Source organism: Citrobacter amalonaticus Y19 (assembly GCF_000981805.1).
GTDB lineage: Bacteria > Pseudomonadota > Gammaproteobacteria > Enterobacterales > Enterobacteriaceae > Citrobacter_A > Citrobacter_A amalonaticus_C.
On the sequence record NZ_CP011132.1, the window covers coordinates 2,474,023 to 2,531,545 of the forward strand.

55 protein-coding genes and 3 pseudogenes (2 of these 58 running past the window's edge) are annotated in these 57,523 nt (G+C 51.1%); 27 read left to right on the forward strand and 31 right to left on the reverse strand.

Annotated elements, in window-relative coordinates; translation table 11 throughout:
• The 6 genes from dusC to F384_RS11440 form a co-directional block, all read right to left on the reverse strand.
• Positions 1-441, reverse strand: the 5' portion of a protein-coding gene (gene dusC / locus F384_RS11415) for a tRNA dihydrouridine(16) synthase DusC (RefSeq protein ID WP_046481600.1). 498 nt of this gene lie to the left of the window's left edge; only the first 441 of its 939 coding nucleotides appear in the window; it begins with the start codon at positions 439-441; its stop codon lies off the left edge, out of view.
• 156 nt (positions 442-597) lie between these two features.
• Complete coding sequence (locus F384_RS11420) at positions 598-1,791, reverse strand: 3-hydroxybenzoate 6-monooxygenase (RefSeq protein ID WP_046481601.1); 1,194 nt, start codon at positions 1,789-1,791, stop codon at positions 598-600.
• 14 nt (positions 1,792-1,805) lie between these two features.
• On the reverse strand, positions 1,806-2,450 hold the full coding sequence (maiA, locus tag F384_RS11425) for a maleylacetoacetate isomerase (RefSeq protein WP_046481603.1): 645 nt from the start codon (positions 2,448-2,450) through the stop codon (positions 1,806-1,808).
• A gap of 8 nt (positions 2,451-2,458) precedes the next feature.
• Positions 2,459-3,160, reverse strand: coding sequence for a fumarylacetoacetate hydrolase family protein (locus F384_RS11430; RefSeq protein WP_046481604.1), 702 nt, complete (start codon positions 3,158-3,160; stop codon positions 2,459-2,461).
• 14 nt (positions 3,161-3,174) lie between these two features.
• Positions 3,175-4,212: a gentisate 1,2-dioxygenase gene (gene gtdA / locus F384_RS11435; RefSeq protein ID WP_046481606.1), complete on the reverse strand. Its 1,038-nt coding sequence runs from the start codon at positions 4,210-4,212 to the stop codon at positions 3,175-3,177.
• 11 nt (positions 4,213-4,223) lie between these two features.
• Positions 4,224-5,582, reverse strand: coding sequence for an MFS transporter (locus F384_RS11440; protein ID WP_046481608.1), 1,359 nt, complete (start codon positions 5,580-5,582; stop codon positions 4,224-4,226).
• A 126-nt stretch (positions 5,583-5,708) separates the two neighbouring features.
• Here F384_RS11440 and F384_RS11445 point away from each other — a divergent pair, with 126 nt between their 5' ends.
• The 4 genes from F384_RS11445 (at position 5,709) to cdd (ending at position 8,853) form a co-directional block, all read left to right on the forward strand.
• Positions 5,709-6,617, forward strand: a complete 909-nt coding sequence (locus tag F384_RS11445; RefSeq protein ID WP_042317990.1) for a LysR family transcriptional regulator — start codon at positions 5,709-5,711, stop codon at positions 6,615-6,617.
• 131 nt (positions 6,618-6,748) lie between these two features.
• Positions 6,749-7,147: a CidA/LrgA family protein gene (locus F384_RS11450; RefSeq protein ID WP_046481609.1), complete on the forward strand. Its 399-nt coding sequence runs from the start codon at positions 6,749-6,751 to the stop codon at positions 7,145-7,147.
• A complete protein-coding gene (locus F384_RS11455; RefSeq protein WP_046481611.1) occupies positions 7,144-7,839 on the forward strand; it encodes a CidB/LrgB family autolysis modulator in 696 nt (231 codons plus the stop codon). Before F384_RS11450 ends, F384_RS11455 begins: the two co-directional genes overlap by 4 nt.
• A 129-nt stretch (positions 7,840-7,968) precedes the next feature.
• Complete coding sequence (cdd, locus tag F384_RS11460; protein ID WP_046481612.1) at positions 7,969-8,853, forward strand: cytidine deaminase; 885 nt, start codon at positions 7,969-7,971, stop codon at positions 8,851-8,853.
• Between the two features lie 46 nt (positions 8,854-8,899).
• Here cdd and F384_RS29870 read toward each other — a convergent pair whose 3' ends face one another.
• Positions 8,900-9,070, reverse strand: coding sequence for a hypothetical protein (locus tag F384_RS29870; protein ID WP_155403993.1), 171 nt, complete (start codon positions 9,068-9,070; stop codon positions 8,900-8,902).
• Between F384_RS29870 and sanA the strand changes: the two genes are divergently transcribed.
• Together sanA and F384_RS11470 are read left to right on the forward strand one after the other, a co-directional pair.
• Positions 9,069-9,788, forward strand: coding sequence for an outer membrane permeability protein SanA (gene sanA, locus F384_RS11465; RefSeq protein WP_046481616.1), 720 nt, complete (start codon positions 9,069-9,071; stop codon positions 9,786-9,788). The genes F384_RS29870 and sanA overlap by 2 nt on opposite strands.
• Before the next feature lie 3 nt (positions 9,789-9,791).
• The gene (locus tag F384_RS11470; protein ID WP_046481618.1) at positions 9,792-10,031 is read left to right on the forward strand and encodes a DUF2542 family protein; all 240 of its coding nucleotides are present in this window, start codon (positions 9,792-9,794) and stop codon (positions 10,029-10,031) included.
• Positions 10,032-10,080: 49 nt separating this feature from the next.
• Here F384_RS11470 and mglC read toward each other — a convergent pair whose 3' ends face one another.
• The 6 genes from mglC to folE all read right to left on the reverse strand — a co-directional run bounded on the left by mglC (position 10,081) and on the right by folE (position 16,996).
• Positions 10,081-11,091 carry a galactose/methyl galactoside ABC transporter permease MglC gene (gene mglC / locus F384_RS11475; RefSeq protein ID WP_046481620.1) on the reverse strand — a complete coding sequence of 337 codons (1,011 nt, stop codon included), beginning with the start codon at positions 11,089-11,091 and terminating at the stop codon, positions 10,081-10,083.
• A 15-nt stretch (positions 11,092-11,106) separates the two neighbouring features.
• Entirely contained in the window at positions 11,107-12,627 is a 1,521-nt protein-coding gene (gene mglA / locus F384_RS11480; RefSeq protein ID WP_046481622.1) for a galactose/methyl galactoside ABC transporter ATP-binding protein MglA, read from the reverse strand.
• Positions 12,628-12,694: 67 nt separating this feature from the next.
• The gene (mglB, locus tag F384_RS11485; protein WP_046481624.1) at positions 12,695-13,693 is read right to left on the reverse strand and encodes a galactose/glucose ABC transporter substrate-binding protein MglB; all 999 of its coding nucleotides are present in this window, start codon (positions 13,691-13,693) and stop codon (positions 12,695-12,697) included.
• A 294-nt stretch (positions 13,694-13,987) separates the two neighbouring features.
• Positions 13,988-15,013: an HTH-type transcriptional regulator GalS gene (gene galS / locus F384_RS11490; protein WP_046481626.1), complete on the reverse strand. Its 1,026-nt coding sequence runs from the start codon at positions 15,011-15,013 to the stop codon at positions 13,988-13,990.
• A gap of 142 nt (positions 15,014-15,155) precedes the next feature.
• On the reverse strand, positions 15,156-16,313 hold the full coding sequence (gene yeiB, locus F384_RS11495) for a DUF418 domain-containing protein YeiB (protein WP_046481628.1): 1,158 nt from the start codon (positions 16,311-16,313) through the stop codon (positions 15,156-15,158).
• A gap of 14 nt (positions 16,314-16,327) precedes the next feature.
• Positions 16,328-16,996: a GTP cyclohydrolase I FolE gene (gene folE / locus F384_RS11500; protein WP_012131616.1), complete on the reverse strand. Its 669-nt coding sequence runs from the start codon at positions 16,994-16,996 to the stop codon at positions 16,328-16,330.
• 307 nt (positions 16,997-17,303) lie between these two features.
• Here folE and fghA point away from each other — a divergent pair, with 307 nt between their 5' ends.
• Together fghA and F384_RS11510 are read left to right on the forward strand one after the other, a co-directional pair.
• Positions 17,304-18,140 (forward strand): S-formylglutathione hydrolase, encoded by an 837-nt coding sequence (fghA, locus tag F384_RS11505; protein WP_046481630.1) that lies wholly within the window; start codon positions 17,304-17,306, stop codon positions 18,138-18,140.
• Between the two features lie 283 nt (positions 18,141-18,423).
• Positions 18,424-20,409 carry a ligand-gated channel protein gene (locus F384_RS11510; protein ID WP_046481631.1) on the forward strand — a complete coding sequence of 662 codons (1,986 nt, stop codon included), beginning with the start codon at positions 18,424-18,426 and terminating at the stop codon, positions 20,407-20,409.
• A 64-nt stretch (positions 20,410-20,473) separates the two neighbouring features.
• On the opposite strand, the gene lysP is transcribed toward F384_RS11510, so the two are convergent.
• Positions 20,474-21,946 carry a lysine-specific permease gene (gene lysP, locus F384_RS11515; protein ID WP_046481633.1) on the reverse strand — a complete coding sequence of 491 codons (1,473 nt, stop codon included), beginning with the start codon at positions 21,944-21,946 and terminating at the stop codon, positions 20,474-20,476.
• A gap of 185 nt (positions 21,947-22,131) precedes the next feature.
• The gene (yieE, locus tag F384_RS11520; protein WP_046481634.1) at positions 22,132-22,995 is read right to left on the reverse strand and encodes a DNA-binding transcriptional regulator YeiE; all 864 of its coding nucleotides are present in this window, start codon (positions 22,993-22,995) and stop codon (positions 22,132-22,134) included.
• A gap of 99 nt (positions 22,996-23,094) precedes the next feature.
• Between yieE and F384_RS11525 the strand changes: the two genes are divergently transcribed.
• The 3 genes from F384_RS11525 (at position 23,095) to F384_RS11535 (ending at position 26,302) form a co-directional block, all read left to right on the forward strand.
• Positions 23,095-24,144, forward strand: coding sequence for a YeiH family protein (locus F384_RS11525; protein WP_046481636.1), 1,050 nt, complete (start codon positions 23,095-23,097; stop codon positions 24,142-24,144).
• A gap of 206 nt (positions 24,145-24,350) precedes the next feature.
• On the forward strand, positions 24,351-25,208 hold the full coding sequence (gene nfo, locus F384_RS11530; protein ID WP_046481637.1) for a deoxyribonuclease IV: 858 nt from the start codon (positions 24,351-24,353) through the stop codon (positions 25,206-25,208).
• Between the two features lie 2 nt (positions 25,209-25,210).
• Positions 25,211-26,302 carry a sugar kinase gene (locus tag F384_RS11535; RefSeq protein ID WP_046481638.1) on the forward strand — a complete coding sequence of 364 codons (1,092 nt, stop codon included), beginning with the start codon at positions 25,211-25,213 and terminating at the stop codon, positions 26,300-26,302.
• Positions 26,303-26,374: 72 nt separating this feature from the next.
• On the opposite strand, the gene F384_RS11540 is transcribed toward F384_RS11535, so the two are convergent.
• The 6 genes from F384_RS11540 to fruB form a co-directional block, all read right to left on the reverse strand.
• Entirely contained in the window at positions 26,375-27,625 is a 1,251-nt protein-coding gene (locus tag F384_RS11540; RefSeq protein WP_046481640.1) for a NupC/NupG family nucleoside CNT transporter, read from the reverse strand.
• An 85-nt stretch (positions 27,626-27,710) separates the two neighbouring features.
• Complete coding sequence (locus F384_RS11545; RefSeq protein WP_046481641.1) at positions 27,711-28,646, reverse strand: pseudouridine-5'-phosphate glycosidase; 936 nt, start codon at positions 28,644-28,646, stop codon at positions 27,711-27,713.
• Positions 28,634-29,575: a pseudouridine kinase gene (locus tag F384_RS11550; protein ID WP_046481643.1), complete on the reverse strand. Its 942-nt coding sequence runs from the start codon at positions 29,573-29,575 to the stop codon at positions 28,634-28,636. Before F384_RS11550 ends, F384_RS11545 begins: the two co-directional genes overlap by 13 nt.
• Before the next feature lie 283 nt (positions 29,576-29,858).
• Positions 29,859-31,550, reverse strand: a complete 1,692-nt coding sequence (gene fruA, locus F384_RS11555) for a PTS fructose transporter subunit IIBC (RefSeq protein ID WP_046481644.1) — start codon at positions 31,548-31,550, stop codon at positions 29,859-29,861.
• Between the two features lie 16 nt (positions 31,551-31,566).
• The gene (gene fruK, locus F384_RS11560) at positions 31,567-32,505 is read right to left on the reverse strand and encodes a 1-phosphofructokinase (RefSeq protein ID WP_042317960.1); all 939 of its coding nucleotides are present in this window, start codon (positions 32,503-32,505) and stop codon (positions 31,567-31,569) included.
• Positions 32,505-33,635, reverse strand: coding sequence for a fused PTS fructose transporter subunit IIA/HPr protein (gene fruB / locus F384_RS11565; RefSeq protein WP_046481646.1), 1,131 nt, complete (start codon positions 33,633-33,635; stop codon positions 32,505-32,507). Before fruB ends, fruK begins: the two co-directional genes overlap by 1 nt.
• A gap of 369 nt (positions 33,636-34,004) precedes the next feature.
• Between fruB and setB the strand changes: the two genes are divergently transcribed.
• A complete protein-coding gene (gene setB / locus F384_RS11570; RefSeq protein ID WP_046481647.1) occupies positions 34,005-35,186 on the forward strand; it encodes a sugar efflux transporter SetB in 1,182 nt (393 codons plus the stop codon).
• Here the strand turns inward: setB and F384_RS11575 are convergent.
• Positions 35,183-35,362, reverse strand: a pseudogene (locus F384_RS11575) (YkgJ family cysteine cluster protein); the annotation flags it as partial. The gene setB and the pseudogene F384_RS11575 overlap by 4 nt on opposite strands.
• Before the next feature lie 95 nt (positions 35,363-35,457).
• On the opposite strand from F384_RS11575, the gene F384_RS11580 reads away from it, so the two are divergent.
• The 5 genes from F384_RS11580 to F384_RS30395 all read left to right on the forward strand — a co-directional run bounded on the left by F384_RS11580 (position 35,458) and on the right by F384_RS30395 (position 39,334).
• On the forward strand, positions 35,458-37,374 hold the full coding sequence (locus F384_RS11580; protein WP_046481650.1) for a recombinase family protein: 1,917 nt from the start codon (positions 35,458-35,460) through the stop codon (positions 37,372-37,374).
• A 258-nt stretch (positions 37,375-37,632) separates the two neighbouring features.
• A complete protein-coding gene (locus F384_RS11585) occupies positions 37,633-38,397 on the forward strand; it encodes a lysozyme inhibitor LprI family protein (protein ID WP_176217760.1) in 765 nt (254 codons plus the stop codon).
• Complete coding sequence (locus tag F384_RS11590) at positions 38,387-38,755, forward strand: hypothetical protein (RefSeq protein WP_046481651.1); 369 nt, start codon at positions 38,387-38,389, stop codon at positions 38,753-38,755. Before F384_RS11585 ends, F384_RS11590 begins: the two co-directional genes overlap by 11 nt.
• Positions 38,739-39,080 carry a hypothetical protein gene (locus tag F384_RS30390; protein WP_226991647.1) on the forward strand — a complete coding sequence of 114 codons (342 nt, stop codon included), beginning with the start codon at positions 38,739-38,741 and terminating at the stop codon, positions 39,078-39,080. Before F384_RS11590 ends, F384_RS30390 begins: the two co-directional genes overlap by 17 nt.
• Positions 39,081-39,085: 5 nt before the next feature.
• A complete protein-coding gene (locus tag F384_RS30395; RefSeq protein ID WP_226991648.1) occupies positions 39,086-39,334 on the forward strand; it encodes a hypothetical protein in 249 nt (82 codons plus the stop codon).
• Positions 39,335-39,476: 142 nt separating this feature from the next.
• Here the strand turns inward: F384_RS30395 and F384_RS11595 are convergent, their stop codons facing one another.
• The 4 genes from F384_RS11595 to F384_RS11610 all read right to left on the reverse strand — a co-directional run bounded on the left by F384_RS11595 (position 39,477) and on the right by F384_RS11610 (position 42,760).
• On the reverse strand, positions 39,477-40,166 hold the full coding sequence (locus F384_RS11595) for a VIT family protein (RefSeq protein WP_016240364.1): 690 nt from the start codon (positions 40,164-40,166) through the stop codon (positions 39,477-39,479).
• 135 nt (positions 40,167-40,301) lie between these two features.
• A complete protein-coding gene (locus F384_RS11600; protein ID WP_046481655.1) occupies positions 40,302-40,883 on the reverse strand; it encodes a cytochrome b/b6 domain-containing protein in 582 nt (193 codons plus the stop codon).
• Positions 40,884-41,320: 437 nt separating this feature from the next.
• Positions 41,321-41,695: a cytochrome b562 gene (locus F384_RS11605; protein WP_011977761.1), complete on the reverse strand. Its 375-nt coding sequence runs from the start codon at positions 41,693-41,695 to the stop codon at positions 41,321-41,323.
• 111 nt (positions 41,696-41,806) lie between these two features.
• Positions 41,807-42,760 carry a cation diffusion facilitator family transporter gene (locus F384_RS11610; protein WP_001198018.1) on the reverse strand — a complete coding sequence of 318 codons (954 nt, stop codon included), beginning with the start codon at positions 42,758-42,760 and terminating at the stop codon, positions 41,807-41,809.
• A gap of 287 nt (positions 42,761-43,047) precedes the next feature.
• Between F384_RS11610 and F384_RS11620 the strand changes: the two genes are divergently transcribed.
• Positions 43,048-44,168 (forward strand): IS3-like element ISSen4 family transposase gene (locus F384_RS11620; RefSeq protein ID WP_096147877.1). Its coding sequence is split into 2 segments (ribosomal slippage): positions 43,048-43,306 and positions 43,306-44,168, totalling 1,122 coding nucleotides; the frame shifts between segments, so codons are not numbered across the junction.
• A gap of 366 nt (positions 44,169-44,534) precedes the next feature.
• Entirely contained in the window at positions 44,535-45,149 is a 615-nt protein-coding gene (locus F384_RS11625) for a recombinase family protein (RefSeq protein ID WP_046481659.1), read from the forward strand.
• A gap of 197 nt (positions 45,150-45,346) precedes the next feature.
• Here F384_RS11625 and F384_RS11630 read toward each other — a convergent pair whose 3' ends face one another.
• Positions 45,347-46,087 (reverse strand): GIY-YIG nuclease family protein, encoded by a 741-nt coding sequence (locus tag F384_RS11630; protein WP_046481660.1) that lies wholly within the window; start codon positions 46,085-46,087, stop codon positions 45,347-45,349.
• Positions 46,088-46,747: 660 nt separating this feature from the next.
• Positions 46,748-47,221: pseudogene (locus F384_RS28830) on the reverse strand (inovirus-type Gp2 protein); the annotation flags it as partial.
• 674 nt (positions 47,222-47,895) lie between these two features.
• Between F384_RS28830 and F384_RS11635 the strand changes: the two are divergent.
• On the forward strand, positions 47,896-48,495 hold the full coding sequence (locus tag F384_RS11635; protein ID WP_046481664.1) for a hypothetical protein: 600 nt from the start codon (positions 47,896-47,898) through the stop codon (positions 48,493-48,495).
• A 2-nt stretch (positions 48,496-48,497) separates the two neighbouring features.
• Here F384_RS11635 and F384_RS28835 read toward each other — a convergent pair whose 3' ends face one another.
• Positions 48,498-48,776 (reverse strand): YkgJ family cysteine cluster protein, encoded by a 279-nt coding sequence (locus tag F384_RS28835; RefSeq protein WP_052746920.1) that lies wholly within the window; start codon positions 48,774-48,776, stop codon positions 48,498-48,500.
• A 97-nt stretch (positions 48,777-48,873) separates the two neighbouring features.
• Between F384_RS28835 and F384_RS11645 the strand changes: the two genes are divergently transcribed.
• A protein-coding gene (locus F384_RS11645) for an IS3-like element ISSen4 family transposase (protein WP_096147877.1) occupies positions 48,874-49,994 on the forward strand; the annotation gives its coding sequence in 2 pieces (ribosomal slippage) (positions 48,874-49,132 and positions 49,132-49,994; 1,122 coding nt in all).
• A gap of 239 nt (positions 49,995-50,233) precedes the next feature.
• Positions 50,234-51,325: a DUF4236 domain-containing protein gene (locus F384_RS11650; RefSeq protein ID WP_046481666.1), complete on the forward strand. Its 1,092-nt coding sequence runs from the start codon at positions 50,234-50,236 to the stop codon at positions 51,323-51,325.
• Positions 51,326-51,360: 35 nt separating this feature from the next.
• Here the strand turns inward: F384_RS11650 and F384_RS29875 are convergent.
• Positions 51,361-51,444, reverse strand: a pseudogene (locus F384_RS29875) (YkgJ family cysteine cluster protein); the annotation flags it as partial.
• A 150-nt stretch (positions 51,445-51,594) separates the two neighbouring features.
• On the opposite strand from F384_RS29875, the gene yeiP reads away from it, so the two are divergent.
• Positions 51,595-52,167 carry an elongation factor P-like protein YeiP gene (yeiP, locus tag F384_RS11655; protein ID WP_045445067.1) on the forward strand — a complete coding sequence of 191 codons (573 nt, stop codon included), beginning with the start codon at positions 51,595-51,597 and terminating at the stop codon, positions 52,165-52,167.
• Positions 52,168-52,224: 57 nt separating this feature from the next.
• Here the strand turns inward: yeiP and uxuA are convergent, their stop codons facing one another.
• A complete protein-coding gene (uxuA, locus tag F384_RS11660; protein WP_046481669.1) occupies positions 52,225-53,415 on the reverse strand; it encodes a mannonate dehydratase in 1,191 nt (396 codons plus the stop codon).
• 205 nt (positions 53,416-53,620) lie between these two features.
• Here uxuA and F384_RS11665 point away from each other — a divergent pair, with 205 nt between their 5' ends.
• The 4 genes from F384_RS11665 to mepS all read left to right on the forward strand — a co-directional run.
• Positions 53,621-55,087, forward strand: coding sequence for a mannitol dehydrogenase family protein (locus F384_RS11665; RefSeq protein WP_046481671.1), 1,467 nt, complete (start codon positions 53,621-53,623; stop codon positions 55,085-55,087).
• A 116-nt stretch (positions 55,088-55,203) separates the two neighbouring features.
• A complete protein-coding gene (locus tag F384_RS11670) occupies positions 55,204-56,190 on the forward strand; it encodes a CobW family GTP-binding protein (RefSeq protein ID WP_046498083.1) in 987 nt (328 codons plus the stop codon).
• Positions 56,191-56,228: 38 nt separating this feature from the next.
• Complete coding sequence (locus tag F384_RS11675) at positions 56,229-56,942, forward strand: phosphatase PAP2 family protein (protein ID WP_046481672.1); 714 nt, start codon at positions 56,229-56,231, stop codon at positions 56,940-56,942.
• A gap of 413 nt (positions 56,943-57,355) precedes the next feature.
• Positions 57,356-57,523, forward strand: the 5' end (the start) of a protein-coding gene (mepS, locus tag F384_RS11680) for a bifunctional murein DD-endopeptidase/murein LD-carboxypeptidase (RefSeq protein ID WP_046481674.1). It continues 402 nt past the right edge of the window; 168 of the gene's 570 nt are visible here — the first part of the coding sequence; the start codon lies at positions 57,356-57,358; its stop codon lies off the right edge, out of view.

Below are 57,523 nucleotides of genomic sequence, written 5' to 3' on the forward strand. Positions count from 1 at the left end.
GCCGCTGTCCCAGCCCAGACGCACTTTCACCGTCACCGGCAGATGCGCCGGCACTGCTTCACGCATTGCTTTCGCGCCCTGATAGATGAGTTCAGGATCCTTCAGTAACGTCGCGCCACCGCCGCTGCCGTTCACCATTTTAGACGGACAGCCGCAGTTGAGATCGACGCCGTAAGAGCCGAGTTCCACAGCGCGAGCCGCATTTTCCGCCAGCCACTGTGGGTACTGCCCCAACAGTTGCACGCGCACTAAGGTGCCGGAAGGCGTCCGACTACCGTTGAGCAGTTCGGGACAGAGACGATGAAAGACTTTTACTGGCAGGAGTTGATCCACCACGCGCACAAACTCGGTGATGCAGAGATCATAATCATTCACTTCCGTCAGAAGTTCGCGCACCAGTGAATCGAGCACGCCTTCCATCGGCGCCAGTAAAACACGCATATCGTCATCCGCAAAAAAAGAGGCGCTATCATAGCGCCTATCCGGGATGAGCAAAACCTTTTGCAAGGGTGGCGGCGCATAGCGCCTTATCCCGCCTGCACCCCATCATGGCGGTAGGCCGGGCAAGCGACGCGCCCCCGGCAAAGGCCCTTATTCTCAGCGTGGCAGAAGACAGTTATCTTCTTTCCAGCCGTACAGCCATTCCATGCCGCGGTAAAACTCCGCCTGCGATTTGCCTTTCCACAGCAGATTACGCACCTGGCGCTCCACGCCCGCCGCATGGTACACGCGTCCCATTTCGCGGGTAGACCAGACGATGCGCGCCGTGCGTGGAATACGTACCGACTCATACAACGCGAAGGCTTTTGCCGCATCGCCGTCGCATTGCGCCAGCGCTTTGCCCAGCGTGACAGCATCTTCCAGCGCCATACAGGCCCCCTGCGCCATGTACTGCGCCACCGGGTGCGCGGCATCGCCAACCAGCGTGATGCGCTCCGTACCCCATTTTTCTACCGGTTCGCGATCGGCGGTTGACCAGCGACGCCAGGTCGTGGGTTTATCCAGCATCTGCCGGGGACGCGGATGGATCCCGGCAAAATACGACAGTACCTCTTCCTTACTGCCGTCTTTAACGCCCCACTCCTCCTGCTGACGGCTGTGGAAAGTGACGACCAGGTTGTACTGCTTGCCGCCGCGCAGCGGATAGTGCACGAGGTGGCAGTGCGGCCCGGCCCAGAGCACCGGCGCGTTAATGCGCAGGTCTTCCGGCATATCCGCACAGTCAATCACCGCGCGGTAGACCACATGTCCGGTCACGCGCGGCGAATCACCCAGCAGACTCTGACGCACAACCGACTTCACGCCGTCACAGCCGACCAGAATATCGGCGGTCCAACTGTTACCCTGCTCATCGAATACCGTCACATCGTCTGCCGTCTGGCGAATATCGACCACGTTGGTCGAGGTCCGGTACTCAACATTTGGATGGGTCAGTACCGATTCCCAGACGGAAGCGTGGATATCGACCCGGTGGATGACCGCATACGGACCGCCAAAGTGGTCGCGAAAGGCCTGTCCGGTTTCGATGCGCACCACTTCTTCCGCGTTCACCGCGTCCATCATGGTGATGTGATCGGTAAACACCGCACGCGAACGCGCCACTTCGCCGACGCCGAGGCTGTCCAGCGCTGAGAAGGCGTTTGGACCGAGCTGAATGCCCGCACCAATTTCGCCAATTTCATGGGCTTTTTCCAGCAGCATCACTTTGATGCCCTGACGTGCCAGCGAAAGCGCGGTGGCTGCCCCGCCAATTCCGCCGCCGACAATAATTGCTCTCGTCACTTTAGCCATTGTCATTCTCCTTCTCAGGCTGAGATTTTATCTTGTTGATTTTCGGGGGCTGCCGCGATGAACGCCGGTAGCTGCGTACAGGCGTCATACACCGCTTTACAGCGTGGATAATCGCTCAGATCGCACCCCATTCTTAACGCATTCGCCCATTGCGGGACCAGGCAGCAGTCGGCAAGCGTCGGCGCATTGCCCACGCAGTAGTTCTGCGACTGGCTCTGACGCAACAGCTGTTCGACGGCGCTTAACCCTTGCTGGATCCAGTGCGCGTACCAGCGTTTTTTCTCTTCTTCACTGACCTTCAGTTCCTCGCTCAGATAGCGCAGCACCCGCAGGTTGTTTACCGGGTGAATATCGCAAGCGATGGCATAGACGATTTCCAGCACCTGCGTACGCGCCGGATCGCTGACGGGCAACAACCGTGACTGCGGAAAATGCCGGTCCAGCCAGTCGATGATGGCCAGCGACTGACCAAGCGCTTCGCCGTCATCGGTCACCAGCGTCGGCACCAGCCCCACCGGATTCATCCGCCGGTAGGCCAGTTCGTTTTGTTGACCGATACGAATATTGACGCCCACCGTCTGGTAGTCGATGCCCTTTAATGCCAGCGCGATACGTACGCGGTATGACGCCGAGCTGTTAAAAAAACTGTACAGCTTCATACATCACCTCAGACAATCTTCACTGAGAGAGGCGTCAACCCGTCCACGCCACCGGTGATCACATCCCCTTTCACCACGGCGCCGACGCCTTCCGGCGTACCGGTGAAGATCAGATCGCCCGGTTGCAATTCGAAGAAACCGGACAGATAGCTGATCGTTTCATTCACCGACCAGATCAGATGGCGAATGTCGCTGCGCTGATGATCGTTGCCGTTGACCTGTAACCAGATAGGCGCGGAGGTGATATCCGCAATCTCGTCCGCTTTATGCAGCGGCGCGATGGGCGCAGAGAGATCGAACGCTTTGCCGATTTCCCACGGACGCCCCATCTGACGCATTTCCATCTGGCGATCGCGACGGGTCATATCCAACCCGGTGGCGTAACCCCAGATGTATTCATGGGCTTTTTCTAACGGGATGTCGCCGCCCTTTTTACCGATGGCGACCACCAGCTCAATTTCATAGTGGTAGTTGTCCGTTTGCGCCGGGTACGGCAGCGCTAACGTTTCACCGGCGGCAACCGGCACAACCGCATCGGCAGGCTTACAGAAAAAGAACGGCGGTTCACGGTCCGGATCAAACCCCATTTCGCGGGCATGGGCGGCATAGTTGCGTCCCACGCAGTACACGCGACGGACGGGGAACTGCGCATCGCTGCCGACAACCGGTACGGTCACGGGGGCTTGCGGGGCAAATACGTACTGAGTCATGGTTCTCTCCCAAATTAATCGCGGGCTTCGCGGAACAACCCGAGGGCTTCCTGTACCGGTCGGTCCGAAAAACTGAATAAAACGGTCTCATCGGTGGTTTTGAACGACACGCCGCGCCAGGTCGGAACCACAAAAATATCTTTGGCTGAAAAACGGAAGGTCTCGTTGCCGACGGTGACCTCACCCGCCCCTTCCACGACGTGGTAAATGGTGCTGTCAGTGGTACGCGCCACCCGCGAGGTAAAACCTTTTGGCAACAGTTGCAGGAACGTGCCCATCGATGGCATCGGGTAGCCGCCGGTTACCGGGTTGACATAGCGCATCTTGTAGCCATCCCACTCGTCGGCATCGCCCAGACGCGTCAGGTCATGTAACGCTTCGCGACTGCGGTCATAGCGATAGTTGAAAATTGGCGATGAGTTACCTTTCTGGTGACGCAACGGCAGCATGTTGGCGGCATAGCGCGGCAGATAGTCGCCCTCTTTGCGCGAGACCGGCTGCTGATCTTCCGGGTAATCTTCAGCAAAACCGCAGCCCAAAAGGTTGACCAGCGGCAGATCCAGACCGTCCAGCCAGACCACCGGCTCATCGCCAGGGTTACCGTGATCGTGCCATTGCCACTGCGGGGTCAGAATAAAGTCGCCGGTGTGCATCTGGGTGCGCTCGCCGTCCACGGCCGTAAACGCGCCTTTCCCTTCGACGATAAAGCGTAATGCCGACTGGTTATGACGATGGCTGGGTGCAACTTCCCCCGGCATGATCAACTGCAACCCCGCGTAGAGCGTTGACGTGATGGAGGACTGCCCGCGTAACATCGGGTTTTCCAGGACCAGCACACGACGAATCGCCTCTTTCGCGCCAATCAGGTTGCCGCTTTCCAGCAGCAGCGGGCGAATTTCCTGGTAGTTCCAGTACGCGGGCGCACAGGTTGGATTCGGCGTTTTCGGCACCAGATGGTGCAGTGATTCCCACAGTGGGGTCAGGTTCTGCCCCGAAATATGCTGGTAAAACTGCTGACGGCTGTTTTTAACATCCTGATTTTGTTCTGACATAGGGATTCTCCTTATTCGTTCACGACGCTTGCGTGCGGCAAAACGTCAGGGACAGAGGCGGACTGGCGGACGACGACCGTCAGGACGGCTAACATCACCGCGCTGATGATCGCCGGAACCGCGATAATGAAAAACAAGGTATCGAAAGAGAAATTCATCGCCATCATCACGCCACCGGAAAGCGAACCAACAATCGCGCCGCAGCGTCCCACCGCGTTGGACCAGCTTACGCCCGTCGCCCGACTCTGTGTGGGATAGAGCGTGGCGGTTAAGGCGTTGAGGCCCACCTGCGATCCGCTGATACCCACCCCGGTACCGAAGATCGCCAGCGCCATCAACCATAACCCGTTTTCGCTCAGACCAATCATGACGATGCATACCGCCCCCAGCGCGTAACTCACGGCCAGCACCCGGAACGGATTGTGTTTATCCATCAGCACGCCCAGTGCCAGCGCGCCGAGCGTACCGCCAACCTGAAACGCCGCCGTCACCCAGGAAGCCTGTTGCAGGTCAATCCCGCGATGGTTCAACAGCGTCGGCATCCAGCTCGACAGCAGATAGATGATTAACAGACTCATGAAGAACACCACCCATAACATCAGGGTAATGGGCAACTGACGCCCCACAAACAGCTGGCGAATGCTGCCTTTGGCAATCGCCGCAGCCTCCTGGAGGTAAAACTGCGTATTGTCGTAACGTTCGCCGGTGATCGCGCTGACCGTTCTGGCGATGGTTGCCTGCGGTAGCTGGCGACGTACCTGCCAGCGCGGAGATTCCGGCAGGACTGCGAGCAGTACGAAGAACAGCATCAGCGGTAACACGCCGCCGAGGACCAGAATTCCGTGCCAGCCGATGACCGGCACCAGTTGCGCGCTGACAATCCCGCCCATTGCGGAACCGAGAGTAAAGCCGCAGAACATCAGGGTGACCAGCGCGCCACGGCGGCGGGCTGGCAGGTATTCAGAGGTCATCGTGATGGTGTTTGGCATGGCGCCGCCCAGACCCAGACCGGTCAGAAAGCGCAGGATGACCAGCGTTTGCAGATCCGGCGAAAAGGCGGAAATCAGGCTCAGCGCGCCGAACAGCGCCACGCAGAGCTCAATCACCCGTTTGCGACCGAAACGGTCAGACAGCGGTCCGCAAAGTAAGGCGCCAGCGGTAAGTCCTAACAGACCCGCGCCGAACAGCGGTGCCAGGTCTGCGGCCGTTAACTGCCAGTGGGTACGAATGTCGGGTGCAATAAAGCCAATGGCGGCAGTATCAAAACCATCAAGCATGACCACCAGAAAGCAGCAGATGATCACCCGCCACTGTGTCTTGCTGACAGGAGCAGCATCGATCAGAGCTTGTAGTTCACGTCGTTGAGTCATAGTGAATGCCTCGGTGCAGGTAGGGACAGATGTTGTTTTGTTTTAGGTATGTTACGAGTTTGTAGACTGGGCGATAAAATGTACAATGGCATTTCATGCAGAGACATAACCTGGAGGTTATCGCTGATGGCAAACTGGGCGCAAAAACTGAAGCTGCACCATCTGCAAATGCTGGTGGCGCTGGGCGAACAAGGGAATCTCACGCACGTCGCGCGGATGATGAATATCACCCAGCCCGCGCTGTCGAAATGGCTGTCACAGCTCGAAGATGAGATGGGGATCACGCTCTTTGAACGTCACAGTAAAGGTCTGCGACCCTCGGAAGGCGGCAAGTTGCTGCTGCAACACGCCCAGCGCTTAATCAATGACATGGAGCGTTCACAGTATGAAATGGCACGTTTTAAAGAAGGCGGGCTGGTAGGGAGCCTGAAGATTGGCTGCTCGCCGGTGGCGACCGACTGTGTGTCGCAGGCGATCCTCAATCTGCTCGTTGAGATGCCGACGCTGCATCTTAACATTGAAGAAAAGGTCATGACGCCGCTGCTGCACGATCTGCTTGCCGGCTCCGTGGATGTGGTGGTGGGTCGCGTCGGTGGGCGAGCGCTGCAACTCCCGCTCAATTATCAGGTGCTGTATACCGAACCCGTTTGCTTTGTCGCCCGTCCCCACCATCCGCTCGCGAAGTTTGACACCCTGAGCTGGGCCGATCTCGCGCACTGGCGCTGGATTGTCTGGCCGACGGGAACGCCCATCCGCCTGAGTATTGATAACGCGCTGGTTGATAACGGGGTGATGCTGCCGGAAAACACCATCGAATCGGCATCAATGAACGTCAGCACCAACCTGCTGCAAAGCAGCGATATGATCTCTATCCTTTCGTTACGGCTGGCGCAACGCTATGCCAGCCAGGGACAACTGGTGATCCTCAACCTGCCGAAGATCGAACAAAAGGGCAGCGTGGGGGTGTTCTGGCGCAATAATGAGACGCCGTCCAGCGCACTGAGTCGTTTCTTGCAACTGCTGGCACAAGTTTAGCGCCACGTATTGGGGACATTGCCCAATGTTCCCGCAGTCTATCTTCAGTATGCTAAGAATTCATGATGTGATCGATAGCACGTTTTAAAGTTTAATTGTATGATGAATCCGTCGCTTCAAGGAATTACAACATGAGCAAGACACTGAATATCATCTGGCAATACTTGCGCGCTTTCGTGCTGATTTATGCCTGTCTGTATGCAGGCATTTTTATTGCGTCCCTGCTGCCCGTCGCCATTTCAGGCAGCATCATCGGGATGCTGATCCTGTTTGTGCTGCTGGCACTGCAAATCATTCCAGCAAAATGGGTCAACCCCGGCTGCTATGTGCTGATTCGCTATATGGCGCTGCTGTTTGTACCGATTGGCGTCGGTGTCATGCAGTACTTCGATCTGCTGCGCGCGCAGTTTGGTCCGGTGGTGGTGTCGTGCGCAATCAGTACGCTGGTGGTTTTTCTGGTGGTGAGCTGGAGTTCGCACCTGGTCCACGGTGAACGCAAAGTGGTTGGTCAGAAAGGGTCTAAAGAATGATGTCGTCAATCTGGTGGTCTTTACCGCTGACGCTGGCGGTTTTTTTCGGCGCGCGCAAACTGGCTGCACGTTTTAAATTTCCTTTGCTGAATCCGCTGCTGGTGGCGATGGTGGTGATTATCCCGTTCCTCCTGCTGAGCGGTATCTCCTACGACAGCTATTTTAAAGGCAGCGAGGTGTTGAATGACCTGCTGCAACCGGCGGTGGTGGCGCTGGCCTACCCGCTGTACGAACAATTGCATCAGATCCGTGCCCGCTGGAAGTCAATCATTACTATCTGCTTTGTCGGGAGCATTGTAGCCATGGTGACCGGCACCTCGGTGGCGCTGCTGATGGGCGCAACGCCTGAAATCGCCGCCTCCGTCTTACCGAAATCCGTCACCACGCCGATTGCGATGGCCGTCGGCGGCAGCATCGGCGGCATCCCGGCGGTCAGCGCCGTGTGCGTGATTTTCGTCGGTATTCTCGGCGCCGTCTTTGGTCATACGTTGTTAAACGCCATGCGCATTAAAACCAAAGCCGCGCGCGGGCTGGCGATGGGCACCGCGTCTCACGCCCTCGGCACCGCCCGCTGTGCAGAACTGGATTATCAGGAAGGCGCATTCAGTTCACTGGCGCTGGTGATTTGCGGGATTATTACCTCACTGATCGCCCCGTTCCTGTTTCCGATTATTCTCGCGGTTATGGGCTAAAATTTGCGATACGTCGCGCATTTTTAATTTAAGTTTCATAAGTTGCATACACAATGAGATTACGATCACACATATGACCGTAACAGGCCCGTACACTACGATCCCAATACATTGTTATGAGGCAACGCCATGCACCCACGTTTTCAAACTGCCTTTAGCCAACTTGCAGATAATCTGCAATCCGCGCTGGCACCTATCCTGGCGGATACGCATTTCCCCGCTTCGCTAACGGCTGAGCAGGTATCAATGCTTAAAAGCGCAACGGGACTGGACGAAGACGCGCTGGCATTTGCACTGCTGCCGCTGGCTGCGGCCTGCGCCTGTACGCCATTGTCCAACTTCAACGTCGGCGCGATTGCGCGCGGCGTGAGCGGAACATGGTACTTCGGCGCCAACATGGAATTCCTCGGCGCGACCATGCAGCAGACGGTTCATGCTGAACAAAGCGCCATCAGCCACGCCTGGTTGCGCGGCGAGAAAGGCCTCGCGGCGATCACCGTTAACTACACCCCTTGTGGCCACTGCCGTCAGTTTATGAACGAACTGAACAGCGGACTGGATCTGCGCATTCATCTGCCCGGTCGCGAACCGCATACGCTGCGCGATTATTTGCCGGATGCGTTTGGACCTAAAGATCTCGACATCAAAACGCTGCTGATGGATGAACAGGATCACGGTTTTGCCCCTCAGGGTGATGCGCTGGCGCAAGCGGCCATCGCCGCCGCGAGCCGCAGTCATATGCCGTACAGCCAGTCACCAAGCGGTGTGGCGCTGGAGTGCAAAGACGGGCGCATCTTTAGCGGAAGCTATGGCGAGAACGCCGCGTTTAACCCGACACTGCCACCGTTGCAGGGGGCGCTGATTCTGCTGAATCTGAACGGCTACGGTTATGCCGATATTCAACGGGCGGTTCTGGCGGAAAAAGCCGACGCGCCGCTGATCCAGTGGGATGCCACCGCCGCCACGCTGAAAGCGCTGGGTTGCAGTAACATTGATCGGGTGCTTTTGAGTTAATCGCCTGATGGCGTCAGTTCATAGGCCGGATAAGGCGTTTTCACCGTCATCCGGCCTCATCGCCTGATGGCGCTACGCTTATCAGGCCTGCACTGGTTTCGTTTGGCATGACGGCGTATTGCTGAAAATCCCCCCAATCAGACTGCTGTTTCTTGCGCTTCGACAGCGGGTACAGTAGCCTGATTGAAATTTCATCCAGTGACAGAGTCTTCTTCATGCTAAAGCGCGTACTCTACAGCCTGTTGGTCCTGATCGGCTTGCTGCTGTTGGTCGTGTTGGGCCTTGACCGCTGGATGAGCTGGAAAACCGCCCCCTATATTTACGATGAACTTCAGGACCTTCCCTACCGTCAGGTTGGCGTGGTACTCGGTACGGCAAAATATTATCGCACCGGGGTGATTAACCAGTATTACCGCTATCGTATTCAGGGCGCACTTAACGCCTACAACAGTGGCAAAGTGAACTACCTGCTGCTTAGCGGCGATAACGCGCTGCAAAGCTACAACGAACCGATGACCATGCGCAAAGATCTGATTGCCGCCGGCGTCGATCCTGCCGACATCGTGTTAGATTACGCCGGATTTCGCACTCTCGATTCGATTGTCCGCACCCGTAAAGTCTTCGACACCAATGATTTCATCATCATTACCCAGCGCTTTCACTGCGAGCGCGCGCTGTTTATCGCCCTGCATATGGGCATTCAGGCGCAGTGCTACGCCGTGCCTTCACCAAAGGATATGCTGACGGTTCGGGTTCGCGAATTTGGCGCACGCTTTGGCGCGCTGGTCGACCTGTATCTGTTTAAACGTGAACCCCGATTCCTCGGCCCGTTAGTGCCGATCCCCACCCTGCATCAGGTTCCTGACGATGCCCAGGGGTATCCCGCCGTGACACCAGAGCAATTACTTGAACTGCAAAAGAAACAAGGAAAATAAGCATTGGAAGACAAAACCCTCTTTATCGTGATTGGCGTACTGATGATCGTCGCCTGGACCCTGCGGGAAGGTATTAAGGGATTACGCTCCGGCGTCGTCGAGAAAACGGTCAAGGGCTCGCAAACACCGCGCTTAATTCAGCGTTCCGCGGAACCTGCCGCTTACTGGAGCTATATTGGCGTCTACTTTGGCCTTTCGGTTGGCGCGCTACTTGTGGGTATCTGGCTGGTTTTTATCAAATAAAAAACCGGCGCAAAACGTGTCTGCACCGGTTTGATTCTGCCTTGAAGGGTTACTTCTTACGCGCGTATTTCAGTGAATCCAGCGCGACCGCGAAGATGATAATGCCGCCCTTGATGATGTACTGCCAGTACGGGTTAACGCCGATGTAGGTCAGACCGTAGTTGATGACGGTAAAGATAATCACACCGGTCACCACACCGAACACGGTACCCACCCCGCCGCTAAACGACACACCGCCGACCACGCAGGCCGCGATCGCATCCAGTTCGTACATGAAGCCCAGGTTGTTGGTCGCCGAACCGATACGCCCAGCTTCCAGCAGACCGCCGAAGGCATAGAAGACACCGGACAGCGCATAGATCATCAGCAGGTTCAGCGCCACGTTCACACCTGACACTTTCGCCGCTTCCGGGTTACCGCCGATGGCGAAAATGTTTTTACCAAAGCGGGTTTTATTCCACAGCACCCAGACAAATGCGACGGCAATCAGCGCATAGAATGTGATATACGAAAGCCGGAAGCTGCCCAGTGCGATAAAGCCCTGTGCAAAGGTCGAGAAGCCGCTATCAAAACCCGAAATCGGTGAGGCCCCCACGAAGTCGTAATACAGGGAGTTGATCCCGTAGACGATAATCATCGTGCCGAGCGTGGTAATAAACGGCGTCACGTTCAGATAAGCGATGATAATCCCGTTCACCAGACCGATGATCGCGCCAATAACGCAGACAATCAGGATAACCAGCGCAATCGGCATGGTCGCCATTTCCGGAAACACTTTATTGACGTTATCCATTGACTGCAGCAGCGTTGCCGCCACCACCGCCGCCAGCCCAACCTGACGACCGGCAGACAGGTCAGTCCCCTGGGTAACAATCAGACCCGCCACCCCCAGCGCAATAATAATACGCACGGAAGACTGGGTCAGAATATTACTTAAGTTAAGCAGACTTAAGAACGTGGGATCCTGGAAAATAATAATGGCCAGCAAGACTAAAAGAACGACGTAAATACCGCCCTCTTTCAGATAAGTAAGAAAACTTTTCTTATTTAACGCACTCATGAGGAGCCCCTGATCTTAAAGGTGCAAAGACGCAAGACGCAGAATTTCGTTTTGCGTTGTCGTTTTTGTATCAACAATTCCAGAAACGAGGCCGTTGCTCATGACCAGAATACGATCTGTTATCCCTAACAATTCCGGCATTTCGGAGGAGATGATAATGATCCCCTTACCTTTTTTCGCCAGTTCCGCAATTAACTGATAAATTTCAAACTTCGCACCGACGTCGATCCCACGGGTGGGTTCGTCGAGCATTAAAATTTCCGGTTGCGTCAGCAGCCAGCGACCAATAACCACCTTCTGCTGGTTACCGCCCGAAAGCGAACCAATTTGCGTCTTGTGACCTGGCGTTTTTACCCGCATGGAATCAATCACCCATTGGGTATCGCTTTTCATTCGCGAGTTATCTAACAGACCGACTTTATTTTTATAATTCTGAATATTGGAAATTAAGGAGTTAAAACCAATGTCCAGGTAAGCATAAATACCGGTGGAACGACGCTCTTCTGTGACCAGCGCGAAACCGTGGTTAATGGCTTCATTCGCGCTATGGTTATTAATCTTTTTGCCGTGCAGCGTAATAGTACCCGATGATTTCTCACGGATACCAAATAGCGTTTCAACGATGTCAGTGCGTTTGGCGCCGACCAGTCCTGCAATACCGAGGATCTCGCCTTTATGCAAATCAAAAGAGATATCGCGGATCGATGGCTGGCGCAGCGAGGTCAGGTTACGCACTTCCAGAATGACTTCACCCGGCTTGTTGACTTTATCCGGGAATCGCTGGTTCAGGGAACGACCAACCATCATGGCGATGATCCTGTCCATATCCAGCCCTTCCAGCGGTTGCGTCGCAATCCACTGTCCGTCACGCAGAACGGTAATCTCATCGCACAACTGGAAAATTTCTTCCATTTTGTGGGAGATATAGACAATTCCGCAGCCACGTTCTTTCAGCTTGCGAATAATGGTGAACAGATGGTTGACCTCTTTTTCAGTTAACGAGGAGGTCGGTTCATCCATAATCACAATTTTCGCGTTATACGAAAACGCTTTGGCAATTTCGATCATCTGCATTTGCGACACGGACAATGTCCCGACACGCGCACGCGGATCGATATCAATATCCAGCTCGTCAAAAATAGCTTTGGTATCACGGTACATTTTTTCCTGATCGACAAACATACCTTTGGTGGGGTAACGTCCCAGCCACATGTTGTCCATTACAGAACGCTGTAATACCAGGTTTAATTCCTGGTGTACCATTGAAATACCATTCTCCAGCGCTTCTTTGGCTGAATGAAAATCGATTTCTTTACCCTGAAATAATATGCTGCCAGAATCTTTTTGATAGATCCCAAAAAGACATTTTAATAGTGTCGACTTTCCAGCGCCATTCTCTCCCATTAATGCATGAATCGAATGCGGGCGGACTTTTAAATTAACATTATCAAGTGCCTTAACGCCGGGAAAAGACTTGTTGATGCCGCTCATTTCCAACAAGAATTCGCCTGACGGCTGAGTAGTTGTGCTGACCATAATTATACCTTGTTGGCCTCGCAGAGTGCGTGATGAGAGGGCGCGATAATCATCGCGCCCCACAAACTTACTTCTTGGTGAACTCGGCCAGGTTATCTTTATCAACGCCTACGTAAGGAACGCGGACGATTTTATTGTCGATTTTCCACTCAGTGCCATCAGCGGCACCCTTGCCGTCAGCGAGGTTTTTCGCCAGATCAAAGGTCGCTTTAGCCTGGTTGTTCGCATCGTTCAGCACGGTACCGGCCAGTGCGCCGGATTTCACCAGCGCCAGCGCTTCTGGCAGCGCATCGACGCCAAAGACCGGTACGCTGGTTTTGTTGTGCGCTTTCAGCGCTTCAACAGCACCCATTGCCATCGCATCGTTGTTGGCGATAACCACTTCAATTTTGTTCGCGTTCGGACCGGAGAGCCACGCGTCCATTTTGTCTTTCGCCATTGCGGTGTCCCACATCGCGGTATCTAACTGCAGCTGCTCGGTTTTGATGCCTTTATCGTTCAGCTCTTTGATAACGTAAGTGGTACGCGCTTCAGCATCTGGATGACCCGGCTCGCCTTTCAGCAGCACAAACTGAATCTGACCGTCTTTGTTCAGATCCCAGCCCTGGTTTGCCGCCCAGTGTTTAGCGATCAGATCGCCCTGGATAATACCGGATTCTTTGGAGTCAGTACCGACGTAGTAAGCCTTGTCATAGCTGTCCAGGGCTTTGCGCGAAGGTTCTTTGTTGAAGAAGACGACCGGCACACCCTGGCCGCGCGCTTTCTCAATAACCGTACCCGCAGCCGCCGGGTCAACCAGGTTGATGGCCAGCGCTTTCACGCCTTTTGCCAACAGCACGTCAATCTGATCGTTCTGTTTCGACTGGTCGTTCTGCGAGTCGTTCATCAGCAGCTGAACATCAGGCGCCGCTTTCGCGTCTGCTTCGATAGCCTTACGCACCACGGACATAAAGTTATCGTCATATTTGTAGATTGTCACACCGATGCGAGTATCAGCAGCGTGCGCAGCCGCGCCGAATAACATGCTTGCCATAACGGCTGAAAGGGTTAACACCTTCTTATTCATGGTAACTCCGGTTTTATTATGCAGGGTAGTACGTAAGATAAATGCCCGGCGGGACAAAACGTTAATGAAGTGTTATGTGAACGCCGAAGCTCATTTTAAAAAAATCTCTCTTCCTTGCCCGGTAACGCTCCAGAAATAGGTTTTAATTTCGCTTAAAGCGCCTTTACCTCGGTAAAAGTGATTACTCACAGTTACATCGTAGTTACAGTGCGACAAGCGGTGCCATCATAGCGACGACAATGTTAAGATACTGTGAATTTACTCACATATTGAAAGCGGTTACATCTGGCGAAATTATAAGTTAGTGATCGCCGCCGCATTCTGTCGCACGGCAACCGAATGACGCCGCACGAGGGTCGGCATAAAGCAATGCGTCGCCGATAAATCCAGCGTTCCAGCCGCGCCCTGCAAGGCAAGTTCTGTCGCCAGTTTTGCCATAGAAGCAATGGGATAGCGCACCGTTGTCAGTTGGGGATCGGTGTAACGGGCGATGGGAATATCGTCAAAACCAATGATTGAAAGGTGTAAAGGGATGGAAATACCGTTGTCCTTCAGCGCCGTCAGCGCCCCGGCGGCCATATTGTCGTTATAGGCGAAGACGGCGGTTAACTGCAGGTTGCGTCCCAACAACTCCACCATCGCCGCCTCACCGCCCTGCATATCCGGCGATCCGATGCCGATCCAACTTTCCGGCGGGACAATGCCCTGCTCTTTGAGCGCGCTGCTCCACCCTTCCCGGCGCATGACGTCATCTTCAATGCGGTGGCTGGAGGCCAGATAACCAATACGCTGATGACCGTTATTCAATAGCATACGGGTTGCCATTTTCGCGCCGCTGATATTGTCCAGACAGACGCAGCGATGGGCATAGCCAGGGACAATACGGTTGATCAGCACCATGCCGGGGATCTGATCCATAAACTCGCCCAGTTCCCGATCGCTTAACGCTTTCGAGTGAACGATCAAGGCATTACACCGCTGGCGGATCAGTACCTCAATGGCATGACGCTCCTTTTCGGCTTCATGATAGCTGTTGCCGATCAGCACGTATTTCTGATGCTGCTGAGCAACCAGATCCACCGCTTTCACCAGCGCGCCAAAAAACGCATCGGAAACGTCCATCACCACCACGCCAATGGTTTCACTGACCTGCGTGGCCAGCGCCTGGGCATTGGCGTTTGGCCGATAGCCCAGCAGCGTCACCGCCTTCATTACCGCCTCGCGCGTATCGGGACTGACCAGCGCACTGTTGTTTAATACGCGGGAAACCGTCGCCACGGATACGCCTGCCTGACGCGCCACATCACGAATGGTGATCATATTCACTACCCTGTCTGGAATTGCAGTCACTCGCTGCATAACTGGCGGCTATTTTGTCAGCGGAGGGAAAAGGACTACGTGAGTGCGGTCACAGCGATGAAAGCGCTTACATCCATTTTGTTAATGATTGTGATCCAGATCGTTATCTGGATGTATGGGACAATGATATCCCTGACGCACGCAGGGTTAACTGCCGCCAGAGCCACTCCACCGGGCCCTGGGGAAAAAATCGCAGCCAGATAACGGAGAAAAGCAGGTTCGCCAGCCACACCGGGAAAACAAACAGCAGCAGCTCAAGACGGTCAAATTTCATAAATAAGCCGAATTGATAAAACAGTGTGGTGCAAATCAGGGTTTGCAGCAGATAATTCGTCAGCGCCATTCGTCCGACGCAGGCAATCGCGAGAACGATTTTACTGCGGCTAAGCTGCGGCCAGTAACCAAACATCAACGCGGTATAGCCGAGCGTCTGAAACGGCGCGCTGAGTTCACGCGGGGCCTGTAACAGGAAAGCACACCAGCGATAGTCCCAGTCCAGTTGCCACTGTGCGACCACGGCAGGTAGATTGATTAGCAGTCCCACAGCAACCAGTAAAAAGCCGCTGCGTCGATAATGCGAAAGGCGAAACTGTCCTTTCAGCCAGCCACTGCGCATCAGCGCGGCCCCGAGCAACATCATGCCCGCCAGTTGCCAGCCGTACTGCGCACCGAGCGCCAGCAGGCTGTTTGATAATCCTTCAACCCGATTGCTGATAGCGTCGACGCCGCCGTTAACTTTCCAGAATTTTTCATACAGTAAGGCTGAGGCATCCGGCGTCCAGGCACGATTAGAGGCGCTACCGGAAATCGCACCCAGTAACAACAGGACGCCAATTCCAACCAGATAGAGCAGCACCCCGGTGTTAAACAGGCTTTTCACCGACGGCGCATCGCGCACCAGTCGCCAGCAGATCAGCCCCACCAGCCCATAGGCCAGCAGAATATCGCCATCCCAGAACAGCAAAGCATGAATAAAACCGAGCAACACCAGCAGAGTCAGACGGGACTGGATCCAGCGCTTGCCGCGTGGCAGCAGCATTTGCAGGCCCGCCCCAAACAGCAGCGCAAAAAGGGTGAGGAATTTTACCTGGGCGAACAGATCCAGAATGGCCCAGGTCCAGGCATCTGAAGCGGTAATACTTCCGTACCAGGCAGGATTGAGATAAGCCGCCTTTGGCAGACCAAAGGCGCTGATATTCAACAGCAGGATGCCAAGGATGGCGACGCCACGAACAAAATCCAGCGTGACATTACGCTCCATAGCCCCTGCCTTAATCAGTTGTGATGACGTACCGCGCGCAAAAATTCCTGACGCGTATTCTGGCTTGATTTGAACAGGCCACCAAGCGAGGTGGTGGTGGTCGCACTGGTGGCGTCGCGAATACCGCGCGCTTTCACACAGTAATGCACTGCATCAATCGATACCGCCACGTTGTTGGTCCCCAGCAGGGTTTGCAGCGCAGTCAGGATTTGCTGCGTTAACCGCTCCTGTACCTGCGGACGTTGGGCAAAGAACTGGACAATGCGGTTGATCTTCGACAGACCAATCACAGAATCTTTCGGGATATAGGCCACGGTGGCTTTGCCATCAATGGTCACGAAGTGATGCTCACAGGTACTGGTCAGCGTGATGTCGCGTACCGTCACCATCTCATCGACTTTCATTTTGTTTTCAATGACGGTGATTTTCGGGAAATTGGCGTAATCCAGCCCCGAGAAAATCTCATCAACATACATTTTGGCGATGCGATGTGGCGTTTCCATCAGGCTGTCATCGCTCAGATCGAGATTCAACAACTGCATGATCTCGGTCATATGGCCTGAGATAAGACGTTTGCGCGTTTCGTTATCCATCTCATGCACGGGCGGACGCAGCGGCGTTTCCAGCCCTCGCGCTACCAGCGCTTCATGAACCAGGGCCGCTTCTTTACTGAGTGATGACATTTATTCTTCTCCTGCAGGTGTGGCGTCTCTGCCCTACGTGGGGCAAAGTTTTTAGGCTGTAGACAGCCTGATTATTGTGCGTGAGGCCGCGCACATAATCCAGTATTCGCAACGATAATTATTGAAATCGCCGTCGCCTTTCAAATCGTGTTTTGCAAAAGGCAGCGGGAAGGGTTATATCGACTGCTATCGATGATGAAGCATGTCTGCGCAATGCGGAAGTGAAAGTTACTCACAGTGCCATGAATTATCTGTATTATGGGGAGTTTGCGAACACATTCAGGTTCAACACAACAAGGAGCCACGCATGGAAATGCTCGAAGAGCACCGCTGTTTTGAAGGCTGGCAGCAACGCTGGCGACACGACTCCACCACGCTGAACTGCACAATGACGTTCAGCATTTTTCTCCCCCCGCCTCGCGATACCACCCCTCCGCCGGTGCTGTACTGGCTGTCCGGGTTAACCTGTAATGATGAAAACTTTACCACCAAAGCTGGCGCGCAGCGTATTGCGGCAGAATTGGGTATCGTTTTAGTCATGCCGGATACCAGCCCACGCGGCGAACAGGTCGCCAACGATGAAGGTTATGATCTGGGCCAGGGAGCCGGTTTTTATCTCAATGCGACGCAGCAACCCTGGGCTGCCCATTTCCGCATGTATGACTACGTGCGCGATGAACTCCCGGCGCTGATTCAGGCGCATTTTAACGTCAGCGAACGCTGCGCGATCAGTGGACACTCAATGGGCGGGCACGGCGCGCTGATCATGGCGTTGAAAAATCCGGGCAAGTACACCAGCGTCTCCGCCTTCGCGCCAATCGTTAATCCGTGCCGCGTTCCCTGGGGCGAGAAAGCGTTTCGCGCCTATCTGGGTGAAGATCACGCCGCATGGGCCCAATGGGACAGCTGTGCACTGATGTACGCCAGCCAGCCGGAAGATGCCATCCCGACGCTGATTGACCAGGGTGACAGCGATCAGTTTCTGGCCGATCAGCTACAACCCGCCGTTCTTGCAGAAGCCGCTCGTCAAACCGCCTGGCCGATGACGTTGCGTATTCAGCCCGGCTACGATCACAGCTATTACTTTATTGCCTCATTCATTGAGGATCATCTGCGCTTCCATGCCGAACATTTGATGAAATAACCCCAGGAGGGCAATGCGCCCTCCTTTTCTTCGTTACTTCTCCATTATTTCTTCATTTTTCCCTCACATTTACGTTCCCCTATCTCGTTGACTTCAAAGGATTTCCCTTACAAATCAAACAAACGCAAATGATTTCAATTATCATTAGTGTTTACAAATATTCATTCTTTTGTACAATTCCCCTCGCTTCTTTACCGCAAAGAGTTCTTAAAAGACAAACACATACAGTTGTCATGGCCTTTCACATGACATGCGGATTTTACTCGTTTAATGGAATGACAAAATGACTATACCTCACGTTAAGGCTATTGCCGTCGTAGTCAGCGCGGCGTGCCTCCCATCGTTCGTTCATGCTGCCGATCAGGATACCGTTGTTGTGACCGCAACGGGATTTGAGCAGAAAATCCAGAATGCCCCGGCTTCAATTTCGGTTATTTCAAAACAGCAAATTGAAGATAAAGCTTACCGTGACGTTACCGATGCGCTGAAAGATGTGCCTGGCGTGGTGGTCACCGGCGGGGGCAGCAGCAGCGATATCAGCATCCGCGGGATGGCGTCGCAGTACACGCTGTTCCTGGTGAACGGCAAACGTATCAGCACTCGCGGTACACGTCCGAACAGCGATAACTCTGGGATCGAACAGGGCTGGCTGCCACCGCTGGAGTCCATCGAGCGAATCGAGGTCATCCGTGGCCCGATGTCATCGCTGTACGGCTCCGATGCGATGGGCGGCGTAATTAACGTGATCACCAAAAAAGTGTCTAACACCAAAGGCTGGACCGGTTCACTGCACGGTGATGCCACCTTCCAGGAAAACAGCGATTCCGGCGATCTGTTCCAGACCAATGCCTATGCTTCTGGCCCGCTGATCGACGGCCTGCTGGGCGCGAAAGTCACCGGGCTGCTGTCTCGCCGCGCAGAAGACCAGATCGTCAACGGCTACAATGAGCAACGCCTGCGTAACGGCGGTCTGACCCTTAACTTTACGCCGGACGATAAGAACGACATCGATTTTGATATCGCCCGTGAATTGCAGGATCGCGACAGTACGCCTGGCAAATCCATGGCCGCAGAGACCTGCCGTAACGGAACCTGTAAACCCAATACAAAAAGTGAAAACCGCTATGAGCACACCACGTACTCATTAACGCACAGCGGCTATTACGATGAATTCAACACCACCAGCTATATCCAGCAGGAAGAGACCAACAACCCAGGCCGTGAGATGAAGTCGTACAACACGATCTTCAATAACCAGAACCAGATTTTCCTCGGTGCCCATACCCTGACGCTGGGCGGTCAGTATCGTTATGAAAAACTGAGCGATACCGGCAACCAACTGAAAGCGGCTGAGGGTCTGGACAAACTGACCCGCTGGAGCTGGGCGCTGTTTGCAGAAGATGAATGGGCGATGACCGACAGCTTTACTCTGACCGGTGGGATCCGCATGGATAAAGACGAAAACTACGGCGACAACTGGACGCCGCGTGGTTATGGCGTCTGGCATCTGAGCGATCAATGGACCTTAAAAGGTGGCGTCTCCGCAGGCTACCGCGCGCCGGATTTGCGTCAGTCCTCCGCAAACTGGGGCCAGGTCACCGGTGGGGGTCGTCTGAATGGCATTATCGTCGGTAACCCGGATCTGAAGCCGGAAAAGAGCCTGAGCGAAGAACTGGGACTGCTGTGGGATAACGGCGACAACCTCAACGCCGGCGTCACCCTGTTCAATACCGATTTCAAAGACAAGATCACCGAAGTTCGCCGCTGTAACAGCAGCGCCGATCCGGTCTGTACGATTGGCAGTGAAAGTTATGATTTTGTCAGCGATCGCGTGAACGTTGATAAAGCCAACATGCGCGGCGTGGAATCGACATTCGGCTGGAAGATGACTCGCGACCTGAACTGGACGGCCAACTACACTTATACCGAGTCAGAACAGAAAAGCGGCCAATTCGAAGGCAAGCCGTTAAACAAAATGCCAAAGCATATGTTTAACACGACGCTGGACTGGCAGGCGACTGAGACGGTGGGCTTCTGGAGTCGTCTGAACTTCCGCGGTAAAACCTCTGAATATCTGAGCCGCACCTCAATGTCGCAAGGTACGCCGTCCTACACGCAGGTTGATGTCGGTCTGCGTTACAACGCGAACAAGAACCTGCTGGTGACGGCTGGGGTGTATAACGCGCTGGATAAACAGATTGATTACGATACCTACGACACTATCCTCGATGGTCGTCGCTATACGGTGGGTCTGACGTACAACTTCTGAGCCTGCTTCAACAAAAAGCCCCGACATGTCGGGGCTTTTTTTTATCGCTTCACTTGTGCGGTGACTATTGCTTCTTCACACGTTCCGGGAAGTGCATTTCACTGTAACGAACAAAGTGAGTCCCTCGGGTCAGCTTATAGCCGAACCAGATAATCAGGAACAGCGGGATACCGATATAGGTTGCCGCGACGCCGCCCCAGTCAATGGTGTCTTTCAGGAACGCTTCGTAGTTCTGCCCCAGCGTGATGATAAGACACAGGACGAACGCGAAGATCGGCCCCAGCGGGAAGAAACCTGAACGGTACGGCAGATCCTTCACGTCATGGCCCTGCATGACATAGCCGCGACGGAAACGATAGTGGCTGATGGCAATCCCCAGCCAGGCGATAAAGCCCGTCATCCCGGACGTGTTCAACAACCACAGGTAAACCGTCTGGTTACCGAACATTGAGGTCAGGAAGCACAGGCCGGCAATCACCGTGGTGGCGTACAGCGCATTACGCGGAACACCGCCACGAGAGAGCTTCGCGAAAATACGCGGCGCTTTGCCATCGCAGGCCAGGGTGTAAAGCATACGGGTTGACGCATACATCCCGGAGTTACCCGCCGACAGCACCGCCGTCAGGATCACCGCATTCATCACCGCCGCCGCAGAGAGCAGACCGGCATGCTGGAAGACCAATGTGAACGGGCTGACGCTGATATCTTTCACATCATTACGCAGCAGGCTTGGGTCGGTGTACGGGATGATCAGGCTGATAATCAGAATCGCAAAGACATAGAACAGCAGGATTCGCCAGAACACCTGACGCACCGCGCGCGGAATGTTCTTTTCCGGATCTTCAGATTCACCAGCCGCAATACCAATTAGCTCCGTCCCCTGGAAAGAGAAGCCGACTATCATCGCCACGCCAATCATGGCCGCAAAGCCACCGGCAAACGGCGCATCGCCCGTCGTCCAGTTGCTCCAGCCCACCGGCTGGGCACCCTTGAAGATGCCGACGATCATCATCACACCAACAATGATGAAGATAATCACGGTTGCCACTTTGATCAGTGAGAACCAGTATTCCGCTTCACCAAAGCCTCTGACCGAGATGTAGTTCAGCAAGAAGATCACACCGAGGAACAGCGCGCTCCAGATCCAGCCTGGGGTATCGGGGAACCACCAGTTCATCACCAGTTGTGCCGCTACAAGGTCAACAGCGATGGTCACCGCCCAGTTGTACCAGTAGTTCCAGCCCAGCGCGAAGCCGAAGCCTTCTTCAACATAGTTCTGACCGTAGGTCGCAAACGAACCGGACACCGGCATATACGCCGCCAGTTCGCCAAGACTGGTCATCAGGAAGTACACCATCAGGCCAATCAGAATATAGGAAAACAACGCACCGCCAGGACCCGCTGCGGAAATGGTGGCACCAGACGCAACGAAAAGGCCGGTACCGATGGAGCCGCCGATGGCGATCATCGTCAGGTGACGCGCCTTCAGTTCGCGACGTAACGCGGGCGCTTCTGTGGTTTTAGTTTCGGAAACCATGTGAAAATGCTATCCATCCAAAAAATGAGGCGCGATTGTAACAGACGAAACGCTCTCCTTCTGGCACAAATGCGCTGTTATAAGAGACCTTCATGACTGGCCGCGGATTATAAGTAATAGCAGAGAACGGTGGGCTTACTGCCCCCAGAACGGATCACCGTCAGGCGCTCCGTTCCCGGAAGGTATTATTCGCAATAACTCAGGAAGCGCTGCAGCGCGTTGGAGAGGTGTTTCTGGCGATGGTGGATCCGCCAGAGCGTACGCACCAGGCGCGGAAGCGGCACCGCGACTTCACTGAGCGTTCCTGCCTGGAGCTGTTCATCAATCACCCGGCGCGACAGGCAGCTAATTCCCAGTCCATGACGCACGGCGTGCTTGATGGCTTCGGAATTTCCCAGTTCCATCGCCATTTCAAATTTGGGTAAGTGCGACAACAGCAGATAATCCACAATCTCCCGCGTTCCGGAACCGCGCTCGCGCAGGATCCAGGGGGCAGCAGCGAGTTGTTCAAGCGTTACCGGTCCCTGCGCCAGTGGCGAAGTCGGCGCGGCGAATACCACCAGTTCATCTTCCAGCCACGGCTCCGAGATGATTTCCGTATTGTGGCACGGCCCTTCGATAAGCCCAATGTCGACCCGAAAATCAAGCACCGCCGTAATCACGTCCTGACTGTTACCGACGCTGAGTTCCAGGGGAAGAGTGGGGAAATCACGACGATAACGGGCGATCACCCCCGGAAGAATATAGTTGCCGATAGTGCTGCTGGCGTACACGCGGATAGCGCCGTTGTCTTCGCGGAACAACTGCTCAATCTCCACCGCCTGCTCCAGTAACGCCAGCGCCCGCGGATAAAGCAAGCGCCCATGTTCATTCACCACCAGCCGTTTGCCTACACGATCGAAAAGCTGAACACCCAACTGACCTTCCAGATCGGTCAGCGCCGCACTGACCGCCGACTGCGACAGCGCCAGCATCACTGACGCTTGCGTCGTTGAGCCGCTTTTCAAAACTTCGGTAAAAACTTCAAGTTGCCGCAGGGTGATGTGCATGGTCGCTTACCACTTATAAAGATTAATTATAAATATATAATCAATTTTATTTTTAAGCCAGTTCGCCGTAACCTTTTGCCCATAAAAGAGGAGAAGGCAATGACAGAACTCACCTTAACGAATCACCGTCGAACAATGTGGCATTTTATTCCGGGGCTTGCCCTCAGTGCAGTTATTACCGGGGTTGCCTTATGGGGCGGGTCCATTCCCGCCGTGGCAGGTGCCGGGTTCAGCGCCCTCACCTTAGCAATCTTGTTGGGGATGGTGATGGGTAACACCGTCTATCCGCAGATCTGGAAAAGCTGTGACGGCGGCGTCCTGTTTGCCAAGCAACATTTATTACGGCTGGGGATCATCCTCTACGGCTTTCGCCTCACCTTCGCGCAAATTGCTGACGTGGGTGTCAGCGGTATTCTGATCGACGTTCTGACGCTGTCCAGCACCTTTATGCTGGCCTGCTTTCTGGGTCAGAAGGTCTTTGGTCTGGATCGCCAGACCAGTTGGTTAATCGGCGCGGGCAGCAGTATTTGCGGTGCGGCGGCGGTACTGGCGACGGAACCCGTCGTGAAAGCCGAAGCCAGCAAAGTCACGGTCGCCGTCGCGACGGTGGTGATCTTCGGCACGATGGCGATTTTCCTCTACCCGGCGATGTATCCACTGCTGGCACATTGGTTTAGCCCGGAAACGTACGGTATTTTTATTGGCTCCACCATGCATGAAGTGGCACAGGTTGTGGCGGCAGGACACGCGATCAACCCGGATGCGGAAAACGCAGCGGTGATTGCCAAAATGCTGCGCGTCATGATGCTGGCTCCATTCCTCATCTTTATGGCCGCACGTGTTAAGCAACTGTCACCGGCCAGCGGTGGGGAAAAAAGCAAAATCACCATTCCGTGGTTTGCCATCCTGTTCATCGTGGTTGCCATTTTCAACTCGTTCCATCTGTTGCCGCAGGCGGTAGTGAACATGCTGGTCACGCTGGATACGGTATTGCTGGCCATGGCGATGGCGGCACTGGGGCTGACAACGCACGTGAGCGCGCTGAAGAAAGCCGGAGCGAAACCGCTGTTAATGGCACTGGTGCTGTTCATCTGGCTGATTGTCGGCGGTGGCGTGATTAACGTCCTGGTCCAGCACGTTATTGCATAATTCGCTACATCCTGACCCTGTTAACCCGCTATGATTGGGAATAATTTGTTGATTGTTTTTTCATACGCAAAATCATTCAGGTTGCATCAGGACGGCAAATCAATTTATCCCCGGGAGCGTGCATCAGTACGTGACCGGGGTGAGTGAACGCCGCCAACGAAGAGACCGCCTGGAGGATAAAGCGTATAGGGTTAACAGGAGTTTTAATGAAATACATCGGAGCACACGTCAGCGCAGCAGGCGGGCTGGCAAATGCCGCCATTCGCGCCGCTGAAATCGAGGCAACCGCGTTTGCGCTCTTCACCAAAAATCAGCGTCAATGGCGCGCCGCCCCTCTCACCGCGCAAATCATCGATGACTTTAAAGCCGCCTGTGAGAAATACCACTTCACCTCCGCCCAGATCCTGCCGCACGACAGCTATCTGATCAATCTGGGCCATCCGGTCAGCGACGCGCTGGAAAAATCCCGCGACGCTTTTCTCGATGAAATGCAGCGCTGCGAGCAGCTCGGCTTATCCCTGCTTAACTTTCACCCGGGCAGCCATCTGATGCAAATATCGGAAGACGAATGTCTGGCGAAAATTGCCGAATCAATCAACATCGCCCTCGCCCAGACCGAAGGCGTGACCGCAGTGATTGAAAATACCGCCGGTCAGGGCAGCAATCTCGGCTTCAAATTTGAACACCTTGCCGCCATCATCGACGGCGTGGAAGACAAATCGCGCGTCGGCGTTTGCATCGACACCTGCCACGCTTTCGCCGCAGGCTATGACTTACGCTCCGCCGCCGAATGCGAAAAAACCTTTGCCGAATTTGAGCGCATCGTTGGGTTTCACTATCTGCGCGGTATGCACCTGAACGACGCCAAGAGCACCCTTGGCAGCCGGGTCGACCGCCACCACAGCCTGGGTGAAGGCAACATTGGTCACGACGCGTTCCGCTGGATCATGCAGGACGCCCGTTTCGACGGCATTCCGCTGGTGCTGGAAACCATCAATCCCGACATCTGGGCAGAAGAGATTGCCTGGCTGAAAGCGCAGCAGACTGAAAAGGCGGTTGCGTAATCATGAACGACAGGGAAAAACAGATACTCAAAATTCTGCGCCGCAACCCGCTGATTCAGCAAAACGAAATCGCCGACATTTTGCAGATCAGCCGTTCTCGCGTTGCCGCGCACATCATGGACCTGATGCGTAAAGGGGCGATCAAAGGGAAAGGGTACATCCTCACCGAACAGGCCTATTGCGTGGTAGTGGGAGCAATTAACATGGATATTCGCGGCATGGCGGATATCCACTACCCGCAGGCCGCGTCCAATCCGGGCAGTATCCACTGTTCTGCGGGCGGCGTCGGGCGCAATATTGCTCATAACCTCGCCCTGCTGGGTCGCGATGTCCATCTGATTTCCGCTGTCGGCAGTGATTTTTATGGCGAGACGCTGCTGGAGCAAACGCGTCAGGCGGGCGTCAACATCTCCAGCTGCATTCGTCTGCACGGGCATAACACCTCCACCTATCTCTCTATCGCCAACCAGCAGGAAGAGACAGTGCTGGCGATTAACGATACCCACATCCTGCAACAGCTAACGCCACAGTTACTGAACAGCTCGCGGGATTTAATCCGTCACGCTGGCGTGGTGCTGGCGGACTGTAACCTGACGCCGGAAGCCATCGAGTGGGTCTTTACGGTTGCTGATGATATTCCGGTGTTTATTGATACCGTTTCCGAGTTCAAGGCGACGAAGGTGAAAACCTGGTTTACGCGCATCCATACGCTGAAACCGACGCAAAAAGAGCTGGAAATCTTATGGGGCCATCCCATCAACAGTGACGACGATCGACTCCGCGCGGTGAATGCCCTACACCAACAGGGCATTCAGCAGATATTTGTCTGTCTGGAAGATGAATCGGTCTTCTGTAGCGAGAAAGATGGCGAGCAATTCTTACTCATGCCGCCTGAGCATACGGTGGTCGACAGCTTCGGCGCCGACGACGGTTTTATGGCCGGGCTTATCTACTGCTTCCTGGAAGGGAGCGATTTTCGCGAAAGCGCGAATTTTGCGATGGCCTGTGCGGCCCTGTCACGCGCCAGCGTCAGTATCAACAACCCCACCCTTTCCGCTGATAACGCGCTGTATCTGTTAAAAACAAGCCAGTAAAAACGCCTTATCCGGCCTTGAGACGTTTCTCCTGGCCGGATAAGACATCAGCTACCGTTCAGCAAACTCACGCTATGCCAGTCCGATAAAGAACCCGGCGATAGTCGCACTCATCAGGTTAGAGAGCGTGGCCGCCGCCAGCGCCCTCATGCCCAACTGGGCGATTTCCGGCGCGCGCTGAGGTGAGATGGCTGAGAACGCCCCAACCACTACGCCAATGGAACCAAAGTTGGCAAATCCACACAGCGCAAAAGAGATGATGGCGATGGTTTTCACATCAAGCGTGCCGCCGTCCTGCAGGTAAGGCGAGAGGTTGAGGTAAGCAACAAATTCGTTGATCGCCAGCTTCTGCCCAATCAGGCTACCCGCCAGAGAGGCATCACTCCAGTCAACACCCATGATCCACGCCAGCGGGGCTAACACCCAACCGAAAATTCCTTCCAGCGTCGCATGACCATAGCCGAACCAGCCGCCAACACCGCCGATAATGCCGTTAATCAGCGCAATAATCGCGACAAACGCCATGACCACCGTCGCCACGCCGGCGGCAATCTTCAGCCCGGTCATCGCCCCGCTTGCCGCGGCTTCGATGATACTTTTTGGCGGTGTCTCGGTGAAAGAGAGGTTTTCGAAGGTGACTTTTGATTCTTCTGTTGCCGGACTCAGAATACGGGCAAACAGGATCCCGCCCGGAATCGCCATCAACGAGGCTGCCAGCAGATAATCAATCGGCACGCCCATGCCGGCATAGCCAATCATCATCGAGCCCGCAATCGAGGCCATCCCGCTACAGATAGCGGTGAACAGTTCGTTGCGATTCAGACGGTCAATAAACGGTTTGACGATCGCCGGGATCTCGTTCTGCCCGAGGAAAATGGTCGTGACCGCAACAAATGATTCAATCTTGCTGATGTTCAGCGCTTTCTGGAAAATCCCGCCAAGAATACGAATCAGCAGCCCCATCACGCCAATGTAGTACAGCAGGCTGATAAGCGCAGTGACAAAAATAATGGCGGGGAGCACACGGAAGGCAAAAATAAACCCGGCGCCATCAAACAGCACATCCATTTTTGGCCCTACCAGAGAACCAAAGATAAAGGCGCTGCCTGCGTCACTGTAAGACATGACCTTATGCACGCCCAGCGCGGCCTGCTCAACCAGCCATTTGCCCGGCGGGAAATAGAGCATGATCCCGCCAATTGCGATTTGCAGTACCAGCGCAGCGCCTACGGTACGTAAGCTGATGTGCTTTTTATTCACCGACAGTAAGTATGCGATCACCAGCAATACCGCCATACCCACAACACTTCTCATTATATCCATAATGATTTCCCTTCATGCCAGGAAACCCGGCGCGAAGCCAGGTTTTGGTGGTTTCGGGCGACCGCGAGCTGCCCGTTCGTTATTGTCAGGCGAGGCGTTGATATTCCTTCGCGATCTCGCAGGCCAGTACGGCGTTGTTAAACACCAGTTGAATGTTGGACTTCAGGCTGTCGCCGCCGGTTAATTCCGCAACGCGCGCCAGCAGGAACGGCGTACTTTCTTTGCCGACAACGCCCTGCTCTTCCGCTTCCCGGACAGCCTGGTCAATCGCCGCGTTGATTTTCTCTTCCGCCATGGCATAGGTTTCCGGGATTGGATTGGCAACTACCAGACCGCCGTTCAGGCCGGTTTGCCATTTCACTGCCATCGCACGGGCAATTTCCTTCGCGCTGTCGAGACGAATGCTGACCTCAAACGGACTGGTACGGCAGAAAAACGCCGGTAACGCGGTGGTCTGATAGCCAATTAACGGCACGCCGAACGTTTCTAAATATTCCGTGGTTAAACCTAAGTCGAGAATAGATTTCGCGCCGGCACAAACTACAGTCACATTGGTATGGGCCAGTTCCTGAAGATCGGCGGAAATATCAAACGTATGTTCAGCACCGCGATGAACACCGCCAATCCCGCCGGTGGCAAAAACGTGAATACCCGCAAGTGCGGCGATAATCATGGTTGAGGCAACAGTGGTCGCACCATTTTTTCCGGCAGCCACGACAAACGGTAAATCACGACGACTGACTTTAGTGACGCTGTGTCCTTCGCGACCTAATAATTCAATTTCTTCTTTACTCAGCCCGACTTTCATTACCCCGCCAATAATGGCAATTGTTGCCGGTACGGCTCCGTGTTTACGGATGGTTTCTTCAACTTCAATTGCCGTCTGCGCATTTTGTGGAAAAGGCATACCGTGAGAAATAATCGTCGACTCAAGCGCAACAATCGGTTTATTACTGTTAATGGCGTCCTGGACTTCTGGCGAAATATGCAGTAATTCAGAGGAAAGCGTTAATTCAGACATTCTGTGTTCTCCACAAGGGTTTTAACGTTCGCAACAGATAATTCAGGGTTGTTGGTATATTCACTGGCCAGCGCCATCGAGGAACAACCCTGCGCAAATCGGATAGAATCAATGAAAGGCATGCCGTCAACCCAGCAGGAGGCAAGTCCTGCCATCATGGCATCCCCCGCTCCGGTGACGTTGACCACCTGGGTTTTTATCGGTAGCGACCAACCGCTGTCACCGCCTCTTTCACTGTAATAAACCCCATCACCGCCCATACTCAGCACCAGACGATACAGGCCACGCTCATGGAACCAGGCCGCGACTTTCGCGACATCTTCACGCCCTGAAAGCGCGATACCGCTGAGGGTTTCCGCCTCAAGACGGTTAGGTTTAAGCGTGTGAATCTGGGCTAAACGCTCGCGGATTTTCACGCATTTCCACGCCGACACCGGGTCAACAAACACCGGAACATTCCCTACGTTATCCAGTAGCCAGGCCAGCGTGTGTTCGCTGATATTACAATCCGCCACAATCACTCGGGCACCGCGGATGAAATCGAGATGCTGAGCCAGAAACGCCGCCGAAATATGTTCGGTAATGCTCATGTCATTGATTGCCACCAGCATTTCACCGGTATTATCAAGGAGCGATAAATAACTTGAAGTGTTCTCGCCGGTGACAATCAGGCAATTATCCACATGCACGCCTGACTGATTCGTCTGCGCCAATAATGATTGCCCATAAAAATCATTGCCGACAGCCGTCATTAACCAGGAATTCTTCCCGAGAAGGGCAAGATTATGGGCGATATTGCGACCGACCCCACCCGGCGTAAATTTAATTTTCCCAGGATTCGAGTCCGCATAATTTAAAGAAGCATGCGAATATCCTGCAACGTCCATATTGGCGGAACCAATCGTGATGATGTATTCCTTTTCTCGCATAGCACATCTCCTGGTATGAAAATACCATGACAATGAGATCGTTAAGACTATTCACGGCTCAAACAACTTATTAGAGCACATGTTTACATTCAAACATGTGTTCATAGTAAACTTGTTTTTATGAAAGTAAACGCACTGGCAAGGGCAAAAGCCGCCAGATATGAACAGAATCACAATTTTCTATAGATACAGTTTGTAAGCGAGGAAAAATTTGAGAGGAAGGACACAAAACGGAGATAAAAAAAGGGCAGAGAAATCTCTGCCCTGGTATGAAGCGATGACATTATGCCACTTTGGCGATAGCGTCCTCTTCCGGACGTTTCAGGAAGGCATAAGCCAGACCTGCCACCAGCGTACCGGCGATAATGGCAATCAGGTATCCTAACACCGGGGTAATCGCCCCTGGGATCAGCAGAACAAACAGACCGCCATGCGGTGCCATCAGTTTTGCCCCAACCGCCATAGAGATTGCTCCCGTCAGCGCGCCGCCAACAATACAGCACGGCAGAACACGCATCGGATCGCGTGCGGCAAAAGGAATCGCCCCTTCGGTGATAAAGCACAGGCCGAGTACCAGCGCTGCTTTCCCCCCTTCCTGCTGCGCTTTGTCGAATTTACGACGCGCAACAATCGTCGCCAGACCCAGCGCCAGCGGTGGCACCATGCCTGCCGCCATAATGGCCGCCATTGGCGCATAGGTTTGTGTACTCAGTAGGCCAACGCCAAACGCGTATGCCGCTTTGTTGACCGGCCCTCCCATGTCAGTACACATCATCCCGCCGAGGATTGCGCCCAGCAGCACCGCATTCGCCGTCCCCATGGTTTGCAGCCAGTGCGTTAACCCTTCGAGGATCCCGGCGACCGGTTTACCGATGAGGTAGATCATCGCCAGACCCACCACGAGGCTGGAGATAAGCGGAATGATCAGGATCGGTTTCAGCGCTTCCATACTCTGCGGCAGCTTCAGCTTCGTGCTGATGGCCTTCGCCACATAACCTGCGAGGAAGCCGGCGATGATCCCGCCGATAAAGCCAGAACCGGTGCTGACGGCGAGCATACCGCCGATAAGACCCGGCGTCAGACCCGGACGGTCAGCAATCGAGAAAGCAATGTACCCGGCCAGTACCGGCACCATCAGCGCAAAAGCCGATCCGCCGCCAATCTGCATCAGCGCAGCCGCCAGCGTCCCTTCGACTTTGAACGCTTCGATACCAAAGGCAAAGGAGAGCGCGATACACAGACCACCGGCAACCACCATCGGCAGCATGTAGGAGACGCCCGTCAGCAGGTGACGATACGCGCCTGCACTCTCTTTTTTCCCTTCATTCGCCGCAGCCTGCGCTTTTCCGGTTGGCTCATACACCACGGCTTGCGCCACGGCGTTGTCCAGTTCCTGCGCGGTTTTCTTCAGCGCCAGCCCGGTAGAAGTACGGTACATTGGCTTACCGGCAAATTTTGCCAGGTCCACTTCAATGTCTGCCGCCACAATGACCAGATCCGCCTGCGCCACTTCTTCCGGCGTGATGGCATTGCCTGCACCCACAGAACCACGGGTTTCGACTTTCACCCACCAGCCGCGTTTTTTCGCTTCGGTTTCAATCGCTTCTGCCGCCATAAAGGTATGCGCGACGCCGGTCGGGCACGCCGTCACGGCCACAACACGTTTCGGACCATTGGTCGTGGCGACGGGGGCGACGGCAACCGGTGCGCTGTAAGGCTTAGCATGACCTTTGGCTTCGCTAAGAAACAGTTCAGGGTGCGCAACCGCCCGGGCAATATCGCCCAGCCAGACTTTTTTGCCGTTCAACGCGTTGTCATTAGGGATGGCATCGGCCAGTACGATCGCCAGTTCAGCGTCATTTGGATTGTCGATGATATCCAGATTTGCTTTATGCGCCGCCGCACCGAGCAGAGTTTTCGCCATGTAAGCGCGGGCCTGCCCGAGGTTAGCGTCAATAATCAGCAGCGTTTTCATTGTGCCTCTCCTGCTGTCAGTTAAACGGTTGTAAGTCGACACGCGCCATCATTGCGGCCAACTGAGGACGATCGGTGATACCAACATTGCTCTGACTGACCGCCAGCGCTGCGACGGCTGTCGCCAGACGCAGCGTATGTTCGCTGGATTCGCGCATCAGCAAACCGTAAATCAGGCCGCCGACCATCGAATCCCCTGCCCCCACGGTGCTGACCACATCCACCGAAGGCGGTTTGGCGAGCCATTCTCCGGAGGCGTTCACCCACAGCGCACCTTCAGCGCCGAGGGAGATCACCACATGCGCAATACCCTGTTCACGTAACGCATGCGCCGCCTCAATCACATCTTTCATTTCCGGCAGCTTGCGACCGGCCCAGATTTCCAGTTCGCGACGGTTGGGTTTCACCAGCCACGGCGCGGCTTTCAGCCCCGCGACCAGTGCTTCACGGCTACTATCAAAGATAATGCATGGACACTGACTGCGCAGACGCGTCATCCAGTCGGTAAATGCTTCCGGGCTTACGCCGGACGGCAGACTGCCGCTGACGCACACCATGTCGAACTGACCCAGCCAGCTCAGGGAATCATTCACAAAACGCTCCCAGTCGGCAGGCGTAACCTCAAAACCAGAGAAGTTGAAGTCGGTGACTTCACCATCTTTTTCCGTCAGCTTGACGTTGATGCGGGTACGGCCCTGCACCACCTGAAAACGGTTAGCAATACCCAGTTCGCTGAACAACTGCTGAAAGCCGTCCTGGTTATCTTTGCCGAGGAAACCACCGACCGTGACGTCAATGCCAAGATCCTTCAGCACTTTTGCCACGTTGATCCCTTTACCCGCCGCGTGCAGACCGGTAGTTTTCACCAGGTTAACTTCACCGCGTTCGATTTCGGGACAGAACCCCACCAGGTCGTAGGCCGGGTTTAGCGTGATGGTAGCAACACGTCTGCTCATTATGCGCCCTCCCCAAGACCGGCGGCGATGGCCTCGCCAATCGCTTTCAGCGCCTGTTCAGCATCCGCTCCCTGTGCCGTAAAGCGCAGGCGATGCCCTTTCTTCACACCCAGAGCCACCACTTTCATCAGACTACGTCCATTTGCCGGTTTGCCGGTTCCATCAAGGTTTGCCACGGTAATTTCACTGTTAAATTGTTTAATCGTATTGACCAGCATGGTCCCCGGACGGGCATGCAGGCCGTGCTCATTGCGAACGACAAATTCGGCGTTCAGCACATCATCGGTCGGTGCATCATCGCTGGTCAGCAGCGCCAGGAGGGTGGCTGCATCGGCGTTCAGCAGACGGTCAGCTTTCGTGTCCAGCAGCAGATCGCCCAGACGCTTCAGCACCACAACGGGCTGATCGTCAGCCATGGCGACGGTCACCAGCAGTGCCGCCTTTTCGCCCTCGACGTCAAAGGTATTCGCCGCGCGACTCACCGCCACAGCGCTGCGCAGGTTGCCTTCCGCACTGTCGCTCAGCCAGATCCCCTGACCCAGGTTCATCGGCCGATCGTTAATCACTTTTGCGACAAACGCCGCATCTACTGCGCCCGCCTCTTTCAGGCGCGCCGCGTTCAGCGCCTGCAACGTCACTAAGTCACTTGCGGCGACATCCAGCATTAGCGTGTCGTTGTCGAGCTTCAGCTGTTCGCTCTGCTTTTCGCCCATCAGCAACGCACGCAGTTCTTCAGCCGTGGTCGCTGACTTAAGCTGTTCAGCCACGGCGTCATCGCTCAGCACGTGCGTCAGTTGACGCAGCAGACCAAGGTGCTCATCGGAGCTGGCGGCAATACCAATCGCCACGTAGGCCACCTGACCGTCACCCCAGGTCACGCCCTGCGGGAACTGAAAAACCTGAACGCCGGTTTTCAGCACCTGATCGCGGGTGTCAGTGGTGCCGTGTGGAATCGCAATCCCGTTGCCAAGAAAAGTGGACGTCTGCTGCTCGCGAGCAAGCATGCCGTCTACGTAGCCGTCCGCTACGTTACCGGCCTGCACTAACGCAACGGCAACCTGACGGATGGCTTCTTGTTTGTCTCCGGCCTGCTCGCCCGGATGAATGTCCTGAACAGATAACTGAAACATGGTTCTCCTCTCCTGCTGAATTGAAACGATTCAGCTTGCATGAGAAAAAAGACGCTATACGGTTCCCTCAACTGAAACTCGACAGCGCTGAAACGTTTCAAGAAGTCTTGCGCTTTCTGCTTCAGCACGCAAGAAAAGTTGCATTTTTGATCGCAAAATTTAGAAGCAATGCACATTTTCGCCTCATTGCCTGTCAGGTGCTGAAGCAAATACAGCGCTATTTCACTTAAGGTTCAGCAACGTCAGCTAGCCATATTTACAGAGTGAAATGCCATTTTGATTTTTCGTGGCGATTTTGATTTAGTCATCTGTTTATTTGCAGCTAAGCGGCGTAAACTCCGCGTCTCATCACACTACTGATACCCGAACATGCACAACACCCCCGCTGCCGCCTCGCCAAAAACGTTTGACCTGACGTCTACGGCTTTCCTTATTGTCGCCTTTCTCACCGGTATTGCAGGCGCGCTACAGACTCCCACGCTGAGCCTTTTTCTGACCGATGAAGTCCATGCGCGTCCGGGAATGGTCGGTTTCTTTTTTACTGGCAGTGCCGTGATTGGCATCCTGGTAAGCCAGTTTCTGGCGGGACGTTCAGATAAAAAAGGCGATCGCAAACAGCTGATCGTCTTCTGCTGTGCGCTGGGCATGCTGGCGTGCGTGTTGTTCGCCTGGAACCGTAACTACTTTATCCTGCTGTTTGTCGGCGTGTTTCTCAGCAGCTTTGGCTCGACCGCCAACCCGCAAATGTTTGCTCTGGCCCGTGAACATGCTGACCGCACAGGGCGTGAAGCGGTGATGTTCAGTTCCATACTGCGCGCCCAGGTTTCACTCGCATGGGTGATAGGTCCGCCGTTGGCTTACGCGCTGGCGCTGGGCTTCAGCTTTACAGTGATGTACCTCAGCGCCGCAGTGGCGTTTGTGGTTTGCGGCGCGATGGTGTGGTTTTTCTTACCGTCTATGCGTAAAGAAACTGCACTGGCAACCGGCACGCTGGAAGCGCCACGTCGCAACCGCCGGGATACCCTGTTGCTGTTTGCGATTTGCACCTTAATGTGGGGTACGAACAGCCTGTATATCATTAATATGCCGCTGTTTATTATTAATGAGCTGCATCTGCCGGAGAAACTGGCGGGCGTGATGATGGGGACGGCCGCCGGGCTGGAAATCCCGACGATGTTGATTGCCGGTTACTTCGCAAAACGCCTGGGTAAGCGTCTGCTGATGTGCATTGCGGTCGCCGCTGGTTTTTGCTTTTACGCAGGAATGCTGGTCGCGCACTCCCCGGTTGTGCTGTTGGGTTTACAACTGCTGAACGCCATCTACATCGGTATTCTCGGCGGGATCGGGATGCTCTATTTTCAGGATCTGATGCCAGGCCAGGCGGGTTCAGCAACAACGCTGTATACCAATACCATCCGCGTCGGCTGGATTATCGCCGGGTCGCTGGCGGGTATTGCCGCTGAAATCTGGAACTACCATGCCGTCTTCTGGTTCGCGCTGGTGATGATTATCGCTACGATGGCCTGTCTGACGCGTATCAAGGATGTCTAAGGCGCCGTCAGCGTCTCCAGTTCAATAAGCCAGGTCATCGCCTGGCGAGATGATTCGCCGCACATTTCCGCGCTCGGCTGCAATCCGGAGCACACCTTTGGCCGCAGTGGAGACGCGAAAATTTTACATCGCAGGTGTTCATCAAGCTGGATACACGGCGTGTTAGCGGGTTTGCCTAACATATAATTATTCACTGTTTAAAATTCACATTCCTGCTGTTAGCATCAGATCTATCTGATCAATCAATACCATCCGAAGGGAATCACACTCAATGAAACCCAAGCTATATTCGTACGTGCGTTTTTCATCTGTGAAACAACGGGAAGGTAACTCCCTGGAGCGTCAGCAAGATACCGCTCTAAAAATTGCGGCCCGTTATAATCTCGAACTTGATACAACGGCTTTCCACGATCTCGGCATGTCTGCGTTCAAAGGAAAAAATGCTCATGAAGGGAAGCTATCGGAGTTCATCAAGCAGATTGGGGCGAAGGTTCCCGTTGGCTCGTGGCTAGTCGTCGAAAATCTTGACCGCATTAGTCGTGATGATGCCTGGAGCGCTTTGGATATATTCAAGAACATACTTAGCAGGGGGATAGTCGTTGTTACTGGCATGGATGAGAAGGTCTATAAGTACGCGGACGTAAAGAATAATCCAACCGATTTAATCATTTCATTGTTGATGTTCACACGCGCCCACGACGAGTCGTTGACAAAAAAGAATCGAGTTGAAGCCCAGGCCCGTTCGTTGATACGACACAACCTGACAAGAGAATCGGGAACACCAGCAAAAGCAATAGAATCAGTCGGTCAGAATGTTTGGTGGGTAGATACAAAATCAGGATACGTTACTCCACATCCTCTATATTTTACCGCAGCTCAGAAGATTATCGAACTTAAACAAAACGGTGAAACTCTTCTTGGAATCCAACGATATCTTAACGAACATTACCCTGCCCCTAAAAAGAGGGTTTATAAAGACCAGACAGGTCAAGCGCTGACACCCAAAACTGAACAATGGGGTAAACATTTGATCAGGACATTTTTGAACCCCACTGTTCACGGACAAAAAACCTTTACGCTGGATAAACGTGATGAATCAGGTGTCATCATATACGATTCCGAATCAGATGAGCCGTTAAAAGAAACATTCATTATCCCTGATTACTACCCTGCTCTTATGTCGGAGGTGGACTACTTGACACTTTCGAAATTAGATCGACACCGCGCCATCACTCGTAATTCATCAAAATATCCAGCAGGTAATCCTGAACCAGAAATCCCGCTACTCTCAGGTATCGGTATTCTTTTTTGCGGAAAATGTGGTTCTTTCATGTTCAAATCTGGTTCAAGTGAAAACAAGTACCGTTATATATGTGGTTCAAAAATCGTTCAGGGTAAACCTTGCGGTAAAAAAGGTTTTACGTCATACCAGCTTGAGCACACTGTTTTGCAACTAATCGCTGATCACGTCTGGAACAACCACCAAGAAGATAAAACGGCTTGGTACGAATCTGAGATTGAAAAGGCATCTGAAGCTGTTAAAAAGCTGCTAAAGCTGGCAACTTTGACAGATGACCTCGAAGAATTGGCAGATCAGATTAATGCCAATAAACAGAAAAAAATAACGCTTGAGCGAGAATATCAACAGTACAAAATCAGCCGCTCAGAAATTCAAACTACTGGCTGGGATCAATTCCGAAATTTCGATGTTCATGACACTAAAAACCCTGATCGTAAGCGAATTAGGCTGAAGATAAAGCAAGCTATCAAACGTATTGATTGCTATGACATTGATGGGCGGTATGGTCATTTTGAAGTAACCTTCGCCGACGAGACAAAACAGAGAATCGTGATTAAGTTCAATCGAAACCGATCACCTGGTGTTTCGTATGTAGAAGCACAGACAGTAAATGATCATGACTTACTAAAAATGCAAGGACTTGTGTTGCACTCCTTCATTGATGAACTGATTTCACCTGAAAAATTTGCACAGCATATTAAGGACAAGCATGAAGTCAGCATTCTAAACCCGACGTTTATAACCAAGCTGGAGGATGGTGTAAACCAAAACGAAGGTAATGGATTGGCTATCAAGGTAGCTAGCACTACAAGTAAATCGTATGCAACTGTCAACGGTATTAAATACGAGATTAACTCGCTGGAAGACTTAGAAAAACTTTTACAGTAAATCACTCTCCCCTTGCATACCTGTCAAGGGGAAGCCTACCAACGCCCTCAATAGCCCTATCTCCGTTTCCGTTACATCAAAGCAATCTCGGAATTATACACACCACAATCGATCGTTTTTATAGATTGATTTTACATTATTGATAGGTTTTACAGATCAATGTAAGATCATGATTCTTCGAGTAGTGTTTCTCACTAGCAAGACTCACGGGATGGTGATCTGCCCCCGATGGAGTGCAATAGAAAGAAGGTATCCAGAATGACTATCCTTATAAAAACGTTAAAAATCATGGCATCAGGCGTTGTTCTCATTTCAGCTATAACCGCCGCCTCCAGTACCGTCTATTTCTTGCCAGAGGCGAAATCAGCAGGTGTCGCCAGCAACGACAAAAACGCCCTGATGTTTCTCGGAATGGACAGGGATGTAAATCTGAAGGGAATATGCTTCGCGATAACAAAGCAATCATCCTCGATCGTGCCGCTGGTAGATATCACTGCTACAACTGATAACGGCAGATTCACGATGCACGGACTACGCCCAAAGAATAACGACGATACGAAGGAATTAGTCTGTTCACTTGGTTCAGAAGCTGGGGATTTCTTGACTGGCATTGCGAAGTCAACCACCGTCAACGTGAAACTAGATTTCAATGGCGAGATCCGCAGTTACAGTTTCAACACTACAGAGTTCAGAAAAATACTGACTGCCAATGGTCAAGGAGTGTGGGACAAAGCAGCTAAAGATTATGCTCAGGGAGTTCGTGCACCCATTTTCTATAATAACAACCGCGAAGCCACCAAAAACAATGCAGTAACCTCAAATGTCGATACACACAGTTATAAAGCAAGCGATGAGAAACTAAATTCGGTCTGGAAAAACCTTAGCCCTGAAACTAGAAAACGATTACTCCCTTCCCAAAGAGAATGGATAAAGCAAAAATCCGGTTGCAATAATGAACAGAAATGTCTTACCGACATGACGAAAAACCGTATTCGTGAACTGGAGTCTGAAAATGAAAAATAATGCCCTGACTTTGGTTTTAAAAAACGACTGGATAACTTCGTCTTCTAGTCAAACCTATAACGGAAAATACATGGTTGGACATTTTCACCTGACAGATACGTTTATCGTTGAATATATGAATCTGATACATGGAGTCGAAATACCTGATTCATGGGTCAGCAGCGGCTTCACTAATACATCAGATACCAACACCCGTAAGGTTATGTATATGGAAGGCTGCGGTATGTTATCTAACGATACAATGAATGAGATCCGTAATGCAGTGAAGATTCCGTCTGACGACGTGAAAATTTACCACAATGGTAATAAGATTGTTAAGATAGAATTTATGGAAGATTACAATGAAATCACGAATTGAATATCGCATAAAACAATCAGTCATAACTGTTGCTATCACCTTCAGTTTTTACGTATTTCAGGGGATTGCAATAACTCCATGCCAAGCAAAATCAACTGAAGTAAAACCGACTTTACACGCAAATACTGTTTCTTTACAGCAAATCTCGCAATTATCTAGACCATCTATCATCGATATACTTCCGAGACTTTATACAGCTGAAGAGGTTTATTCACGATTTAAAGAACATGAGTTTAGGGCAACTAACGATTTCAAAAAGTGCCGATTGATGGTTACAGGTAAAATAAAAAAATCGGTACTGTTACATTCAGTAAGAATCCGTTAGTTACATTGTATATTTCTGGTTCAAATGAAGGACTAAAGTTTATTTTTGAAAATACGGATTATAATAACGATAAGGTAGCAAAGTTAAACGTTGGAGATACAGTAATTATTGCAGGATGGAATGCACGTCCTGGAACATTTGAAGGTATTTTTTTAGATGATTCGCAAATCATGACTGGTATGATTTCAAAAAAGAAAAGGCAAATGTTGGCTGTGAATGGTGGAGTCTATGATCGGGAGATTTGTCTTAAGTAACATTATTTATTCTCTTCAAATGCAGGGGCCAAGCCCCTGCATCTTTCTTCAATGGACACTGTACCAAGGGGAATAAAACCTGTAAGGAGCTACATTAGCGTTTTTTTTTATGACATACGACTCGAAATATCGCGACAGAACATTAAAGCAGGACCTGCCCTGCAAAATGACCAATCCCCATCGACAAAAACATAGCCAGTGTACTCCAGAACATAATTCTTATGATCGCCCTGACAGGAGGTGCTTTACCTGCAACAGAGGATATATAACCAAGGACCACCAGTGAAAAAAGGGTGGAAAGGATAATAAACAAAAAAACCTGCTTTGGAGGAGATAACCATGCAACTATTAAAGGTAACACGGCACCAGCAGAAAAACTCAGAGCAGAAAAGACAGCAGCCTGAAGGGGCTGTGCAGAGTTTGTATCCGTCAGCCCAAGTTCTTCACGGGCATGAGCATCCAGAGCATTTCTCGCCATGAGCTGCTCTGCAACCCTATAGGCAAGCACAGGATCCAGTCCACGTTGTATATAAAGTGAAGTCAGTTCCTGCATTTCACCTTCATAATCGGTTTCCAACTCCCTTTTTTCCTGAGCAAGTGCAGCGTTTTCGGTATCAGCCTGAGATGAGACTGAAACATATTCTCCCGTTGCCATCGACATCGCACCAGAAACCAGTCCGGCAACACCAGCAAGTAAAACTCCCGAAGAACTGGTGTTTGCTGACGCAACACCAAGGACAAGGCTTGCTGTCGAAACAATTCCGTCATTTGCCCCCAGTACAGCCGCCCGAAGCCATCCCACTTTTTCGATGCTGTGTCGTTCAAGATGCATATCTTTGCTTTCCTTCAACTACGCACACTAATCGGAATTACGGACATATAAGAATGCCTTGACAGATAATTAAACTATTGTAGTCAATTTTATCCAGCCATTACAGCACACTTTATTAATCATCAATCTATCACACTATTCCGTAACGGAATTTTTCCTTTGGCTACGGATGGTGAGAAATATATGCAGCAACCCCATCGAACCATGCGCCCAGAAATAGGTTTCAATAAATACAGTCAGAAACTTATGCAAATTTAGGACACTTTCTGTCAGCACTGGCGACATTCCAGGAATTGTATTGAGTGCAAACCAGAAACCACCACATGATGCAACGCCCAATAGCGCAAGTACACCAAGCCCCTGGACTAAGGCAGCAATCCCACCAGCATGAGCTTCAGGGAGACGGAATGACATCAGCATTTTGATATCTTCAACCACACCTCGAAAATCAAGAGTCAGCCAAGCAAAATAGTAATGAAATCCTCGTTGTGTTAGCATCCATGCAAGCATGATTAACCCAAGAACAATCAGTGATAATCCAGTGATAACATGGAACCATGTAACGAACCCTGTGAGAGTATAGTCACTGAGAGCATCGCTTTCGGTAAGATTTGAACTAACAATCTGCAATAAAATCAATACAGCTAAGATGATATGAAGCACACGTAGAAATGGTGTGTCTTTGTGAGGGAGAGCATTACGTAAATTTTCATTCATAATTTAGCCACTTTGTTAGGGGTGGTTGACCAAATCAACATGCCTTTTTATTAACGAAACCTTAACTTATCGGAACTAAACAATACTCTTTAATCAGAGAATGGTATCTAAACCTATAGTACATCACATCAGTAATATGAAGAGATTACCATGAAGAAGTGTTTTTCCAGCCAAGAGATCATCAGTATGTTTCAGTGAAGCACGAAGCGGGTATATCCGCCCCGTGCAACATCAATAGGACTTAGCTTATGTTGAGGCAATGTAGCATCGGTAAGCATGTTTGCGACCCCAACATTTTTATATGTACTGAGCAGATAAGATAACGTATTAGAATTTCTTCACCAGGGCATAACTATCCATTCTAATACAAGCAGCTATATCATGTCAGTTCCGGGATATCTTTCCAGCATATCTACTTTCTCCTGATAGTTCCCGGTTCAGTCAACGCCAAGTTTATTATGGTATTTTCTCATCATACTGCCCAGTTTCTGTGCTGCAATTTTCCCAGCGTCAAGACCTTCCTTTTCAGCGGTACTTTCAACAGCAGTTACCTCATCAATCAGAAGTGACATACCTGCAACATACGTTTCCCTGTCATACCCCTCTACCGGGCCGTTCAAGATGGACTCTGCTGTTGATTTCAGATCCTGCATATCTTTCCTGAAAGATGTAACGTCCTCCTCCTTAAGTGCTGCGCGGTAGCTTTTATTCATCATCTTCATGGCATGTTCAACACCGTCAGAACCAGCTATTACACTGGTAGATAAAACAAGGGCTGTTCCTATTATAACACTATGCATAATTTTTCTCATAATAACCCCACATTGTTTACTATCATTTAAAAAAATCACAATCCGAAGACGTAACATTGAGCAAAGAAAATAATTATTTGCCAATTTCCCCGAAGAAAATCAGCATTAAAATTATTGTTTATGATTATTTACACTTCCATAATCAAGGCCACTTACCTCCTTAAAAAAAGGGTCAACATGCGTCATGACATTTAATACATGATGATTATCTAAAACTGATTTCCTGGCTAAAACAGCAATGTCATGCCCTACTTTCACTGATAAATTACCATTAATTTCCAGATGAACATCAACAACAACAAGATCTCCCATTTTACGGGTTTTGAGATCATGGATACCTTCAACTCCAGGCGTTGACAATAATGTGGTTTTTATTTTATTTTCAGTTTCAATATCCACGGATCTGTCCATCAAGTCATGAAGCGAATCTGACATAAATGAATATCCCATTCTGGTTACAATCAGTCCGACAACCATTGCAGCAACTGGGTCGAGTAATTTAAAACCTGATAAGTTCCCAATAATACCAATAGCCACAACCAAAGACGAAGCGGCATCAGAGCGTGCATGCCAGGCATTAGCGACCAGCATAGTGGATTTTACTCGGGTTGCTACGGCAAGCATATAGCGAAAAAGAAGCTCTTTGATAACCAGTGCGGCTAAAGCCACCCACAGAGCAACAATATGTACCTGAGGAATATCATCTGGTTGTTTCATTTTATTTACTGCTGACCATAACATGCCGATGCCAACAATAAATAAAATTGTCCCCAGAATTAATGATGCACCATTTTCATAACGATGATGACCGTAGTGATGGTCATCATCGGGATTTTTTTTACTTTTATGGTTTGCAATGAGTACAACAAAGTCTGAGACTAAATCAGACAGGGAATGAATACCATCCGCGATAAGTCCCTGAGATCCAGAAAATATACCAGTAATCACCTGCCCGGATGTCAGAAAACAATTAACAAGCACACTAACCCACGTACTTTTACGGGCCGCGATGAAACGCTCATGAGAACTAATATCAATATCATCCGTAAATTTGTTTACCTGCACCAGAAACTCCTTATAACAGCATCAACAGTTAATACTAAACAGACTATCCTTCCCGGACAGGTTCTGTGGCGAAAATATAATAATTGGTGAGATTTATTCCTGTAAAGGACGTGCCATGTTTGTGATGACATTCATTTATCATAATTTTTAAACATTAATTTATTCTTAACAGAATATGAAAAAATTGACAGTTACCACAACTATACGCTTACGTTCTGACCTGCTCCCCGTTGATTAGTACACCCCGATGTTAGTAATGTCTTCATAAGCCACATGAGGACATCCCCATGAAGAAGCGTTTTTCCGACGAACAGATCATCAGTATTCTCCGCGAAGCCGAAGCTGGGGTACCCGCCCGTGAACTCTGCCGCAAGCATGCCATTTCCGATGCCACGTTTTACATCTGGCGTAAGAAGTATGGCGGTATGGAGGTGCCTGAAGTTAAGCGCCTGAAGTCGCTTGAGGAAGAGAACGCCAGACTCAAGAAGCTGCTTGCCGAAGCCATGCTGGATAAAGAGGCGCTTCAGGTGGCTCTTGGGCGAAAGTACTGACGACAGACCAGAAGCGGGAAGCCGTGATGTTGATGTGTGATGCGACCGGTCTGTCGCAACGTCGTGCCTGCAGGCTTACAGGTTTATCCCTGTCGACCTGCCGCTATGAGGCTCACCGTCCGGCTGCTGATGCGCATTTATCAGGGCGCATCACTGAGCTGGCACTGGAGCGCAGGCGTTTTGGCTACCGTCGTATTTGGCAGTTGCTGCGCCGTGAAGGGCTTCATGTTAATCATAAGCGCGTGTACCGGCTTTATCACCTCAGTGGCCTGGGCGTAAAACGCAGAAGACGTCGTAAAGGGCTGGCAACAGAACGTCTGCCGCTGCTCCGTCCGGCGGCGCCCAATCTGACCTGGTCGATGGATTTCGTCATGGACGCACTTTCCACCGGTCGCAGGATCAAGTGTCTTACCTGCGTCGATGATTTCACAAAGGAATGCCTGACGGTCACTGTTGCCTTTGGGATTTCAGGCGTTCAGGTCACGCGTATTCTGGACAGCATTGCACTGTTTCGAGGCTATCCGGCGACGATAAGAACTGACCAGGGGCCGGAGTTCACTTGCCGTGCACTGGATCAATGGGCCTTTGAGCATGGTGTTGAGTTGCGCTTAATCCAGCCGGGCAAGCCAACGCAGAACGGATTTATTGAGAGCTTTAACGGACGATTTCGCGATGAATGTTTGAATGAGCACTGGTTCAGCGATATCGTTCATGCCAGGAAAATTATTAATGACTGGCGGCAGGATTATAACGAATGCCGCCCGCACTCCACGCTGAATTATCAGACACCGTCTGAATTTGCAGCGGGCTGGAGAAAGGGTCATTCTGAGAATGAAGATTCCGACGTTACTAACTGAGTGTTGTATCTAATCGTGGGGGCAGGTCAGTTCAGTGTTACGTATTCGGCAAACTAAAATTATTTTACAGGTTATTATGGCAAAAAACTGGTTATGTAGATGCTAGACTATTCCGGTCCCCAGTAGTGGCTCGCTGTAATTGATAAAGACCTACTGAAATGCAAACTGAGTGGTTCAGTTACAGGAACTGACTACATCGTATACCCCAAGCATGATCTGAGAACATTCAATACAATATCTCTTTTAGGTATACCTGATAAAGACCATGATAAGAAGTCTCAATACAATCAAATTCAACCCTATTGACTACAAAACAATGTAATGTATCATATGGGTATTGATTTGATACTTAAAAGAGAATACATAATGAATGTCCGTATCTACTGCCGTGCATCTACTGAAGGCCAACATGCTGACCGTGCATTAGTTAGCTTGCGCGAATTTGCGCAAAGCAAAAACTGGTCGATTGCCGGAGAATACATTGAGAATGCCAGCGGTGCGAAGCTGGAGCGTGTGGAACTAATGCATCTTCTTGAAGAAGCACAACCTGGCGATCTGCTTCTTATTGAAGCGATTGACCGTCTCAGTCGTCTTCAACATGAAGAATGGGCTGAACTCAAAGCTACGCTGAACAGTAAAGGGCTGGTTATTGTATCAATGGATTTGCCAACAAGCTGGCAGATGGTTGAAATGTCTGGTAGTGACCTAACCAGCGGCATTTTGAGAGCAGTTAATGCCATGCTGATCGATATCCTCGCGACAATGGCACGACAAGATTATGAAACCCGGCGTAAACGCCAGGCACAAGGGATCGCAAAAGCAAAACAGGCAGGTTTGTATACGGGGAAAGAAAAAGATATGCAAGCCCGTGAAGTGGTTCGGGAAATGCTGGCACAGAACGTTAAACCAGCCCACATCATGAAAGCAGCAGATATCAGTCGCGCCACCTTTTACCGAATCAAGAAAGAGTTAGTAAGCTAATTATATTCGATTCTGACCGGATTAATGCGCAGACAGAACGTACTCGAATCTGACCATCCGTCCTGAGCGAAGAGGACGTTCGTTGTTTATTACTACCGGATCCACTTTGATAAAATCTGCGTATTTAATTGACAGCGAGCAGGCCAACCTGCGGAACGTTCAGGCTGATACGACTGTAAGAAGGAAAAAATAATCTTTCATTTTAGCTTCATCATATTTTGTGTGAGCACCTCGAAAGGTACAACATCACCAATTGTGTAATTGAGTTGAAAATACTGCCTAAGCTCAACGCCCCCCATAATGCGGGGTGAACCAGACTGATTGGCAGTTCGGTTAATCATTGCCGTGATGGAAGACATGCCATCATGAAGAACAATCTTGATGTTCTCACCGTCTTTACCAAACTTTTGAGAACTTACTACCGGCACATTAAAGAATCCTCTTCGCCAGTACGTATCTGTCATGTTGAAAGTGAATTGTTTAATACTGCTATGTGTGATGATTTCAGCTTCAGTTGATATTACTTCCTCACACTTCAGTTCTGGCCTCTGAATTCCATTCCATTCAGGGTTAATGGCACTAATGATGGAATCCTCAAGACCAGCAGCAAGATTTAAGTGAAATTGCCCGTAGTGCATCAGTCCCGAATCTGGAAGCACTAAGATATCAACGGCAACATTATTAGATAGCATCTCAATGATGTTAGCGTTATTTTTTATATTCGTAGTCTGGGAAGGGCCTGGACGTGAATAATGGTACATCCTGTTACGTAGTAGACGAGTGGTTTTACCAACGTATTTTACCTCACCATCACAAACAAATGCATAGAGGTTGTTCTTAACATCTGTGAATCTGTCATCGAGATGGTACTTCAGGCTACCGTCTATAATCTGCCAGAATCCCACCTTGATAAAACCAATCTCAGTCAAACGATTCATGTTAGGGTTCCATATGGAATAGTAAAAGCATTATACATGCTGAACTCCTCACTGTAGCTTAACAAAATTTGATGTCAGTAATGTCCGCTGTTGACTCGGAGCGGAATGTCAAATTGGGTCTGGCTTTGTGACAAATGTTACCAACGGTGCAAATCTGAGCTAATACATTTTATTATTCGGTTCTGACCGTACAGTGATCATTGAACAAAACATTCTGCGGGTTGTGAATTCATAACACACTCACTACGTTCGTGTCCTTCGCTTCAAATGTTGAAGAGATATCCTGAATTACGAGCGAAGTGAGTTCCGTCAAGCGAAGCGAAGACGGATGGTTTACAACTGGTTAAAAACCAGTCCAAAAACTACATTTTTCTCTATATATAAAATATAATAATATAATTATGTAGTTCTATAGTTTATCTGTTAACACTCACTTCGTTCGTGTCCCTCGCTTCGCTCGGAATTTTGAAGTAATGTATACAGCTATAAGCAAAGCAATTATCGTTAAGTCATCAAACACATGACCGAAGCATCAAGTTAATCATGTATTGGTCATGCTCTCAAACGTCCTGAGTGCGATCCTAAGCGCTTTTCATGACATGGGTAATGCAATCGCATAACTTACAAAGAAAAACGCACTACGGGCTTCCTGTGCGATATTTACGAATCCAGTGCTTTACGACTCAATTTCGATGTTGAGTACATGCGTGTTCCCTTCCCTGTTTGCAACTTACCGCGTTCTTTTGCCAGGTAAGATAGCCAGAATATCGGACCTTCAAGTGATGAAGGATATTCACGATGAATGACGTAGTGATCGGGATAGTCCTTCGTAGCTTTAGACAAGTTTACCAGCGTTGCTTTACCACCTGTCAGTTTCATCCAGATTTCCGTAATAATACCAGCGATCCCTCTTTCAGGAGTTCCAAACCACCTTACCGAACGATTTGGAAGTGCAATCCAGCAATGGTAATGGGGCTGTGATGCCTTTTCCTGTTCGCAAACCCAACCGTACGCAAAATCGATAATAGGTTCCGATAAACCGTTGTTCCCTGACTCCAGGCGGGCACGTAATCGTTTGAACAGTTTGCGTATGTATTCGTTAGAGCGAAAAGGTTGAGCCAATCGAAGATTGTATCCTCTTTGAAATTGGGGAGCACAGCAATGAAACGATACAGGAAAACCAGTGTGTAAGATCTGGAAGGATGATGAATCACGAACGAAGAACATTACAGCTTTAAACAAATACAATTAACGTATATTCAGATCACTGTCTTTTACCTTACCAAATCTACCGACCTAATTATTACCGACGAGTCGCGTAGCGACGAAGTTTCACGAGGCGAAGCCGAAGTGACACACAGCATTTTTGAATGTTAACAGTAAGACTATCACTTGTTCGCTTCGCTCACTGCGTGATACTTCGTCGCTACGCGACTCGTAGTAGTTATATTATGTTATTAAAAGTTCTGATTAGGCTGATCCCTGTCATCCGTTCGCTACGCTCACGTCTGAACTCGCTTCGCTCGAAACCTTTCAGAATTATTGCTTGGGTATGATTTCAACGAGGCGCAGCCGAAGTTGCTATAATTATAGGTAAAAATAAAACCCATACAAACCAATGATTTACAAGTATACACGTCTTTTTCATGTCTCTTTTAAGGCGTTTTAATGCAAATAAAAACTTATATATATCAGCAAGTTAAAAATACATATCTTTGCATGTCGCGTTTTTTGGGACATGCAAATTTTGATTGCCCACGAAAGATGATAAATAATGGCATCAACAACGAATCTAGGTAGACGAAACCATGAATTTACACTTTACAATTTTTCCCAAAAGAATACAAAAAGAACCCTATTTCCTTCGCGAATCCACGGTAAAACTGAACCGAGTTGGCAATAACCGAGTAAAGTCGCAATTCATTTTTAAACGTTCTTTCAGCCAAATAGCACTCATTCTGGACCTCGATAAAAGTGAAGTGGACCGGGTCAGAAAAATTAAACAACGGCTTCCTGATCATAAATTGATAGGGATTGCCCGCTGGATCATTGCACCACTTGAAAACAGCCAATCGGCTTTATGTTATCTTTTTGTCTGTGAAGACAATGTCGCGTACCTATCTGCACCTGAGATGGTTTTTACTAATGACATCATATCAATAGACTCATCAACCAGACGTTCGGTCTATAAAACAACTTACAACCTAACTAACCCCGATACGAAATATGGGTATATTAACCTTCGTTTTCATTCTGAATACAAACTGGTTACAAAAAGACGTGGTCCATCAAAAACTAAAAAATTATCCGAAGGTAAACCGCCTTCTGACTATGCATCTTTGTTGGTTGAGTATGAAGCTTTACGCAAGGAAGTCGAGCGGTTAAAAAAATATGATAACGCAGAATGAAATTATAGATGGAAACTGTTCCCAATCGAAGGTGCTGTTGCTTCCTCTAACTGGATAAGGTAAATAAAAGCTTCTTCACGGTTCGTAGAACACATATCTATCGACGGTTGTAGACTGCCGCATACTTTAGGGCGCAGGGGTGAGCCAAAGATGCTACATAGGTTATCCTCCGATAACTGAACACATCTTACATTAGCTGGTTTCCCCTGCGGCATTCCCGGAATTGGACTTGAAATCGAAGGTGCAGTACAACAAGCCCCGCAATCGATACGACACTTCATTATAGAATCCTTGCTCATCCCCCACTTGACCTGCTCCCCGTTGATTAGTACACCCCGATGTTAGTAATGTCTTCATAAGCCACATGAGGACATCCCCATGAAGAAGCGTTTTTCCGACGAACAGATCATCAGTATTCTCCGCGAAGCCGAAGCTGGGGTACCCGCCCGTGAACTCTGCCGCAAGCATGCCATTTCCGATGCCACGTTTTACATCTGGCGTAAGAAGTATGGCGGTATGGAGGTGCCTGAAGTTAAGCGCCTGAAGTCGCTTGAGGAAGAGAACGCCAGACTCAAGAAGCTGCTTGCCGAAGCCATGCTGGATAAAGAGGCGCTTCAGGTGGCTCTTGGGCGAAAGTACTGACGACAGACCAGAAGCGGGAAGCCGTGATGTTGATGTGTGATGCGACCGGTCTGTCGCAACGTCGTGCCTGCAGGCTTACAGGTTTATCCCTGTCGACCTGCCGCTATGAGGCTCACCGTCCGGCTGCTGATGCGCATTTATCAGGGCGCATCACTGAGCTGGCACTGGAGCGCAGGCGTTTTGGCTACCGTCGTATTTGGCAGTTGCTGCGCCGTGAAGGGCTTCATGTTAATCATAAGCGCGTGTACCGGCTTTATCACCTCAGTGGCCTGGGCGTAAAACGCAGAAGACGTCGTAAAGGGCTGGCAACAGAACGTCTGCCGCTGCTCCGTCCGGCGGCGCCCAATCTGACCTGGTCGATGGATTTCGTCATGGACGCACTTTCCACCGGTCGCAGGATCAAGTGTCTTACCTGCGTCGATGATTTCACAAAGGAATGCCTGACGGTCACTGTTGCCTTTGGGATTTCAGGCGTTCAGGTCACGCGTATTCTGGACAGCATTGCACTGTTTCGAGGCTATCCGGCGACGATAAGAACTGACCAGGGGCCGGAGTTCACTTGCCGTGCACTGGATCAATGGGCCTTTGAGCATGGTGTTGAGTTGCGCTTAATCCAGCCGGGCAAGCCAACGCAGAACGGATTTATTGAGAGCTTTAACGGACGATTTCGCGATGAATGTTTGAATGAGCACTGGTTCAGCGATATCGTTCATGCCAGGAAAATTATTAATGACTGGCGGCAGGATTATAACGAATGCCGCCCGCACTCCACGCTGAATTATCAGACACCGTCTGAATTTGCAGCGGGCTGGAGAAAGGGTCATTCTGAGAATGAAGATTCCGACGTTACTAACTGAGTGTTGTATCTAATCGTGGGGGCAGGTCACACTCAATTATTGACAGTAACAGAATGTCCTACTGACTGGTAGCCTGCCATCTATATCTATGCTTTCAGAATGTAGCCGTTAACTTCTAATGTATTGAATAAATAAGTAAAAACATAAATTCGTTCCCATGCTTTTCTTAACCTATTCTTTTTTTCAGTGTAAAATCTTGCTCAGAAGTACTGTCATGCAACTTATTACATGGAGTTACTATGGGCTTTTATGTTAAGAAGAGCATTCGCGTTGGACCGATGAGATTCAACCTATCCAAATCAGGAGTCGGTGCATCTATTGGTATAAAAGGACTGAGGATTGGTACTGGCCCAAGAGGAAATTACATCCACATCGGCGCTGGCGGGGTCTATTATCGTGCTTCGCTTTCACCAAGTATGATCCCACAGGACGGCAAGAAGGTTCAACGTGTACCTGATGAATCCCCAGTAGAACATGACAATACGCATGCACCTCTTGAGGAAATCGAGTCATCTCATATCTCGGAAATCGTTGATTCCAATTCCCGAGAACTGCTTGAAGAGTTGAATAACAAACGTAAGAAGTTACAAATATGGCCCTTCGCTATTTTCCTTTCGATTGCAATTTTACTTTACGGTTTTTCACAGGCATGGCCTGAGTGGTGCCTGGCAATAGGATTTATCGCAGGGGGAGCTGTTTCCGTTTTTGCTTACATGTACGATCAGCTAAGAAAGACCACTGTTCTTTTTTATGACTTTGATGACGAAATGATGGCATGTTACCAGCAACTTCATGATAGTGGGGCTATGCTTGCAAGCTGCTCAAAGGTATGGCATGTAGAAGCTTCTGGAGCTGTTTATGACCCTAAATATCATGCCGGAGCAAGTAACTTGCTACGTAGAAAAACAACCTCTATCAGCAAATCAAATCCTCCCTTCGTTAAAACAAATATTGAGACGATTGCCATCAATGTAGGTCGTCAAACATTACATTTCTTTCCAGATAGAGTACTCGTTTTTGACCGTGACGGTGTCGGTGCTGTTAGTTATGACCAACTATTCATTAACGTTGGTAATAGTCAGTTCATTGAAAGCGAAAGTGTGCCCGGAGATGCCTTAGTCGTTGGCAGGACATGGAAGTATGTTAACAAATCGGGTGGTCCTGACAGACGATTTAAAGACAATACAGAAATTCCTATATGTCTATATGAAAATCTTTCGTTCACAAGTCATTCTGGACTAAATGAGTTATTACAGCTGTCTAAAATTGGGTATGGGGAATGTTTTTCACATGCAATTGAAACACTTAGCAAGAAAGTCATATCTTCTTAGTTAAGTCGTTTTTATACTGTGAATAATTGACTATTGGGCTTACCCTCGGGCATGCCGGGGATAGGGCTGGAGATGGAAGGAGCAATACAACATGCCCCACAATCCGGACGGCATTCCATAATCAGACTCTCTTTATTGTGACCACCGGACAGTCGCGCACAGTACCACCTTTTTTGCACCAGCAAAAGGTGAATTCCGCTTGCCTGAATGACCCGGCGCGAGTAGTTTGACGCGATAATTTAGCTAATCTCGATAACAGGATCTTTTCGATGCCAAGAGCGAACGAAATCAAAAAAGGTATGGTACTGAATTACAACGGCAAGCTGCTGATTGTGAAAGATATTGATATTCAGTCCCCGACCGCCCGTGGCGCAGCAACGCTGTACAAAATGCGTTTCTCCGATGTCCGTACCGGTCTGAAAGTGGAAGAACGTTTCAAGGGCGACGACATTGTGGACACCGTCACCCTGAGCCGCCGTGGCGTCGATTTCTCCTATGTCGATGGCAACGAATACGTGTTCATGGATAAAGAAGATTACACGCCTTATACCTTCACCAAAGATCAGATCGAAGAAGAACTGCTGTTTATTCCGGAAGGCGGGATGCCGGATATGCAGGTATTGACCTGGGACGGTCAGCTACTGGCGCTCGAACTGCCGCAGACGGTTGATCTGGAAATTGTGGAAACCGCCCCTGGCATTAAAGGTGCTTCCGCCAGCGCGCGCAACAAACCTGCGACGCTGAGTACCGGTCTGGTCATTCTGGTTCCTGAATACCTGAGCGCCGGTGAAAAAATCCGTATTCATATTGAAGAGCGCCGTTATATGGGCCGCGCAGATTAAGTTTTGCCTACCTGTAAAAAAGGACAGCCTGGGCTGTCCTTTTTATCATTTGCTGCCTTATAGCAGATCGCGGAACTGGGTCATTTTCAGCGCCAGTTCAACACCGCGCACTTCCGCCAGTCCTTTCAGACGCCCAATCGCAGAATAGCCCGGATTGGTTTTCTTATGCAGATCGTCCAGCATCTGATGACCGTGATCGGGACGCATCGGAATCGGACGTAAATCACCCGCCTTCTTACGGCGCTGCTCTTCGGTCAGAATCGCCGTCACCACGGCAACCATGTTCACATCGCCCTGCAAGTGCGCGCCTTCATGGAACGTTTTCGGGTTCTCTTCGCGGCACGTCGAGCGCAGGTGGGTAAAGTGAATACGATCGCCAAAGGTTTCGATCATTTTCACCAGATCGTTATCCGCGCGAACACCGTATGAACCCGTACACATAGTGAAGCCGTTATAGATGCTGTCGACCGTCTCTTTCAGCCACTGCATATCTTCAATGGTGGAGACAATGCGCGGTAACCCGAGAATCGGACGCGGCGGATCGTCAGGATGCACCGCCAGTCGTACGCCCACTTCTTCAGCCACCGGAACAATCGCGCGCAGGAACACCGCCATATTGTCACGCAGATCGTCTTTGCTGATGCCGTCATACTCGGCCAGACGCGCACGGAACTGATCGAGGGTATAGCCCTCTTCCGCGCCAGGCAAACCGGCAATGATATTGCGGGTCAGTTTTTCGATATCCGCATCACTCATGGCAGTGAAATACGCCTGAGCCTGACGCTGTTCTTCGTCGCTATAGTCCGCTTCAGCGCCCGCACGCTTGAGGATATGCAACTCAAAAGCTGCAAAGGCTATCTGATCGAAACGCAGCGCTTTCGAACCATCCGGCAATTCGTACTCGAGGTCGGTACGCGTCCAGTCCAGAATCGGCATAAAGTTGTAGCAGACGGTATCGATGCCGCAGGCCGCCAGATTGCGGATGCTCTGCTGATAATTCGCTATCCATGTCTGATACTGACCGGAGCGGGTCTTGATCTCTTCATGCACAGGAATACTTTCGACAACCGACCAGGTTAATCCTTTTTCCGCCAGGATTGCCTGACGTTTTTTAATCTCTTCGACCGGCCACACGTCGCCGTTCGGAATGTGGTGCAATGCCGTCACAACGCCCGTTGCGCCAGCCTGACGCACATCATCAAGCGATACCGGATCGCCAGGCCCGTACCAACGCCAGGTTTGTTCCATTGCTTTACCTCACAAAGTTGTTATACCAAATTAACTCAACTGAATGACGACTACCATACAGGCTTCTGCATAATGATCAATAAAGGGGGCATGATTGGTTGATCCAGCTCACATTACCCGGATAAACTCGGCTTACCAATTTAATTTGTTGTCATATAACTTTACACTGGCATTGTTAATTTATGGTTAATCAGGTGTGTAACAAATGACTACAATTGCCTCAGCAGTATTGCCGGATGGCGTACAAACGCCGCACTATGACCGCCAGCAACTCACAACGCGCATCGTGCACTTCGGCTTTGGCGCCTTTCATCGTGCGCACCAGGCATTACTGACCGATCGGGTGCTGAACGCCCGGGGTGGAGATTGGGGAATTTGTGAAATCAGCCTGTTCAGCGGCGACACGTTGATGAGTCAACTCCGCGCACAGGATCATCTCTACACCGTGCTGGAAAAAGGTGCGGATGGCAATCAGGCCATTATCGTCGGTGCCGTCAACGAATGTCTGAATGCAAAACTCGATTCGCTCGCCGCTATTATCGAAAAATTCTGCGAGCCCCAGGTCGCGATCGTCTCACTGACCATCACCGAAAAAGGATATTGCATCGATCCGGCTACCGGCGCGCTGGACCTGACAAATGCGCGCATTATTCACGACCTGCAATCGCCTGGTGAACCCCATTCCGCGCCCGGTATTCTGGTGGAGGCGCTGTCACGTCGACAGGCACGCGGACTGGCGCCTTTTTCTGTGCTCTCCTGCGACAACATTCCTGATAACGGTCATGTCGTGAAGAATGCCGTACTGGGGATGGCGGAAAAACGCTCTCCCGCGCTGGCAAGCTGGATCCGTGAACACGTCAGCTTTCCCGCCACCATGGTCGACCGTATTGTTCCGGCCGCAACAGAGGAATCACTGGCTGAAATCACCCGCGAACTGGGCGTAACCGATCCTTGCGCCATCAGCTGTGAACCGTTCATTCAATGGGTGATTGAAGACAATTTTGTCGCCGGTCGTCCCGCATGGGAAGCCGCAGGCGTGCAGATGGTTAGCGATGTTCGCCCCTGGGAAGAGATGAAACTGCGAATGCTGAATGGCAGCCACTCATTTCTCGCTTATCTCGGTTATCTGTCCGGATTTCAGCATATTAATGAGTGCATGCAGGACAGCGCGTTCCGCGAAGCCGCGTACCGACTGATGATGAATGAACAGGCGCCGACGCTCAGTATGACTGGCGTCGATTTAACCGGCTACGCGCAAAGCCTGATTGAACGCTTTGCTAATCCCGCGCTGAAGCATAAGACCTGGCAAATCGCGATGGACGGTAGTCAGAAACTACCGCAGCGGATGCTGGCTGGTATTCGCCTCCATCTGGCACGCGAAAGCGCCTGGCCATTACTGGCTCTGGGGGTGGCGGGATGGATGCGCTACGTCAGTGGCATCGATGATGCTGGCGCAACCATCGACGTTCGCGACCCACTGAGCGATAAAATCCGCGCAATAGTCGCCACCAGCCGTGAGGACCAGCGCGTCGCAGCTCTGCTCTCTTTACAGGAAGTCTTTGGCAATGACCTCCCGCACAATCCCGTTTTTGTCCAGGCGATTGAAGCGGCCTGGCAGCGTATCGCGCAACGCGGCGCGCATCAGGCGGTAATTGATACGTTAAAAAGTTAACAATTTCTGCCATTAAGGCGAACGGAGCCTGTCTTCGTTCGTCCCGCCCTTCTCTTTTTCCCTTTTTTTCGCCAGGATTAATGGTAACCGTTACGGCACATCATTCTGGAGCAGGCGTGACCAAAACTAACCTCATCACGGGTTTCCTCGGCAGCGGAAAAACCACTTCGATTCTTCATCTGTTAGCGCACAAAGATCCTGCCGAAAAATGGGCGGTACTGGTCAATGAGTTCGGCGAGGTCGGCATCGATGGCGCCCTGCTTGCAGATAGCGGCGCGTTGCTTAAAGAGATCCCCGGCGGTTGCATGTGCTGCGTGAACGGCCTGCCGATGCAGGTTGGACTGAATACGCTATTGCGTCAGGGAAAACCAGACCGCCTGCTGATTGAACCGACAGGACTGGGGCACCCGAAACAGATCCTCTCCCTCCTCACCGCGCCGGTGTACGAACCCTGGATAGACCTTCGCGCCACGCTGTGTATCCTTGACCCGCGCGGGTTGCTGGATGAAAAAATTGTTGCCAATGAGAACTTCCGTGACCAACTGGCGGCGGCAGATATCATCGTGGCGAATAAAACCGATCGCGCGACAGCGGAGAGTGAACGCGCCCTGCAGACCTGGTGGCAACAGTTCGGCGGCACTCGTCAGTTAGTGCAGGCCGATCATGGCCAGATTGACGGACAACTGCTGGACTTACCGCGTCTGAATCTGACTGAATTACCCGCCAGCGCAGCGCATTCGCACAGCCACCCTGAGACGCGGGGACTCGCGGCGCTGAGCCTGCCGGCACAACAGCGCTGGCGTCGTAGCCTGAACAGCGGTCAGGGGCATCAGGCGTGCGGCTGGATTTTCGATGCCGATACCGTCTTTGACACTATTGGGCTGCTGGAATGGGCGCGTCTGGCGCCCGTTGGTCGGGTGAAAGGGGTCATGCGTATTCCGGAAGGCCTTGTGCGCATCAATCGCCAGGGTGAAGATCTGCACATTGAAACACAGAACGTCGCGCCGCCGGACAGCCGTGTCGAATTGATTTCCAGTACCGAGGCAGACTGGAATACGTTGCAGAGCGCATTGTTGAAGCTTCGTTTAGCTGAACACGCGTAAGGTTGCCTGCGATTTATTGAACAGTGAACTTTTTAAATATGAAAATCCGGTTACCACTGATACTTTTGCTCAATGTTGCGGGTCTGGCTCTGTTCATGAGCTGGTATATCCCTGCAAATCATGGATTCTGGTTTCCCATTGACGCCGGCATTTTTCACTTTTTCAACCAGAAACTGGTAGAGAGCCAGGCCTTCCTGTGGCTGGTCGCCATCACCAATAACCGGGCGTTTGACGCCTGTTCCCTGTTGGCGATGGGCTGTCTGATGCTGAGTTTCTGGCTGAAGGAACCGCCTGCAGGCCGCCGCCGTATTGTCATCATCGGCCTGGTGATGCTGCTCACCGCCGTGGTTCTGAACCAGGCGGGTCAGGCGCTGTTGCCCGTAAAACGCGCAAGCCCCACACTCAGTTTTGATAATATTTATCGCGTCAGTGAATTGCTGCATATTTCGACGAAGGATGCGTCCAGAGACAGTTTCCCTGGCGATCACGGGATGATGCTGCTTATTTTCGCCGCATTTATGCTGCGCTATTTCGGAAAAACCGCAGGGATTATCGGCCTTATTATCGTTGTGGTTTTTGCTTTCCCGCGCGTTATGATCGGTGCCCACTGGTTCACCGATATCGCCGTAGGTTCATTAACCGTGGTCTTAATTGGCCTGCCCTGGTGTCTTTTGACCCCGCTAAGCGATCGCCTTATCGCGCTTTTTGACAATTATCTCCCCGGCAAAAACAAACAAATCTTAAACAAATAACCCACAGTTATTAACATCATCAGGGTTTATTCTTAAGCTCTGATGATGCGTTAAGATAAATTATTCATCTGACTGTCATTATCCAGTCATAACATTCTCTTTAATAATTAATGAATTGCCTATTTTTACACCACTTTGCACGTAAATTAACCAATCCCGTTTATTCACTTTCTGTATCACTTTTTCTTATTAAAATTCAGATAAAACCACTCGCCAAGCCTGCAACGATCGGGTAACCTCGAACTCGTTTTGTCTCGCTGGGTTAATATTCTCTTCGTGAATAAATTTGTGCGTTCTGCCACAGTTTTGCGCTTAAAGAATTGTCTCATTGAGCACAGCTAATTAGTCTCGTCACGTTTGGCATTTTTTATAACGATATTTATCGTTAAGGACTTCAAGGGAAAACAAACAAAATGGTCAAATCTCAACCGATCTTGAGATATATCTTGCGCGGGATTCCCGCGATAGCAGTCGCGGTACTGCTTTCTGCATGTAGCACTACCAGTAACACCGCAAAGAACACGCATTCTGAGACGCTTGGTGTGGGTCAAGAGGCTTCTTCACTGCAAGCTTCTCAGGAT

What these genes read in the sequence shown, in the direction of transcription:
- mglC (WP_046481620.1), bottom strand. Translation starts at nt 11,091, where the DNA reads ATGAGTGCGTTAAATAAGAAAAGTTTTCTTACTTATCTGAAAGAGGGC.
- F384_RS11635 (WP_046481664.1), top strand. Translation starts at nt 47,896, where the DNA reads ATGAATTTACACTTTACAATTTTTCCCAAAAGAATACAAAAAGAACCC.
- F384_RS11630 (WP_046481660.1), bottom strand. Translation starts at nt 46,087, where the DNA reads ATGAATCGTTTGACTGAGATTGGTTTTATCAAGGTGGGATTCTGGCAG.
- fghA (WP_046481630.1), top strand. Translation starts at nt 17,304, where the DNA reads ATGGAAATGCTCGAAGAGCACCGCTGTTTTGAAGGCTGGCAGCAACGC.
- fruB (WP_046481646.1), bottom strand. Translation starts at nt 33,635, where the DNA reads ATGTTTCAGTTATCTGTTCAGGACATTCATCCGGGCGAGCAGGCCGGA.
- lysP (WP_046481633.1), bottom strand. Translation starts at nt 21,946, where the DNA reads ATGGTTTCCGAAACTAAAACCACAGAAGCGCCCGCGTTACGTCGCGAA.
- F384_RS30390 (WP_226991647.1), top strand. Translation starts at nt 38,739, where the DNA reads ATGAAATCACGAATTGAATATCGCATAAAACAATCAGTCATAACTGTT.
- folE (WP_012131616.1), bottom strand. Translation starts at nt 16,996, where the DNA reads ATGTCATCACTCAGTAAAGAAGCGGCCCTGGTTCATGAAGCGCTGGTA.
- yeiB (WP_046481628.1), bottom strand. Translation starts at nt 16,313, where the DNA reads ATGGAGCGTAATGTCACGCTGGATTTTGTTCGTGGCGTCGCCATCCTT.
- yeiP (WP_045445067.1), top strand. Translation starts at nt 51,595, where the DNA reads ATGCCAAGAGCGAACGAAATCAAAAAAGGTATGGTACTGAATTACAAC.
- F384_RS11525 (WP_046481636.1), top strand. Translation starts at nt 23,095, where the DNA reads ATGACAGAACTCACCTTAACGAATCACCGTCGAACAATGTGGCATTTT.
- cdd (WP_046481612.1), top strand. Translation starts at nt 7,969, where the DNA reads ATGCACCCACGTTTTCAAACTGCCTTTAGCCAACTTGCAGATAATCTG.
- F384_RS11595 (WP_016240364.1), bottom strand. Translation starts at nt 40,166, where the DNA reads ATGCATCTTGAACGACACAGCATCGAAAAAGTGGGATGGCTTCGGGCG.
- F384_RS11590 (WP_046481651.1), top strand. Translation starts at nt 38,387, where the DNA reads ATGAAAAATAATGCCCTGACTTTGGTTTTAAAAAACGACTGGATAACT.
- F384_RS28835 (WP_052746920.1), bottom strand. Translation starts at nt 48,776, where the DNA reads ATGAAGTGTCGTATCGATTGCGGGGCTTGTTGTACTGCACCTTCGATT.
- F384_RS29870 (WP_155403993.1), bottom strand. Translation starts at nt 9,070, where the DNA reads ATGAAGAAGACTCTGTCACTGGATGAAATTTCAATCAGGCTACTGTAC.
- F384_RS11580 (WP_046481650.1), top strand. Translation starts at nt 35,458, where the DNA reads ATGAAACCCAAGCTATATTCGTACGTGCGTTTTTCATCTGTGAAACAA.
- mglA (WP_046481622.1), bottom strand. Translation starts at nt 12,627, where the DNA reads ATGGTCAGCACAACTACTCAGCCGTCAGGCGAATTCTTGTTGGAAATG.
- F384_RS11445 (WP_042317990.1), top strand. Translation starts at nt 5,709, where the DNA reads ATGGCAAACTGGGCGCAAAAACTGAAGCTGCACCATCTGCAAATGCTG.
- fruA (WP_046481644.1), bottom strand. Translation starts at nt 31,550, where the DNA reads ATGAAAACGCTGCTGATTATTGACGCTAACCTCGGGCAGGCCCGCGCT.
- F384_RS11540 (WP_046481640.1), bottom strand. Translation starts at nt 27,625, where the DNA reads ATGGATATAATGAGAAGTGTTGTGGGTATGGCGGTATTGCTGGTGATC.
- F384_RS11430 (WP_046481604.1), bottom strand. Translation starts at nt 3,160, where the DNA reads ATGACTCAGTACGTATTTGCCCCGCAAGCCCCCGTGACCGTACCGGTT.
- maiA (WP_046481603.1), bottom strand. Translation starts at nt 2,450, where the DNA reads ATGAAGCTGTACAGTTTTTTTAACAGCTCGGCGTCATACCGCGTACGT.
- F384_RS11420 (WP_046481601.1), bottom strand. Translation starts at nt 1,791, where the DNA reads ATGGCTAAAGTGACGAGAGCAATTATTGTCGGCGGCGGAATTGGCGGG.
- F384_RS11600 (WP_046481655.1), bottom strand. Translation starts at nt 40,883, where the DNA reads ATGAATGAAAATTTACGTAATGCTCTCCCTCACAAAGACACACCATTT.
- F384_RS11625 (WP_046481659.1), top strand. Translation starts at nt 44,535, where the DNA reads ATGAATGTCCGTATCTACTGCCGTGCATCTACTGAAGGCCAACATGCT.
- F384_RS11585 (WP_176217760.1), top strand. Translation starts at nt 37,633, where the DNA reads ATGACTATCCTTATAAAAACGTTAAAAATCATGGCATCAGGCGTTGTT.
- F384_RS11455 (WP_046481611.1), top strand. Translation starts at nt 7,144, where the DNA reads ATGATGTCGTCAATCTGGTGGTCTTTACCGCTGACGCTGGCGGTTTTT.
- F384_RS11440 (WP_046481608.1), bottom strand. Translation starts at nt 5,582, where the DNA reads ATGACTCAACGACGTGAACTACAAGCTCTGATCGATGCTGCTCCTGTC.
- F384_RS11545 (WP_046481641.1), bottom strand. Translation starts at nt 28,646, where the DNA reads ATGTCTGAATTAACGCTTTCCTCTGAATTACTGCATATTTCGCCAGAA.
- fruK (WP_042317960.1), bottom strand. Translation starts at nt 32,505, where the DNA reads ATGAGCAGACGTGTTGCTACCATCACGCTAAACCCGGCCTACGACCTG.
- F384_RS11550 (WP_046481643.1), bottom strand. Translation starts at nt 29,575, where the DNA reads ATGCGAGAAAAGGAATACATCATCACGATTGGTTCCGCCAATATGGAC.
- mglB (WP_046481624.1), bottom strand. Translation starts at nt 13,693, where the DNA reads ATGAATAAGAAGGTGTTAACCCTTTCAGCCGTTATGGCAAGCATGTTA.
- nfo (WP_046481637.1), top strand. Translation starts at nt 24,351, where the DNA reads ATGAAATACATCGGAGCACACGTCAGCGCAGCAGGCGGGCTGGCAAAT.
- F384_RS11535 (WP_046481638.1), top strand. Translation starts at nt 25,211, where the DNA reads ATGAACGACAGGGAAAAACAGATACTCAAAATTCTGCGCCGCAACCCG.
- F384_RS11510 (WP_046481631.1), top strand. Translation starts at nt 18,424, where the DNA reads ATGACTATACCTCACGTTAAGGCTATTGCCGTCGTAGTCAGCGCGGCG.
- setB (WP_046481647.1), top strand. Translation starts at nt 34,005, where the DNA reads ATGCACAACACCCCCGCTGCCGCCTCGCCAAAAACGTTTGACCTGACG.
- sanA (WP_046481616.1), top strand. Translation starts at nt 9,069, where the DNA reads ATGCTAAAGCGCGTACTCTACAGCCTGTTGGTCCTGATCGGCTTGCTG.
- galS (WP_046481626.1), bottom strand. Translation starts at nt 15,013, where the DNA reads ATGATCACCATTCGTGATGTGGCGCGTCAGGCAGGCGTATCCGTGGCG.
- yieE (WP_046481634.1), bottom strand. Translation starts at nt 22,995, where the DNA reads ATGCACATCACCCTGCGGCAACTTGAAGTTTTTACCGAAGTTTTGAAA.
- F384_RS11650 (WP_046481666.1), top strand. Translation starts at nt 50,234, where the DNA reads ATGGGCTTTTATGTTAAGAAGAGCATTCGCGTTGGACCGATGAGATTC.
- F384_RS11665 (WP_046481671.1), top strand. Translation starts at nt 53,621, where the DNA reads ATGACTACAATTGCCTCAGCAGTATTGCCGGATGGCGTACAAACGCCG.
- F384_RS11450 (WP_046481609.1), top strand. Translation starts at nt 6,749, where the DNA reads ATGAGCAAGACACTGAATATCATCTGGCAATACTTGCGCGCTTTCGTG.
- F384_RS11675 (WP_046481672.1), top strand. Translation starts at nt 56,229, where the DNA reads ATGAAAATCCGGTTACCACTGATACTTTTGCTCAATGTTGCGGGTCTG.
- F384_RS11605 (WP_011977761.1), bottom strand. Translation starts at nt 41,695, where the DNA reads ATGAGAAAAATTATGCATAGTGTTATAATAGGAACAGCCCTTGTTTTA.
- uxuA (WP_046481669.1), bottom strand. Translation starts at nt 53,415, where the DNA reads ATGGAACAAACCTGGCGTTGGTACGGGCCTGGCGATCCGGTATCGCTT.
- gtdA (WP_046481606.1), bottom strand. Translation starts at nt 4,212, where the DNA reads ATGTCAGAACAAAATCAGGATGTTAAAAACAGCCGTCAGCAGTTTTAC.